Source organism: Actinomadura latina NBRC 106108, from assembly GCF_001552195.1.
Taxonomy (GTDB): Bacteria; Actinomycetota; Actinomycetes; order Streptosporangiales; family Streptosporangiaceae; genus Spirillospora; species Spirillospora latina.
Map to the genome: position 1 here is coordinate 732,324 of NZ_BCQS01000005.1, position 56,789 is coordinate 789,112.

At 72.0% G+C, this 56,789-nt stretch carries 52 protein-coding genes (2 of these 52 cut by a window edge); 20 read left to right on the top strand and 32 right to left on the bottom strand.

Annotation, left to right across the window (positions count from 1 at the left end; translation table 11 throughout):
• The 12 genes from AL2_RS09725 to AL2_RS09780 form a co-directional block, all read right to left on the bottom strand.
• Nucleotides 1-666: the 5' portion of a GNAT family N-acetyltransferase gene (locus AL2_RS09725; RefSeq protein WP_067632596.1), read on the bottom strand. Its footprint begins 177 nt before the window's first position; only the first 666 of its 843 coding nucleotides appear in the window; it begins with the start codon at nt 664-666; the stop codon falls past the left edge of the window.
• Between the two features lie 135 nt (nt 667-801).
• Complete coding sequence (locus tag AL2_RS09730) at nt 802-2,394, bottom strand: alpha/beta hydrolase (protein ID WP_067632037.1); 1,593 nt, start codon at nt 2,392-2,394, stop codon at nt 802-804.
• A gap of 146 nt (nt 2,395-2,540) precedes the next feature.
• On the bottom strand, nt 2,541-4,145 hold the full coding sequence (locus tag AL2_RS09735) for an alpha/beta hydrolase (RefSeq protein ID WP_067632040.1): 1,605 nt from the start codon (nt 4,143-4,145) through the stop codon (nt 2,541-2,543).
• Nucleotides 4,146-4,433: 288 nt separating this feature from the next.
• Nucleotides 4,434-6,095, bottom strand: coding sequence for an alpha/beta fold hydrolase (locus tag AL2_RS09740; RefSeq protein ID WP_067632042.1), 1,662 nt, complete (start codon nt 6,093-6,095; stop codon nt 4,434-4,436).
• Between the two features lie 225 nt (nt 6,096-6,320).
• Nucleotides 6,321-7,514, bottom strand: coding sequence for a flavodoxin-dependent (E)-4-hydroxy-3-methylbut-2-enyl-diphosphate synthase (gene ispG / locus AL2_RS09745; RefSeq protein ID WP_376741325.1), 1,194 nt, complete (start codon nt 7,512-7,514; stop codon nt 6,321-6,323).
• Between the two features lie 117 nt (nt 7,515-7,631).
• The gene (locus AL2_RS09750; RefSeq protein WP_067632045.1) at nt 7,632-8,831 is read right to left on the bottom strand and encodes a M50 family metallopeptidase; all 1,200 of its coding nucleotides are present in this window, start codon (nt 8,829-8,831) and stop codon (nt 7,632-7,634) included.
• 39 nt (nt 8,832-8,870) lie between these two features.
• Nucleotides 8,871-10,118 (bottom strand): 1-deoxy-D-xylulose-5-phosphate reductoisomerase, encoded by a 1,248-nt coding sequence (gene dxr / locus AL2_RS09755; RefSeq protein ID WP_083946272.1) that lies wholly within the window; start codon nt 10,116-10,118, stop codon nt 8,871-8,873.
• An 80-nt stretch (nt 10,119-10,198) separates the two neighbouring features.
• Nucleotides 10,199-11,176, bottom strand: a complete 978-nt coding sequence (locus tag AL2_RS09760) for a sensor histidine kinase (RefSeq protein WP_168444688.1) — start codon at nt 11,174-11,176, stop codon at nt 10,199-10,201.
• Between the two features lie 742 nt (nt 11,177-11,918).
• On the bottom strand, nt 11,919-13,136 hold the full coding sequence (locus tag AL2_RS09765; protein WP_067632049.1) for an ABC transporter substrate-binding protein: 1,218 nt from the start codon (nt 13,134-13,136) through the stop codon (nt 11,919-11,921).
• Nucleotides 13,137-13,647: 511 nt separating this feature from the next.
• On the bottom strand, nt 13,648-14,013 hold the full coding sequence (locus tag AL2_RS09770) for a hypothetical protein (RefSeq protein ID WP_067632051.1): 366 nt from the start codon (nt 14,011-14,013) through the stop codon (nt 13,648-13,650).
• A gap of 244 nt (nt 14,014-14,257) precedes the next feature.
• Entirely contained in the window at nt 14,258-15,757 is a 1,500-nt protein-coding gene (locus AL2_RS09775; RefSeq protein ID WP_067632053.1) for a CoA-acylating methylmalonate-semialdehyde dehydrogenase, read from the bottom strand.
• Complete coding sequence (locus tag AL2_RS09780) at nt 15,754-17,058, bottom strand: aspartate aminotransferase family protein (RefSeq protein WP_067632054.1); 1,305 nt, start codon at nt 17,056-17,058, stop codon at nt 15,754-15,756. The genes AL2_RS09775 and AL2_RS09780 overlap by 4 nt, the downstream gene beginning before the upstream one ends.
• A gap of 113 nt (nt 17,059-17,171) precedes the next feature.
• On the opposite strand from AL2_RS09780, the gene AL2_RS09785 reads away from it, so the two are divergent.
• Nucleotides 17,172-18,788 (top strand): PucR family transcriptional regulator, encoded by a 1,617-nt coding sequence (locus AL2_RS09785; protein ID WP_067632056.1) that lies wholly within the window; start codon nt 17,172-17,174, stop codon nt 18,786-18,788.
• A gap of 188 nt (nt 18,789-18,976) precedes the next feature.
• Entirely contained in the window at nt 18,977-19,771 is a 795-nt protein-coding gene (locus tag AL2_RS09790) for an alpha/beta fold hydrolase (RefSeq protein ID WP_067632058.1), read from the top strand.
• Here the strand turns inward: AL2_RS09790 and AL2_RS09795 are convergent.
• Complete coding sequence (locus AL2_RS09795) at nt 19,746-20,741, bottom strand: hypothetical protein (protein ID WP_067632060.1); 996 nt, start codon at nt 20,739-20,741, stop codon at nt 19,746-19,748. The two genes, AL2_RS09790 and AL2_RS09795, sit on opposite strands and share 26 nt — an antisense overlap.
• A 118-nt stretch (nt 20,742-20,859) precedes the next feature.
• Here AL2_RS09795 and AL2_RS09800 point away from each other — a divergent pair, with 118 nt between their 5' ends.
• Together AL2_RS09800 and AL2_RS09805 are read left to right on the top strand one after the other, a co-directional pair.
• Nucleotides 20,860-21,990: a carboxylate-amine ligase gene (locus tag AL2_RS09800; protein WP_245666485.1), complete on the top strand. Its 1,131-nt coding sequence runs from the start codon at nt 20,860-20,862 to the stop codon at nt 21,988-21,990.
• A gap of 17 nt (nt 21,991-22,007) precedes the next feature.
• The gene (locus tag AL2_RS09805; RefSeq protein ID WP_157438073.1) at nt 22,008-22,631 is read left to right on the top strand and encodes a class I SAM-dependent methyltransferase; all 624 of its coding nucleotides are present in this window, start codon (nt 22,008-22,010) and stop codon (nt 22,629-22,631) included.
• An 82-nt stretch (nt 22,632-22,713) separates the two neighbouring features.
• On the opposite strand, the gene AL2_RS09810 is transcribed toward AL2_RS09805, so the two are convergent.
• A complete protein-coding gene (locus tag AL2_RS09810) occupies nt 22,714-23,205 on the bottom strand; it encodes a helix-turn-helix transcriptional regulator (protein ID WP_067632064.1) in 492 nt (163 codons plus the stop codon).
• A gap of 221 nt (nt 23,206-23,426) precedes the next feature.
• Between AL2_RS09810 and AL2_RS09815 the strand changes: the two genes are divergently transcribed.
• The 8 genes from AL2_RS09815 to AL2_RS09850 all read left to right on the top strand — a co-directional run bounded on the left by AL2_RS09815 (nt 23,427) and on the right by AL2_RS09850 (nt 34,170).
• Nucleotides 23,427-24,629, top strand: coding sequence for a coiled-coil domain-containing protein (locus AL2_RS09815; RefSeq protein WP_067632066.1), 1,203 nt, complete (start codon nt 23,427-23,429; stop codon nt 24,627-24,629).
• 464 nt (nt 24,630-25,093) lie between these two features.
• Nucleotides 25,094-27,109: a serine/threonine-protein kinase gene (locus AL2_RS09820; protein WP_439951362.1), complete on the top strand. Its 2,016-nt coding sequence runs from the start codon at nt 25,094-25,096 to the stop codon at nt 27,107-27,109.
• Entirely contained in the window at nt 27,106-28,380 is a 1,275-nt protein-coding gene (locus AL2_RS09825) for a protein phosphatase 2C domain-containing protein (protein WP_067632067.1), read from the top strand. Before AL2_RS09820 ends, AL2_RS09825 begins: the two co-directional genes overlap by 4 nt.
• Nucleotides 28,377-29,714 (top strand): VWA domain-containing protein, encoded by a 1,338-nt coding sequence (locus AL2_RS09830; RefSeq protein ID WP_067632068.1) that lies wholly within the window; start codon nt 28,377-28,379, stop codon nt 29,712-29,714. The genes AL2_RS09825 and AL2_RS09830 overlap by 4 nt, the downstream gene beginning before the upstream one ends.
• Nucleotides 29,715-29,716: 2 nt before the next feature.
• The gene (locus tag AL2_RS09835) at nt 29,717-30,457 is read left to right on the top strand and encodes an FHA domain-containing protein (protein ID WP_067632069.1); all 741 of its coding nucleotides are present in this window, start codon (nt 29,717-29,719) and stop codon (nt 30,455-30,457) included.
• Complete coding sequence (locus AL2_RS09840; RefSeq protein WP_083946280.1) at nt 30,454-31,971, top strand: GlnX family signal transduction membrane protein; 1,518 nt, start codon at nt 30,454-30,456, stop codon at nt 31,969-31,971. Before AL2_RS09835 ends, AL2_RS09840 begins: the two co-directional genes overlap by 4 nt.
• Complete coding sequence (locus AL2_RS09845) at nt 31,968-32,810, top strand: glutamate ABC transporter substrate-binding protein (protein WP_067632071.1); 843 nt, start codon at nt 31,968-31,970, stop codon at nt 32,808-32,810. Before AL2_RS09840 ends, AL2_RS09845 begins: the two co-directional genes overlap by 4 nt.
• 172 nt (nt 32,811-32,982) lie before the next feature.
• The gene (locus AL2_RS09850) at nt 32,983-34,170 is read left to right on the top strand and encodes a hypothetical protein (protein ID WP_067632073.1); all 1,188 of its coding nucleotides are present in this window, start codon (nt 32,983-32,985) and stop codon (nt 34,168-34,170) included.
• On the opposite strand, the gene AL2_RS09855 is transcribed toward AL2_RS09850, so the two are convergent.
• Nucleotides 34,134-34,721, bottom strand: coding sequence for a hypothetical protein (locus AL2_RS09855; RefSeq protein WP_245666488.1), 588 nt, complete (start codon nt 34,719-34,721; stop codon nt 34,134-34,136). The two genes, AL2_RS09850 and AL2_RS09855, sit on opposite strands and share 37 nt — an antisense overlap.
• Before the next feature lie 151 nt (nt 34,722-34,872).
• On the opposite strand from AL2_RS09855, the gene AL2_RS09860 reads away from it, so the two are divergent.
• A complete protein-coding gene (locus tag AL2_RS09860) occupies nt 34,873-35,391 on the top strand; it encodes a PH domain-containing protein (protein ID WP_312032868.1) in 519 nt (172 codons plus the stop codon).
• 6 nt (nt 35,392-35,397) lie between these two features.
• On the opposite strand, the gene AL2_RS09865 is transcribed toward AL2_RS09860, so the two are convergent.
• From AL2_RS09865 to AL2_RS09890, 6 genes are read right to left on the bottom strand one after another with little or no spacing between them, the layout of a single operon-like run.
• Nucleotides 35,398-36,810, bottom strand: coding sequence for an NAD(P)/FAD-dependent oxidoreductase (locus AL2_RS09865; protein WP_067632077.1), 1,413 nt, complete (start codon nt 36,808-36,810; stop codon nt 35,398-35,400).
• A gap of 22 nt (nt 36,811-36,832) precedes the next feature.
• Nucleotides 36,833-37,660 (bottom strand): ABC transporter permease, encoded by an 828-nt coding sequence (locus AL2_RS09870; RefSeq protein ID WP_067632079.1) that lies wholly within the window; start codon nt 37,658-37,660, stop codon nt 36,833-36,835.
• A complete protein-coding gene (locus AL2_RS09875) occupies nt 37,657-38,517 on the bottom strand; it encodes an ABC transporter permease (protein WP_067632081.1) in 861 nt (286 codons plus the stop codon). Before AL2_RS09875 ends, AL2_RS09870 begins: the two co-directional genes overlap by 4 nt.
• The gene (locus AL2_RS09880) at nt 38,517-39,761 is read right to left on the bottom strand and encodes an extracellular solute-binding protein (RefSeq protein WP_067632083.1); all 1,245 of its coding nucleotides are present in this window, start codon (nt 39,759-39,761) and stop codon (nt 38,517-38,519) included. The genes AL2_RS09875 and AL2_RS09880 overlap by 1 nt, the downstream gene beginning before the upstream one ends.
• Nucleotides 39,758-40,915 (bottom strand): ABC transporter ATP-binding protein, encoded by a 1,158-nt coding sequence (locus AL2_RS09885; protein WP_067632085.1) that lies wholly within the window; start codon nt 40,913-40,915, stop codon nt 39,758-39,760. The genes AL2_RS09880 and AL2_RS09885 overlap by 4 nt, the downstream gene beginning before the upstream one ends.
• A gap of 35 nt (nt 40,916-40,950) precedes the next feature.
• Complete coding sequence (locus AL2_RS09890) at nt 40,951-42,384, bottom strand: gamma-aminobutyraldehyde dehydrogenase (protein WP_067632087.1); 1,434 nt, start codon at nt 42,382-42,384, stop codon at nt 40,951-40,953.
• 166 nt (nt 42,385-42,550) lie between these two features.
• On the opposite strand from AL2_RS09890, the gene AL2_RS09895 reads away from it, so the two are divergent.
• The gene (locus AL2_RS09895) at nt 42,551-43,012 is read left to right on the top strand and encodes an Lrp/AsnC family transcriptional regulator (protein WP_067632089.1); all 462 of its coding nucleotides are present in this window, start codon (nt 42,551-42,553) and stop codon (nt 43,010-43,012) included.
• A gap of 95 nt (nt 43,013-43,107) precedes the next feature.
• Entirely contained in the window at nt 43,108-43,362 is a 255-nt protein-coding gene (locus AL2_RS09900) for a type II toxin -antitoxin system TacA 1-like antitoxin (RefSeq protein WP_067632093.1), read from the top strand.
• A 51-nt stretch (nt 43,363-43,413) separates the two neighbouring features.
• Here AL2_RS09900 and map read toward each other — a convergent pair whose 3' ends face one another.
• Nucleotides 43,414-44,184 carry a type I methionyl aminopeptidase gene (gene map / locus AL2_RS09905; protein WP_067632095.1) on the bottom strand — a complete coding sequence of 257 codons (771 nt, stop codon included), beginning with the start codon at nt 44,182-44,184 and terminating at the stop codon, nt 43,414-43,416.
• A 66-nt stretch (nt 44,185-44,250) separates the two neighbouring features.
• Between map and AL2_RS09910 the strand changes: the two genes are divergently transcribed.
• Nucleotides 44,251-44,553 carry a helix-turn-helix transcriptional regulator gene (locus AL2_RS09910; protein ID WP_067632097.1) on the top strand — a complete coding sequence of 101 codons (303 nt, stop codon included), beginning with the start codon at nt 44,251-44,253 and terminating at the stop codon, nt 44,551-44,553.
• A 70-nt stretch (nt 44,554-44,623) separates the two neighbouring features.
• On the opposite strand, the gene AL2_RS09915 is transcribed toward AL2_RS09910, so the two are convergent.
• Nucleotides 44,624-45,055, bottom strand: a complete 432-nt coding sequence (locus tag AL2_RS09915; protein WP_067632099.1) for an HIT family protein — start codon at nt 45,053-45,055, stop codon at nt 44,624-44,626.
• A 163-nt stretch (nt 45,056-45,218) separates the two neighbouring features.
• Between AL2_RS09915 and AL2_RS09920 the strand changes: the two genes are divergently transcribed.
• Together AL2_RS09920 and AL2_RS09925 are read left to right on the top strand one after the other, a co-directional pair.
• Nucleotides 45,219-45,887 carry an ATP-binding cassette domain-containing protein gene (locus AL2_RS09920; RefSeq protein ID WP_245666490.1) on the top strand — a complete coding sequence of 223 codons (669 nt, stop codon included), beginning with the start codon at nt 45,219-45,221 and terminating at the stop codon, nt 45,885-45,887.
• Nucleotides 45,884-46,573: a hypothetical protein gene (locus AL2_RS09925; protein ID WP_067632100.1), complete on the top strand. Its 690-nt coding sequence runs from the start codon at nt 45,884-45,886 to the stop codon at nt 46,571-46,573. The genes AL2_RS09920 and AL2_RS09925 overlap by 4 nt, the downstream gene beginning before the upstream one ends.
• 15 nt (nt 46,574-46,588) lie before the next feature.
• Here the strand turns inward: AL2_RS09925 and AL2_RS09930 are convergent, their stop codons facing one another.
• From AL2_RS09930 to rlmN, 3 genes are read right to left on the bottom strand one after another with little or no spacing between them, the layout of a single operon-like run.
• Nucleotides 46,589-47,407 (bottom strand): DUF1963 domain-containing protein, encoded by an 819-nt coding sequence (locus tag AL2_RS09930; protein WP_067632102.1) that lies wholly within the window; start codon nt 47,405-47,407, stop codon nt 46,589-46,591.
• A gap of 59 nt (nt 47,408-47,466) precedes the next feature.
• Nucleotides 47,467-47,970: a DivIVA domain-containing protein gene (locus tag AL2_RS09935; RefSeq protein WP_083946283.1), complete on the bottom strand. Its 504-nt coding sequence runs from the start codon at nt 47,968-47,970 to the stop codon at nt 47,467-47,469.
• A 48-nt stretch (nt 47,971-48,018) separates the two neighbouring features.
• On the bottom strand, nt 48,019-49,164 hold the full coding sequence (gene rlmN, locus AL2_RS09940; RefSeq protein WP_067632105.1) for a dual-specificity RNA methyltransferase RlmN: 1,146 nt from the start codon (nt 49,162-49,164) through the stop codon (nt 48,019-48,021).
• 114 nt (nt 49,165-49,278) lie between these two features.
• Between rlmN and AL2_RS09945 the strand changes: the two genes are divergently transcribed.
• Nucleotides 49,279-50,424, top strand: coding sequence for a suppressor of fused domain protein (locus AL2_RS09945; RefSeq protein ID WP_067632106.1), 1,146 nt, complete (start codon nt 49,279-49,281; stop codon nt 50,422-50,424).
• A gap of 27 nt (nt 50,425-50,451) precedes the next feature.
• Here AL2_RS09945 and AL2_RS09950 read toward each other — a convergent pair whose 3' ends face one another.
• The 5 genes from AL2_RS09950 to rpsB form a co-directional block, all read right to left on the bottom strand.
• Nucleotides 50,452-51,333 (bottom strand): phosphatidate cytidylyltransferase, encoded by an 882-nt coding sequence (locus AL2_RS09950; protein WP_245666492.1) that lies wholly within the window; start codon nt 51,331-51,333, stop codon nt 50,452-50,454.
• Nucleotides 51,334-51,506: 173 nt separating this feature from the next.
• Nucleotides 51,507-52,064: a ribosome recycling factor gene (gene frr, locus AL2_RS09955; protein ID WP_067632108.1), complete on the bottom strand. Its 558-nt coding sequence runs from the start codon at nt 52,062-52,064 to the stop codon at nt 51,507-51,509.
• A 74-nt stretch (nt 52,065-52,138) separates the two neighbouring features.
• Nucleotides 52,139-52,840, bottom strand: coding sequence for a UMP kinase (gene pyrH / locus AL2_RS09960; protein ID WP_067632610.1), 702 nt, complete (start codon nt 52,838-52,840; stop codon nt 52,139-52,141).
• A 178-nt stretch (nt 52,841-53,018) separates the two neighbouring features.
• Complete coding sequence (tsf, locus tag AL2_RS09965) at nt 53,019-53,855, bottom strand: translation elongation factor Ts (protein ID WP_067632110.1); 837 nt, start codon at nt 53,853-53,855, stop codon at nt 53,019-53,021.
• Between the two features lie 84 nt (nt 53,856-53,939).
• A complete protein-coding gene (rpsB, locus tag AL2_RS09970; protein WP_067632112.1) occupies nt 53,940-54,944 on the bottom strand; it encodes a 30S ribosomal protein S2 in 1,005 nt (334 codons plus the stop codon).
• 384 nt (nt 54,945-55,328) lie between these two features.
• Between rpsB and AL2_RS36195 the strand changes: the two genes are divergently transcribed.
• Nucleotides 55,329-56,069, top strand: coding sequence for a murein hydrolase activator EnvC family protein (locus AL2_RS36195; protein WP_083946287.1), 741 nt, complete (start codon nt 55,329-55,331; stop codon nt 56,067-56,069).
• A 278-nt stretch (nt 56,070-56,347) separates the two neighbouring features.
• Here the strand turns inward: AL2_RS36195 and AL2_RS09980 are convergent, their stop codons facing one another.
• Nucleotides 56,348-56,789, bottom strand: partial view of a tyrosine recombinase XerC gene (locus AL2_RS09980; RefSeq protein WP_245666494.1) — the 3' portion only. It continues 470 nt past the right edge of the window; only the last 442 of its 912 coding nucleotides appear in the window; its start codon lies off the right edge, out of view; its stop codon occupies nt 56,348-56,350.

A 56,789-nucleotide genomic window follows, 5' to 3' on the forward strand; every position in this document is an offset into this window, starting at 1 on the left:
GGGCGGCACCCACACTCCCTGCACCTGGCAGGCGCGCGGGGTGACGGCGCCGATCTCGGCCTTGAACATGACGCGGCCGTCCTCGATGCGGGCGAAGGCGCGGCCGTCGCGGATCAGCTCGGCGACGCGGGCGCGGTAGAGCACTCCCCCGTCACCGGCGTTCGGCGACACCCCGACCTCTTCGGTGAACATCGCCACACAGGCCGGGTAGACGATGTCGAACTCCTCCATCCGGACGCGCCGGACGTGCGGGTCGGCCGGCAGGTCCGGGACGGCCGAGGTGGCCATCACCGGCTGGGACGCGCGGACGGCCCGCGGCGGCCCCCAGTACGGCGCGAGGATCTCCCACAGCTCGCCGACCGCGCCGACGGGCCCCACGATGGACGAGCACCGCCGCCCCTGCGCCTGCGCCCGTTCGGCGAACGCGCGGACCGCCTCGGGACCGGCCGCGACCGGGATCAGGTTGGCGCCCGAGTAGCACAGCGAGACGAGCCGCCCGTCGCTCAGGTAGCCCCACATCTGCGCGCCGAGACGCCGCGGGTCGAGCCCCGCGGCGTGCACGCGCGAGCTGACGAACACGTTGGACACCGGGTCGGCGTCCAGGATCGCGAGGGCCTCCGCCCGGTACCGGTCGTCCAGCACGCGCACCGGCATCGAGCCCAGCATGCGCATGGCTACCGGCCCCCCGACGGGAGCGGCCCCCCGACGGCCCTCAGCAGTGAAAGCTCCACGTGGACAAGCCTATGCGGTCCACCGCCCGCGCACCCTCGCGGGCCCGATACCGGCTCGTCCCGAGTGGGCTCAGCGGCGCGCCGCCTCGCCGGCGCGGCCGCGCTTCCCGGCCGTGGCCGGCTCGGGCGCCGGTCCGGCCTTGCACTCGGCGTCCGGACCCGGCCGGCTCGCCGGCACGCTGCCGCTGCCGAGGTAGGCGGCGACGCGCTCGTCGACGCACGTGTCACCGGAGAGCGAGACACCGTGATTGTGCCCGCCGGCCTGGACGAGCAGCCGGGACGTGGGGAACCTGCGGTGCATCTCCAGCGCGCCCGGGTACGGGGTGGCGGCGTCGCCGGTGGCCTGGACGAGCAGGATCGGCGGCAGCGTCGAGCGGCCCCTCACCCGCGGCGCCGGGCCGCCCTGCACGGGCCAGAAGGCGCAGGGCGCGTTGTACCAGGTGTTGCTCCAGGTCTCGAAGCGGTTGCCCGCGCGGTAGAGGCGCTCGCTGTCGGCGTGCCAGCGGGTCCAGTCGCGCGGCCAGGCCGCGTCGCGGCACTGGACGGCGTTGTAGACGGTGTAGTTGTTCTGGTCGAGCCGCGCCGGCGGCTGCCACGCCTTGCGCAGCGGCCCGGCGTCGTGCCCGGCGACGAAGGCGGACAGCACGCGCGCGTGCGCCGGCCACGCGTAGTCGGCGTAGCCGTCGGCGAGGAACACGTCGTCCAGTTCGGACGGCCCGATCTTCCCGTCGATCGGCTTCGCCTTGAGGGCGGCCCGCGCCCTGGCGTAGGAGCCGGCGACCTTCCGCTCGGTGTCGCCGAGCTTGTAGACCTCATGGTGGCGGGCGATCCAGGCGAAGTACGCGCGGATGCGCTTCTCGAACGCCACGTTCTGGTCGAGGTTGTCCTGGTACCAGACGCCGCTCGGCTTGACGACGCTGTCGAGCACCATGCGGCGGACGTGGCCGGGGTACATCGTCGCGTACACGGCGCCGAGGTAGGAGCCGTAGGAGTAGCCGAAGTAGCTGATCTTCCGCTGGCCGAGGGCGCGGCGGATCGCGTCCATGTCGCGCGCCCAGTCGGCCGTCCCCATGTGCGGGAGGACCTTGCCGTACTTGCGGGCGCAGTCGCCGGCGTACGCCCTCGCCCTGGCCTTCCAGGCCTGTTCCTCCGCCGCGTTCGCGGGGATCGTGTCGGGCCGCGCGCGGCCGGGGTTCTGGTAGCCGGGGTCGCAGATCAGCTCGGGCCTGCTGGCGCCGACGCCGCGCGGGTCGAAGCCGATCCAGTCGTGGGACGCGGCGACGCGCTTCGGCAGCGACCGGGTGAAGAAGGCGGGCAGGTCGCGTCCGTGGGCGCCGGGCCCGCCCCGGTTGAGGAGCACCGCGCCCTGCGACGTGGGCGCGGTGTGCCGGGCCCGGGTCAGTTCGAGCGTGATCTTCTCGCCGCCCGGCCGGGCGTAGTCGAGCGGCACCCGCAGCGACGCGCACTGCAGGCCCTTGAGCCGGGCGCCCTCCACGGGGTCCTTGGCGGGGCACGGCTTCCAGGCGAGGCCGCGCGGCGTGGGCGCGGTCTCCGGTGCGGGGAGCGCGGCGGCGGCCGCGGGCGTTCCCATGGCGGCGGCGCCGAGCGCGACCGCCGCGGCGGCCGTCCCGGCCGCCGCCCTTCTTCCAGCGTCGTTCAGCACCCCCGCTTTCTACCGGCCGGGCGCCGCGGACCGCGGGAACCCGGGGATCGCGCGATTCCGTCCGGAACCGGAACACCCGGACCCGGAACGGAGCGCGGCGTGCCCGCCCCGGCAGGGGGACGGACACGCCGCGGGTTCTCCGCTCCCTACGGGCGGCCGACCGGAAGGTCCTTGCCCGCGGCGGCGCGGGCGGCCTTCAGCGTCATGGCCGTCGGGTCCGGGTCGTTCAGCGCCGGAACGGCCTGGCAGTAGGCGTCCGGGCCGCGGTGGCTCGCCGGCAGCGCACCGGTGTCGAGGTACGCGGCGACCTTGTCGTCCAGGCACGCGTTGCCGTTGAGCGTGTTGGCGTGGGTCTTGCCGCCGACCTCGAACACCAGCCGGGAGGACGGGAAGACCTTGTGCATCTCCAGGCCGCCCGCGACCGGCGTCGCCGCGTCCTTGGTGGACTGGACGAGCAGCATGCCCGGCAGGTCGCGGCTGCCGTGCAGGCGGAACGCCGGCCCGCCGTTGAAGGGCCAGTAGGCGATCGGGGCGTTGAACCAGACGTTGCCCCACGTCTCGAACTTGTAGCCCTGGCGGTAGAGCTTCGCCGCGTCGTGGTGCCACTTGCCCCAGTTGCGGGGCCAGCGGGCGTCCGCCGCCTGGACGGCGAGGTAGACGGCGAAGCCGTTGTCCTCACCGCCGAGGCTGAGCCAGCCGAGCAGGCCGGAGGGGTCCTTGTCGTTGACCCACGCCGACAGCGCCTCGGCGAACGGGATGTAGTAGCCGGTGTTGTAGCCGGCGCTCAGCACGATGTCGGTCAGCTCGGCCGGGCCGATCTGACCGGCGATCGGGGACTTCTTCGCCCCGTTGAGCACCTCGTAGTACTTGGCGCGGACGGCCTTCTCGGACGTGCCGAGGTGGTAGACCGAGTCGTACTTGGCCATCCAGGCGAACCAGGCGCGGATGTTGCGCTCGAACGCCTTGTCCTGCTCCAGCTGGGCGTCGTACCAGACCGTCTTGGGGTTGACGTTGCCGTCCAGGACCATCCGCTTCACGCGGTTCGGGAAGAGCGTGGCGTAGGTGGCGCCGAAGTAGGTGCCGTAGGAGAAGCCGTACCAGCTGATCTTCTGCTGGCCGAGCGCGGCGCGGATCGCGTCGACGTCGCGGGCGGCGTCGGTGGTGCGCATGTGCGGCAGCAGCCAGCCGAACTTCTTGGCGCAGTCCTGCGCGTACTTCTTCGACGTGGCGATCCAGGCCTTCTCCTCCTTCCACGAGCTCGGCACGTAGTCGGGACGGACCGGGTCGTTGATGTTCGGGTCGCAGGTCAGCGCCGGCTTGCTGGACCCGACGCCGCGCGGGTCGAAGCCGATGATGTCGTACTTGGCCGCGACGTCCGCGTGCCCGGTGCCGCCGATCCAGCGGGCGAGGGCCGGCGCGTAGGCGAGGCCGGAGCCGCCGGGGCCGCCGGGGTTGACGAACATGACGCCCTGGTAGTTCTTCTCGTCGGTGTGCTTGAAGCGCGACACCGCGACGGAGATCTTGCGCCCGCCGGGCCGGCTGTAGTCGAGGGGGACCTCGACCTGGGCGCACTGGGCCTTGTTCATCGGGTCGTTCGGGCCGCTGACCTCGCACTTGCCCCAGTCGATGCTCTGGGCCGCGACCGCGGCGCCACCGGTCCGGCCGGTGTCCGCGCTCGCGGAGGCGGCCACCACGCTGCCGCCGCCCGCCGCCGCGACCACCGCGGTCGCGACGATGACGATCTTCTTCACTTGACCCCCTCAGATCGGCGGCTCCGGGCGCCCGACTGGGCCGGAGGGGGGAGCCTCGCCGATACGTAGCGGATGCGGATTGCGTGGAGATTGTGGCGGTTAGGTCGTTTATGACGGCAGGGCGGTGCATGACTGGATGCGAAATCGTGACAAGATCAACGGAACTTCGTGATATCCCTGCGCGTTTGCCGCAGTCCGGCCCGGCGAGGCGCGCCCGCGACGCGGAAGGGCCCCGGGGATCGCTCCCCGGGGCCCTCACCAGTGCCGGCCGTTCGCCTTCTTCCCGCGTCAGCGGATGACGTCGGCCTTCAGCTGCGCGGCGTTCGGCACCGCCGTGCCGGTCAGCGTCCGGGCGGACGCCTGCGACGGCGGAACCGGGTCACCGAGCTGCGGAACGTGCACCGTGCGCGGCCCCGGACGCTCTCCCCGCAGGAAGTAGGCGTCGAAGTACGCGTCCACCTCGGCGGACCCGCGGTGCACGATGCAGTGCGTCCGGTCGCCGTCCTGGACGACCAGGCGCGAGCCCTTGAGCCGGCGGTGCATGTCCAGCGCACCCTCGTACGGGGTGGCCGCGTCGGCGGTGGACTGGAACATCAGGATGTTGCGCGGCAGGTTCCGCGTGTGCCCGATGTTGATCGGCTTGCCGGCCTTCGCGCCCCAGAACAGGCACGGGGCGTTGAACCAGGCGTTGCTCCACGTCATGAACGGGTGCTTGCGGTCGATCCGCTCGTTGTCGCGCTGCCACTTGCGCCAGCTGAGCGGCCACTGGACGTCCGTGCACTCGGTGGCGAGGTACATCGCGGTGCCGTTGTCGTCGGACTCGCCGGTGGTCTGCCCACCGAACGTCCCGGCGAAGGTGGCGGTGTCGCCGGTCTTGTAGGCGGCGAGCCCGGCGGCGTAGCCGTGCCAGATGGCCTGGCTGCGGCGGTAGCCGGCGTTCAGCATGACGTCGGTCAGCTCGTCCGGCCCGACGGCGAGGGTCTGCCCGCTGTCCGGGTCGGTGTAGTAGACCGGCTTCTTCTTCAGCTTGCCGCGCAGGTCGTAGAAGAAGCCGCGCACCTGGCTCTGGGTCTTGCCCAGGTGGTACACCGAGTCGTACTTGGCGATCCAGCCGAAGTAGTACTCGATGTTCTTGTCGAACGCGACGTCCTGCTTGAGGTTGGCGTCGTACCAGACGTCCGACGGGCCGACGTTGCCGTCGAGCACCATCCGGTCGACGTTCTTCGGGTACATGGTGGCGTAGGCCGACCCGAGGTAGGTGCCGTACGAGGCGCCGTAGTAGTCGATCTTGTCGTTGCCCAGCGCCTTGCGCATCGACTCGATGTCGTTCACCGAGTCGATCGTCTTGACGTGGTTCAGCAACCCGATCTTGTCGCCCTCGGCGCAGTCGTCGGCGTAGCCCTTCGACTTCCTGAGCCAGGTGCTCACGGACGCACGGTCACCGGTCCCGTAGTCGGGACGCGGCGCGTTCGCCCAGGTCGGGTCGCACTTGATCGCCGGAACGCTCATGCCGACGCCGCGCGGGTCGAACCCGATGACGTTGTAGGCGTCGCGCATCGGGGCGGAGTTCTGAGCGAACACGCGCGGCCCGAAGAGCGCACCGCCGCCGCCCGGTCCGCCCGGGTTGACGATGATGTCGCCCTTGGCCGGGCCCTGGCCCGTGTGCGGCGTCTTGGTGAGCTGCAGGGTGATCTTCGTGCCGTTCGGCTTGGCGTAGTCCAGCGGCACCTTCAGCTCGGCGCACTCCACGATCTTGGAGACCGGGTACAGGCCGTCGTAGAAGTCGTGCACCGTCTGCACGAAGTCCGCGGGGCAGGCATGCCATTGCAGCGCGGCAGGGTCGAACCCTCCGGCCGTTCCGGCGGAGGGGCCCGCGGCCTGCGCGCTTGTGGCGCCGAGGCCGGTGAGACCGAGCCCGGCCACCGCGGCCACGACAACGATCCTCTTCACATATCCCCCTAACGTGCTGACTCCGGTTGAGTCAGACATACGGGTAAATGACAGGAGATTGTGACTACTCTGCGGCGAGCGCCGACAGGGCCCATCGCAAGTGGATGCCGAATCGTGACAAGATCAACGGAACTTCGTGATAACTCCGGACGTTCCGGACCCCGAGGGCATACGAAAAGGCCCCGGAATCGCTCCCGGGGCCTTCGGCGTGCTCAGGCGGATCGGTCAGACGACCACCACATCGGCGCCCGGCCCGGTCACCGAGCCGTCCTCGCCGATCTCGATGCCCATCTCCTCGCCGATGCGCATGGCCTCCTCGATCAGGGTCTCCACGATCTGCGCCTCGGGGACGGTCTTGATCACCTTGCCCTTGACGAAGATCTGGCCCTTGCCGTTGCCGGACGCCACGCCCAGGTCGGCCTCGCGGGCCTCACCGGGCCCGTTCACCACGCAGCCCATCACGGCGACGCGCAGCGGGACGGGGAAGTCCTTCAGCCCGGCCGTCACCTGCTCGGCCAGCGTGTACACGTCCACCTGCGCACGCCCGCAGGACGGGCACGACACGATCTCCAGGCCGCGCTTGCGCAGGCCGAGCGACTCCAGGATCGCGATGCCGACCTTGACCTCCTCGACCGGAGGCGCCGACAGCGACACCCGGATCGTGTCGCCGATCCCCTCGGCCAGCAGGGCGCCGAACGCCACCGCCGACTTGATCGTGCCCTGGAACGCGGGGCCGGCCTCGGTCACGCCCAGGTGCAGCGGGTAGTCGCAGGCGGCGGCGAGCCGCCGGTAGGCGTCGATCATCACGACCGGGTCGTTGTGCTTGACCGAGATCTTGATGTCGCGGAAGCCGTGCTCCTCGAACAGCGAGCACTCCCAGAGCGCCGACTCGACCAGCGCCTCGGGGGTGGCCTTGCCGTACTTCTCCAGCAGCCGCTTGTCCAGCGACCCGGCGTTCACCCCGATCCGGATCGGCACGCCCGCGTCCGCGGCGGCGCGCGCGATCTCGCCGACCTTGTCGTCGAACTTCTTGATGTTGCCGGGGTTCACCCGCACGGCCGCGCAGCCCGCCTCGATCGCCGCGAACACGTACTTGGGCTGGAAGTGGATGTCGGCGATGACGGGGATCGGCGACTTCCGCGCGATCGCCGGCAGCGCGTCGGCATCGTCCTGCGACGGTACCGCGACCCGCACGATCTGGCAGCCGGACGCGGTCAGCTCCGCGATCTGCTGGAGCGTGGCGTTCACGTCGGCGGTGAGGGTGGTGGTCATGGACTGCACCGACACCGGCGCGTCGCCCCCGACCGGAACGGCCCCGACCATGATCTGCCGGGACTTGCGGCGGGGCGCGCTCGTACCCTGCGCCCCCTGCCCGTCGTCGTCGCCGCGGACATTAGGCATTCCCAGTGAAACGCTCATCCCTCTCCCTCATGCTTGCAGCCCCGTACAAAGCCTAAGCGCCCGGTGCCGCTGACGTGACGGCGCCCGGCCCCGAACAGCGCGGACCGGTCCGGCGCTCTCCGTGAAAACCTCATGTCACTTCGGCAGCTGGAGCGGATTGAACACGTCGGCCAGGATCAGCAGCACCCCGAATCCCACGAGCAGCAGGACGGCCAGATAGGTCAGGGGCAGCAGCTTCGTCATGTCGACCGTGCCCGGATCAGGGCGCCCCCGGATCCGGTTGACGCCGGCGCGCGCCCGCTCGTACGCGACGACGGCGAGGTGCCCGCCGTCCAGCGGCAGCAGGGGCAGGACGTTCAGCGCGCCGAGGAAGATGTTCACCGACACGACCAGCGACAGGAACAGGGCGATCTTGTCCCGGGCCGTCTCGTTGGAGGAGAAGATCTGCCCCGACACCTCCGTCGCGCCGACCACGCTGCCGACCTGGCCGCCGGGCGTGCTCTCCCGCTCGGGCGAGAACAGCTTCGGGATCGCGGTGGGCAGGTCGGCCGCGACCTTGCCGATGCCCTCGATCGTCCGGCCGATGCCGCCGGCGGCGAACGAGGCGGCGTCCACCGGCCCGGTCCGGTCGTACCCGCCGCCGGCGATCCTGGCGGAGACGCCGACGAAGGGGGCTCCGCCGACGTCCGCCAGCGTGATCGGCACCGTCACCTGCCGGGCGTCACCGGGCCGCCGCACCGCGACCTTGACCGTCTCCCCCGGTTCGGTGCCGCCGATCGCCGCGGTGAGGTCGTCCCAGTCGGAGACCGGCGCGCCGTTGAACGCGACGATGCGATCGCCCGCCCGCAAGCCCGCCCGCGCCGCCGGGGAGGGCGGACGGCCGCCGCCGCAGCCGTCCTGCATGGTGGCGGGCACGCAGGCCGAGACCTCGTCGATCGTGCTGGTCACCGTGCCGGGCCGCGGCACGCCGATCGTCATCGCCATCGCCATCAGCAGCACGAACGCGAACGCGAAGTTGGCGACGACGCCGGCCCCGATGACGACGGCGCGGCGGCCCGCGGGCTGCCGGTAGAACGCGCGGGGCCGGTCCGCCTCGGCGATCTCCTCCAGCGGCGTGTAGCCGACGATCTTGACGAAGCCGCCCAGCGGGATCGCCTTCACGCCGTACTCGGTCTCGCCCCGGCGGGTCGACCACAGGGTCGGGCCGAAGCCGACGAAGTACTGCGTGGCCTTCATCCCGAACCGCTTGGCGGTGAGCAGGTGCCCGCCCTCGTGGAGCATCACCGACGCCAGCAGCGCGACGACGAACGCCACCGCGCCGAGGAAGAAGGCCATCCGGGTCCCCTCGGGCTCGTTCCCGGGGGTTCCCGGGGGTCAGTCGGTTCCGGTCAGTTCCCTGCTCCTGGCCCGCGCCCACCCGTCGGCGGCGAGGACGTCGTCCAGCGTCAGCTTCCCGGGCGTGCCCGAGCCGTGCTCCTCCACTACCCGCGCGACCGTGTCGACTATCCCGAGGAACGGAAGCCGTCCCGCGCGGAACGCGTCGACACATTCCTCGTTCGCGGCGTTGTAAACGGCCGGCACGGTCCCGCCCAGCTCACCGGCGTGGCGGGCGAGCGCGACGGCGGGGAACGCCTCGTCGTCGAGCGGGAAGAGCTCCCACGTGTGCGCTCTGGTCCAGTCGACGCCCGGGGCGGCGTCCGGGACGCGGTCGGGCCAGTCGATGCCGAGCGCGATCGGCAGCCGCATGTCGGGCGGGCTCGCCTGCGCGAGCGTGGCGCCGTCGGTGAACTCCACCATCGAGTGGATGACCGACTGCGGGTGGACCATGACGCCGATGCGGTCCATCGGGACGTCGTAGAGCAGGTGCGCCTCGATGACCTCCATGCCCTTGTTGACCAGCGTCGCGGAGTTGATGGTGATGACCGGGCCCATGTCCCACGTCGGGTGGTTCATCGCCTGCTCGGGCGTGACCTCGGCCAGCTCGGCGCGGCTCCGGCCGCGGAACGGGCCGCCGCTCGCGGTCAGCACGAGCCGCCGCACCTCCTCGGCGCGGCCGCCGCGCAGGCACTGGGCGAGCGCCGAGTGCTCGGAGTCGACCGGGACGATCTGCCCGGGCCGCGCCCGCTCCTTGACCAGCGGGCCGCCGACGATGAGCGACTCCTTGTTGGCGAGGGCGAGGGTGCGGCCGGCGTCCAGCGCGGCCAGCGTCGAGGCGAGGCCGAGCGCGCCGGTCACCCCGTTCAGCACGACGTCGCACCGCCACGCGGCGACCTCGGCGACCGCGTCCGGGCCGGCGATGATCTTCGGGATGGCGAAGTCGCCGGAGGCGTAGCCCCGCCGCTTGGCCTCGGCGTAGAACGCGAGCTGCAGCTCCTGCGCGGCGGACGCCTTGGCCACCGCGACGACCTCCGGCGCGAACTCCAGCGCCTGCGCGGCCAGCAGGCCGACCCGGCCGCCGCCCGCCGCGAGCCCGGCCACCCGGAACCTGCCGGGGTTGCGCCGGATCACGTCCAGCGCCTGGGTGCCGATCGAGCCGGTGGAGCCGAGGACGACCACCTCGCGTGGGGACGAGTTCGAGGCGTCGGTGCTTGAAGGAGACATCACAGCCCCATTCTCGGGCATCCGCCCGTCCAGGTCTCCCCCGCGTCGCGGGCGCGCCGCGCCCGCCCGTTCCTCATCCAGGTCCGCGGCGTTCCGGCCCGTCAGCGGGCGAGCGGCAGGCGGAGCACCAGGCGGGCGCCGTAGGTGCCGTTGGCGACGTACAGGGTCCCGCCGTGGGCGATGGCGATCTGCCGCGCGATCGGGAGGCCGAGGCCGCTGCCGCCCTTGTCCCGGCTGCGGGCCGCGTCGAGCCGGGCGAACCGCTCGAAGACGCGGTCGCGGGCGTCCGGCGGGATGCCCGGGCCGTCGTCGTGCACCTCGACGACGGCCTCCTCGCCCGCGGCGCGGACCCGGACCTCGATGTGCGCGACGGCGTAGCGCTCGGCGTTGGAGAGCAGGTTGAACAGGACGCGGCCGAGACGCGACCGGTTGCCCATGACCATGATCTCCGGCTCGGCCTTGACGTCCACCGGGACGGACGAGATCCGTTCGGCGACCTCGGACTCCACCAGCGCCCCGAGGTCCAGGCGCCGGCGCTCCGGCAGGTCCCCGGAGTCGAGGCGGGCGAGGACGAAGAGGTCCTCGACGATCCGGTGCAGGCGTTCGACGTCGTCCAGCGCATGCCGCAGGTTGTCGTCGAGGTCGCCGTCCTCGGGGTCGTCGATGGCCAGCTCGATCCGGGTCCGCAGGCCGGCGAGCGGGGTGCGGAGCTCGTGCGAGGCGTCGGCGATGAACGCCCGCCGCTGCGCGGCCGAGACCTCCAGCCGGTCGAGCAGCAGGTTGACGCGGCCGGCGAGCCGCTCCACGTCGTCGCCGGTGGCCGGGACGCCGACGCGGGAGCCCGGCCCGGCCTCGGCCGCGGTGATCAGCTCCGCTCTGAGCCGCTCCAGCGGCCGCAGCGTCCGGGACACGGCGCGCCGGACGCGCCACCAGGTGAGCGCAGCGACGGCGGCGGCGAGCAGGGCCATGACCGTCGCGACCACGCCGGTGGAGGTGTCCGCGAGCAGCAGCACGACGGCCGCGGCGGCCACCGCGGCTACCGGCAGGCAGGCGAGTGCGGTGAGCTCCTTCAGCGTCACGCGCGCCCGTGCGGAGCGGAGCCTGTGCGGCCGGACGTGCGGCGTACCAGCGTTCCGGGCCGACATGGTTCCTTTCTACGTACATCTCCCCCAAAAGCGGGCAAAGCACCCAACGGACGATCGCATAGCCCTGGTCTGCGAACGCCCTGGTCGGAGCGAGTCCGGTGGCCGGGAAGGGCGCGCATAGCCGGTCTGCTCATGGATGGAGAACCGACACGGGAGCCTTTGCCGGTCTTTGCACGTTCGGTAACAGTGGCAACACCCTGCCCCGCCTATAAAGGAGTCACGTGTAAGGCGACTCCCGCCAGGGGGATGGAACATGGGCCAGACAGGCGAGCCGACGGTGGACCCGGGCGGGCTGAGCGCAGCCCAGCTCCTGGGCGACGCCTGCGTCGTCTGCCGCAAGAGATGGCCCCGGCCGCGCGTCCGCGTCGGCCGCCTGCCGGACTCATCCGGGGTTTTCGCGTGCGACGACTGCGCACCCGCCCCGCCGGCACCCCGCCCGCGGCGGGGCCCACGCGAGTCGCCCGCGGACGCCGGACGTCCGGCCGGGGAGCCGGCGCCGGCGAGGGCGGCGGGCCTGGAGTCCGTCGTCGTGGAGGTCTCTCCAGGGAGAAGGGTGACCCGGGCGTTCGGGGGGAAGCCCGGGACCACCCGGCAGGCGCGCCCGGCTGGGGGCGGCCGGGCGCGCCGGAGAGACCTCTGACCCCCCTAGTACTCCATGCCTACTAGTACTCCATGCCTAGGGCCTGGCCTGCGGCTTCACCGACTGCGGGCGGGTCGCCTCGAGCCAGACCTTCGTCCACTCCGCGTAGTCGGTGCAATCGTTCTTCTTCGACCCGCCGCCGCACGCCTTCGCCGGTCCGTGCGCGAAGATGATCTTGCTGAGGTAGTTCCGGTCGCCGACGTGGTAGGCGGCGCAGAAGCCGGACCGGAGCCGGTCGCCCGAGCACGCCTGCGGGTTGGCGGGCGCCACCCCGGTCCACTCGGCGACCTGCTGCTGGACGTCCGGCGACGCCGTCCACTGCAGCCACTGGTACATGCAGTTCGGGTGCTGGGCGCGGGCGCCGATCATCCACGCGTCCATCCAGCCGGTCACGCCCTCGGCCGGGATGACGCCGCGGACGGGCCTGCCCGCGCGGTTCAGCACGTCCACCTGGTAGGGCCACGCCTGGCCCAGCACGGCGCGCCCGCCCGCGAAGGCGCTGATCGCGTCGGCCGGGATCTCCCAGTACTCCCCGACATGCGGACGCTGCTTCGCCAGCACGCGCCCGGCGGCGCCGAGCTGCTTCGGGGTCAGCGCGTACGGGTCGCGGATCTTGAGCTTGCGCTCCCTGCCCTTGAGGTAGAGCGCGGCCTCGGCGATCGCCAGCGGGCTGTCGCGCATGACGATCCTGCCGGAGTAGCGGCGGGCCTGGGCGGGATCGAAGATCGCGGCCCAGCCGGCCGGCGGCGGGACGGTCCGCGTGTCGTACATGAGCAGGTTGGCGCCCCACACGTACGGGATGCCGTAGTGCTTGCCGTCGCGCTCCAGCAGCCCGCGGAGCTTCGGCTCCAGCTTCTTGTAGCCGTCCACCAGGTCGGTGTTGACCGGGACGACCTGCCGCTCGGCGACGAGCCGGCCGGCGACCTCCGGCGGCGCGGCGACCCCGTCGTAGCGGCGGTCCCGGTCGCGCATGAGGCCGGCCATCTCGTCGGGCGTCTTGGCGACCTTCAGGCCGACCTTGCAGCCGGTGCGCTCCTGGAAGGGAGTGACCCAGTCGACGCGCGGGTCGGTGGCGCCGCTCTCGATGGCGCCCGGCATCGTGACGAGGTTGAGCATCCCCTCGCCGGGGCCGAGGGTGGTCGCCACCTTGGCCGCGGCGACCGGCCCGCCGCCGTCCTCGCTGCAGCCCGCGACGCCCGCCGCGGCGACCGCCGCGGCAGCCAGCAGCGCCCCGGCCGCCTTGCCGCGGGTCACCCTGCCCCGTGGCCCGCGAAGAAGTGTGGCCGTCCGCCGCATGTCGCTCCCGATCCGTGCCGCGAGGCCGCTCCCCCTCGTGAACGGGCCCATCGGCGCAGCGTAGCGCGTCCGGTGCCGCGGGACGGCGCGCACCCGCCGGGAACGGGCGCCGGCGGCCGGTCACCGTCGCCATTCCGATCGCGCCGGCGGGCCGGCACGATCGCATCGCCGGTTTTCCGGGATTTCCCTGCGGCGGACGGCGGCGCAGCCGGCAATTACCCGAGATCACGACACGGACATGCGCCCGAACCGTTTCCGGAAGGTAAGAATGACCTGACCATTGCCGCACCATTATGTGGGGCTTTTCGGACGGGTCGTTAACGGATAAACCGCCGGGGCCCCGGGGGACGGCGGGTGCTGGCGTCCGCGCCATACACGGAGGTTGCCGGAGAGGGGTATGGCGCGGGCTGCCGTCGTCCCGGGGCCGCGGCGGCACCGGCGGGCGTGGCGAGGGGTGGGGAACAGCGGATCACCGTGCGGTGCTGCCCGGCCACGCGATCACCGGTACCCGGCCGAACGGCGACGGTGTGACGCCCTCGATACGCCGTAGGTTCGAGGGACGCCGCACGTCCGGACGGGTGTCGCGGGACGGCCGTCGGCCGTCGTCCCGAGGAGCCGGCTGCTGCGCCGGCGGCCGCCTCGGTGCGGCGTGCTTGACCACCTCGATCCGTGCGATGAGCCGCTGCGGGGTGTCGGCCTCGAGGAAATCGCCGACGTCGCGGTCCTTGGGCGGCAGCGCCCACCAGTGCCCGGTGCGCAGGCCGAACCAAATGGTCCAGCCCGGGAAACGCCTTCCCAGTGCGTCCGCCTCTGCGGCGTGGTCGCCTGCGGCCATAGCGCGGCACCCCTTGACTGCCGACCCTGACTTTTAATTTCGCCTCAATTAATGGAGACAGTCAGATTGTGTCGCCGGACACAGAGCCCGTCAATGGGTGTTGGCATTATTCGTCCCGCGGTGCCGGACAAAAATCAACGACGAAATACGGCGTCCGTGGGAAATTCCCAAACGGCGCCGACCTGCGCGTGCGTACGGCCGGCGCCCGCGGGGGTCACCGGCCGTATTCGCCGCCGATCGCGGGTCAGCCGCTGGTCGGGAAACCGAGGTTCACGCCGCCGTGGCTGGGGTCGAGCCAGCGGGCGGTGACGGCCTTGGTGCGGGTGTAGAAGTGGACGCCCTCCATGCCGTGGGCGTGGCTGTCGCCGAACAGCGAGTCCTTCCAGCCGCCGAAGGAGTAGTAGGCCATCGGCACCGGGATCGGCACGTTGACGCCGACCATGCCGACCTCCACCTCGTTCTGGAAGCGGCGCGCCGCCCCGCCGTCGTTGGTGAAGATCGCGGTGCCGTTGCCGTACGGGTTGGCGGCGATGAGCTCCATGGCCTCCTCGTAGGAGCCGGACCGCACGACCGCCAGCACCGGCCCGAAGATCTCGTCCTTGTAGGCGTCCATCTCCGGGGTGACGTGGTCGAGCACGGTCGGGCCGAGCCAGAAGCCGTCGCCGGCGCCGCCGAGGACGTCCGGGTCGCGCCCGTCGATCGCGAGCGTCGCCCCCTGCGCGACACCGCCGTCCAGGTAGGACGCGACCTTGTCGCGGTGCGCCGCCGTGACGAGCGGGCCCATCTCCGACTCGGCGTTGTCGCCGGGGCCCACCGTGAGCCTGCCGACCCGCTCGCGGATCTTGGCCATCAGCTCGTCCCCGACCGGGTCCACGGCGACGACGACGGAGATCGCCATGCACCGCTCCCCCGCCGAGCCGAACCCGGCCGACACGGCGGCGTCGGCGGCGAGGTCGAGGTCCGCGTCCGGCAGCACCAGCATGTGGTTCTTGGCGCCGCCGAGCGCCTGCACCCGCTTGCCGTTCGCCGCCGCCGTCGCGTAGATGGAGCGCGCGATCGGGGTGGAGCCGACGAAGCTGACCGCCTTGACCCCGGGGTGGCGCAGCAGCCCGTCCACCGCGGCCTTGTCGCCGTGGAGGACGTTGAACACGCCGTCCGGCAGCCCCGCCTCGGCCCACAGCTCGGCCAGCCGCACCGACGCCGACGGGTCCTTCTCCGAGGGCTTGAGGATGAACGTGTTCCCGCACGCGATCGCCACCGGGAACATCCACATCGGCACCATCGCCGGGAAGTTGAACGGGGTGATCCCGGCCGCGACACCGAGCGGCTGCAGGATCGAATAGGCGTCCACGCGGGTGGAGACGTTCTCCGAGAACCCGCCCTTGAGCAGGTGCGGGATGCCGCAGGCGAACTCGACGACCTCCAGCCCGCGGGCCACCTCGCCGGCCGCGTCGGAGACCACCTTGCCATGCTCGGACGAGATCAGCCGCGCGATCTCGTCCCGATGCGCGCCGACCAGCTCGCGGAACCTGAACAGCACCTTGGTGCGCTGGGAGAGCGAGGTGTCCCGCCAGCCGGGGAACGCGGCCTCGGCGGCCGCCACCGCCGCGTCGACCTCGTCCTGCCCGGCGAAGTCGACCGCTCCCGCGAGCCGTCCGGACGCGGGCTCGTAGATGTCGCCCCGCCGCGCGGCCTCTCCGTCGAACGGCTTGCCGCCGATCCAGTGGGTGACGTGCTTGCTCATGCGGCTTCCTCGTTCACGGTCTCTAGGGATGCGATCAGGATGCCGAGGCCCTCGGCGGCCTCGGCGTCGGTCAGGGTCATCGGCGGCGCCATGCGCACCACGTTGCCGTACAGGCCGCCCTTGCCGACCAGCAGCCCCCGCTCGCGGGCCGCCTCCATCAGCGCGGCGGCGAGCGGCGGGCTGGGCTCGCCCGTGCCCGGGTCGGCCAGCTCGACCGCGAACATCAGGCCCTTGCCGCGCACGTCCGCCACGATCGGCAGCCGCCCGGCGGCCCGGCGCAGCCCGCCGATGATCGCCGCCCCCTGCTTCGCCGCGTTGGCCCGCAGGTCGTGGTCGAGGACGTAGTCGAGCGTCGCGTTCGCCGCGGCCATCGAGACCGGGTTGCCGCCGAACGTGGAGATGCCCAGCGCGGGCAGGCCGTCCATCAGGTCGCCCCGCGCGACGACGCCGCCCACCGCGAACCCGTTCCCGAGGCCCTTGGCGAACGTCATCATGTCCGGCGTCACGCCGTGGTTGTCCATGCCCCAGAAGCCCTGGCCCGTCCGTCCCCAGCCGGTCTGGACCTCGTCGGAGATGAGCAGGATGCCGAACTCGTCCAGGACGCTCTTGTAGGCGGCGAACAGGCCGTCCGGCGGCATCGTGAAGCCGCCGACGCCCTGGATCGGCTCGGCGATGAGCGCGGCGACGTCCGGCCCGGCCGCGGTGGCGAGCACGTGCCGGAGGTCCTGCGTGCACGCATCGATGTACCGCTCGTCGGACATGCCGGCGAACTGCGGGAGGTGCCGGTCGGCGCCGTGCAGGAAGTGGACGTCCAGCGGCGAGAACGACAGGTTCGTCCAGGCCCGGTTGCCGGTGACGCCCGCCGCCGCGAACGACCGGCCGTGGTAGCTCTGCCGCATCGCCAGGATCTGGTCGCTGCGCCGCGCGTACGCGGCGAGCAGCAGCGCCGTCTCGTTCGCCTCCGTCCCGGAGTTGGCGAAGAAGACCTTCGCGTCCGGGATGCCGGACAGCCGGGCGATCTTCTCGGCCAGTTCGACCTGGCCGCGCAGCAGGTACGCGGTGGAGGTGTGCACGACCCCCGTGGCGAGCTGCCGCTCGACCGCGTCCCGCACCTCGGGGACGTCGTAGCCCAGCATGTTCGTGAGGATGCCGGTGAAGAAGTCGAGGTAGCCGTTCCCCTCGGCGTCGGTCACGCGGGCGCCCTTGCCACCGGTGATCTCGATGGGGTCCGCATAGTTGAGCGCCATCCACGACGGCATGACCGCCCTGTGGCGCCGGAGCAGGTTCGCGTGTTCCGACATGCACCAAGTCTCGGACGCCCGGACGTCGCGGGCCACCCGCAGAGTGTCAGGACCGGGCGCCTCCCGTTAACGGTCTGCAGGCTGCCGGTACTGCCCGGATATCATCGCGGGAAATGCTGCCCACTGTCGACGACGTCCTCCAGCTCGACGCGGTACGCCGCGGCCAGCCGCACGTCGTCGCGGGCTCGGACCGCACCGGCAACCGCGTCCGCTGGGTCCACGTCGCCGAGGTCACCGACATCGCGCACCTGCTGCACGGCGGCGAGCTCGTGCTGACGACCGGGATCGCGCTGCCGGACGAGCCGGAGCGGCTGCGCGCCTACATCGCCGACCTGGCCGAGGTGGGGGTCAGCGGGCTGATGATCGAGCTGGGCCGGCGCTATGCCAGCGTCCTGCCGCCGGCGCTGACCGCCGCCGCCGAGGAGCACGGCCTGCCGGTGATCGTCCTCGCGCACGAGCCCGCGTTCGTGGACATCACCGAGGCCGTGCACGCCCGGATCGTGCGGGAGCAGTTCGCCGAGCTGCGCGCCTCCGAGCGGCTGCACGAGATCTTCACCCAGCTGTCGGTCGAGGGCGCCTCCACCGACGAGGTCGTCCGGCAGGTCGCCGCGCTCGGCGGGCACCCGGTCGTGCTGGAGAACCTCGCCCACCAGGTGCTCGCCGCCGACGCCGACGGCTGCGACCCGTCCGAGCTGCTGTCGGCGTGGGAGACCCGCTCGCGCGCCGTCCGGCCCGGCCGCCGCACCGGCTACGACCCGTCGTCCGGCTGGCTGCTGACCATGGTCGGCGCGCGCGGCGAGGACTGGGGCCGGCTGATCATCGACCTGGGCGCGCCGCCGTCGCCGCGCGACACCGTGCTGATCGAGCGGGCCGCGACCACGCTCGCCCTCGGCCGGCTGCTCGACCGGCACGCCGAGAGCGTCGAGCGGCAGGCGCACGGGACGATCATCGCCCGCATCCTCGCGCACGCCTACTCCGACCCGCAGGAGGCCGCGGCCCGCGCCCGCGCGCTCGGCGTGCCGCTGTCCGGCCGCCGGCTGCTCGGCGTGGTGCTGCGCCACCGCGGCCCCGGCACGCCCGCGCCGCCGGCCGGGGAGCTGTCCGCGCTCGCCGAGACGGCCGCCGCCGCCTGCAAGGACGCCCGCCTCGCCGCGCTCGTCGGCGTGCTGGACGAGGGCGGCCCGCACGCCCGCGTCGGCGTCCTCGCCTCGCTGCCCGCCCGCGCGGACGTGGAGACGGCGCTCACCGAGGTCGCCACCCGCATCCGCACGCAGTCCGGCGGCACGGTCGTGGCGGCGGGGTCGGTGGTGGAGACGATCCAGGACGTGCGCCGCTCGTTCCTGGAGGCCGAGCAGGTCGCCGACGTCGCCGCCCGGGGCTCCGGCGCCCGCCTGTTCTACCGCCTCCCCGATCTGCGGCTCCGCGGGCTTCTGCATCTGCTCCGCGACGACGCCCGCGTCCAGACGTTCGTGGAACGGGAACTGGGGCCGCTGCTGGAGTACGACGCGCAGCGCGGCAGCGACCTCACCCGCATCCTGGAGCTCTACCTCGAATCCGGGCGCAACAAGGCCGTCGCCGCGCAGCAGGCGCACCTTTCCCGGCCCGCCTTCTATGAGCGGCTGCGCCGCATCGAGCGCGTTCTCGAAGCCGACCTCGACGACGTGGAGTCGTGCGTGTCCTTCCACGTCGCCTTGCTGGCGCTGAGCTCCGTCCGGTGGGAACGCCCCTGACCGGCCGGCCCTCCGGGCCTGACCCGCCGCGCCTCGCATCCCGATGGCATCACTGTGACACCGCGGGCATTTCGATGGAAGAGTGGTGGGCGGAGGCCCGCCCCAGCGGCGGATCGCCGTTCACGGTCCCGCTCCGCAGGAGCATGTACCTCCCCTGAGAAGGCGGAGGTTTCCACGGAGGATTACCGATGACGGACGCGGCGTTGCATGTGCATCGATACGGAGACCCGGCGGGAGAGCCCATCGTCCTGCTGCACGGGGTGACGGGGCATGGAGCGCGGTGGCGGCTGACGGCGGAGTCGCATCTGGGCGGCCGGTCCGTCCTGGCACCCGACCTGCGCGGGCACGGGAGGTCGCCGCACGAGCCGCCGTGGACGGTCGAGCGGCATGTGGCGGACGTCCTGGCCCTGCTGGACGCGGAGGGCATCGAGCGGGCCGACCTCGTCGGGCACTCCTACGGCGGGATGATCGCGCTGCATCTGGCGCGGACGGCGCCGCGGCGGGTGCGGCGGCTGCTGCTGCTCGACCCGGCGACCGGGCTCGCCCCGGCGGACGCGGCGAGGGAGGCCCGCGGATACCTGCCCCCCATGACGTTCGCCGATGTCGCGGAGGCCCGCGCCCACCTGGCGGCGCGCTGGTCGGACGCGCCGGCCGACGCCGTGGACGAGGAGGTCGCCGAGCACCTCGAACCGACCCCGGACGGGCGGCTGCGGTGGCGGTTCGAGCCGGCGGCGGTGGTGACCGCGTACTCGGAGATGGCCCGCCCCCACCTGACGCCGCCCGCGGACATGCCCACCCATCTGGTCATCGCGACGCGCGCCGACCTCGTCCGGCCAGAGTTCGTGGCGGACTGCCGCGCGGCGCTCGGCCCCGGCCTCGCCATCAGCGAGATCGAGGCCGGGCACATGCTCTACGTCGACCGCCCGGCGGAGACCGGGACGCTGATCGCCGGCTGGCTCAGCGAAGCAGGCTCCGGCCGGTGACCGGCGGCAGGGTCAGCGGCGTGTGCAGGCCGGGCGGGGCCTCGGCGACCGCCCGGACGGCGTTGACCATGCGCAGCGCGGCGGCGTGCCCGCCGCCGGGGCCGGCGAGGTCCATGCGGGAGGGCGGCTCACCGGCGATCTCGACCCGGTAGCCGCCCGCTCCGCCGAACGGAGGGGCCGGCCAGTGCGGGGCGAGGTCCGCGCGCGCCCGCACGACGAGCGCCACGGTGATCACCGGCCGGCGGTTCAGGACGCCCGACACCTGGAACCGCAGGCCCGCGAGCGCGCCCTTCGCGATCCGGCCGCCGAAGGCGTCGAACTCCTCCGGTGCCGCGCACACCTCGTGCGCCTCGGCGAGGCCGTCCAGCGGGACGTCCAGGTGCCGGGCGAGCAGCCGGACGACCGGCCCCCAGCGGCGCGCCGGCGCGCCCGGCCGGACGACCGGCGGGCGGCGGCCGATGGGCTCGCCGAACCCGAACCGGCCGCCGTCCTCACACCGGAACTCGGTGACGGTGATCCCGTCGATGCGCCGGCAGGCGCCGCTGAGCAGCATCGGGAGCACGTCGCTCACCATGCCGGGCCCGATGGCGAGGCAGGCCGCGCCACCGGTCGCGCACGCCGACCGCAGCCGCCGGACGACGACCGGATCGGCGGACGCCGGATCCACCAGCGCGGGCAGGACATTCGTGACCACCCCGGCGCCCGCCTCCAGGACGCGGCACAGATCGTCGGCCGAGCCTCCCGTGTGGCAGACGACGTGCGGCCGCCTGGCCAGCAGCCCGGCGGGGTCGCCGGTGGCGCGCACGCCCAGCGGGCGGCCGGTTCCGGCCAGTTCGGCGGCGTCCACGCCCGCCTGCCGGGGATCGCCGGTCACCACGCCGGCGAGTTCCAGCTCCGGGTGCTCGATGATGGCCCTGAGCGTCCGCTTCCCGGCGGCTCCGGTGGCCCACTGGCCGACGAGATAGGACATACCACCAGCTTTCGACAAACCCCCAGGTCAACTGCGGCGGCATTGTAGGCACGGCTTTCCGGCAAGCACGATCTCCTCCCGCGACGTACATCGGTGCACTCCCGGGAAGAAGACTCTGGTGACTGTGCACACGGGTCCGCGCACGTTCGGGGTGGAGGAGGAGCTGCTCCTCGTCGATCCGGCGAACGGTGCGCCGCAGGCCGTCTCCGGTTCCGTCATCCGCTACGCGCGGCGCCACGACGAGCTGTTCCTCACGGGCGGCCGGCGTTCGGAACCGCTCGACACCGAGCTGCAGCGCGAGCAGCTCGAAACCGCGACGCCGGTCTGCGCCTCGCTCGGCGAGCTGTCCGACCACGTCCGGTCGGCGCGGCTGGCGGCGGCCAAGTCGGCGGCCGGGGTGGGCGCCGCCGTGGCGGCCCTCGGCACGTCGCCGGTGAGCGTCCGCCCCTCGCTGACCCCCTCGCACCGCTACCTGCGGATGGCGGACGCCTACGGGCCCACCGCCGGGGAGCAGCTCACCTGCGGCTGCCACGTGCACGTCGGCATCGACTCCCCGGACGAGGGCGTCGCCGTCCTGGACCGCATCCGGCCGTGGCTGCCGCCGCTGCTCGCCCTCAGCGCGAACTCGCCGTTCTGGCACGGCGCCGACACCGGCTACGACAGCTGGCGGCACCAGGTGTGGAGCCGCTGGCCGTCCAGCGGCCCGACCGAGCTGTTCGGCTCCGCCGCGGGGTACCGGGCGGCGGTCGACGCGATGCTGGCGACCGGCGCGCTCGTCGACGAGGGCATGATCTACTTCGACGCCCGGCTGTCCCGGCACTACCCGACCGTGGAGATCCGGGTGCCGGACGTGTGCCTGCACGCCGACGACGCCGTGCTGATGGCCGCGTTCGTCCGGGCGCTGGTCGACACCGCCGCCGACGCCTGGCACGCCGGCGAGCCGCCCGACCCGGTCCGGGCCGACCTGATGCGCCTCGCGATGTGGCGGGCCGGCCGCTCCGGCCTGCGCGACGACCTCGTCCATCCCCGCACCCGCCGCACCGCACCCGCCGCCGCGGTCGTGGGCGCGCTGCTCGACCACCTGTCCCCGGCCCTCGACCGCGCCGGGGACCTGGAAACCGCCGTCCGCCTCCTGCGCTGCGTCCTCGAACGCGGCAACGGCGCCCACCTCCAGCGCGGCGTCTACACCCAAGCCCACGACGTCAAGGCCGTCGTTTCAGACGCCGTCGACGTCACGATGGCGGTCTGATCCGACAGAATCCACCCATGCTGGACGAGACGGCCCTGCGGAACTCATCAGTAGTGGCGAACTGCGCCATGAACCGCGAACGCACCCTGAAGGGCTATGCCCGCGAACTGGGCATAGACGTACTGGCCGAGGCCGGCGCCCGCTGGGTGGACCTGTGCTGCGGCACCGCCCGGGCCCTGACCGAAGCCGCCACGGCGAACCCGGGAATGGAGATCTCCGGAGTCGACCTGGTCGACCACTTCGCCCCCGCCCCGCCCTCAGTCCAGCTGATCACCGCCTCAGTGACGACCTGGGTGCCGGACGCCCCCGCCGACCTGATCACGTGCGTGCACGGCCTGCACTACGTGGGCGACAAGCTGGGCGTGCTCACCCGCGCCGCGTCCTGGCTCACGGAGGACGGCCTCCTCATCGCGAACTTCGACGCCCGGAGCGTCCGACTGCCCGACGGCTCCCCCGCAGGACGCCACCTGACAACCGCCCTACGCCGGAACGGCTTCACCTACGACTCCCGCCGCCACCGCATCTCGCTGCGCGGCAACCGCGCGATCGCCCTCCCCTACCGCTACCTGGGCGCCGACGACCGGGCCGGCCCGAACTACACGGGCCAGCCGGCCGTCGACTCCTTCTACGAGCGCGCTTGAACCGCGATCGACGGCGTGAGGGTCGCCCGCGCCGCGACGGCGGCGTGAGATCGCCTGCGTCGTATCGGGATCGCCCTCCGTGCTAGCGGCGCTCCCAGGGGAGGTAGCGGTCGGCGCGGCGGGGGCGGGCGCGCAGCCCGGTGGACTCGACGGCGAGGATGCGGTCGAAGCGGAAGGCGCGGACGCCGCGCCGCATGCGGCACCAGCCGACGAGGTACCAGTGGTCGCGGTGGACGAGGCACGTGACGGGCTCGACCTCGCGGATCGTGACGTTGGCGCCCGCGTCGCCGTAGCAGAGCCGGACGACGCGGTGGTCGGTGATGGCGGCGGCGATCACGCGGGCGCGGTCGGAGGTGGCGGTGTCCAGGGGCGTGGTGAGGGTGGCGAGGGTGGTGGTGACGACGTCGTCGTGGGGGGCGGCGTCGAGGAGGGTGTGCAGGGCGCGGCGCGCGGTCGTGGCCTGCGGGCCGGTGCCGAGGTGCGCGAGGGACAGCGCGAGGGCGGCGATCTCGGCCGCGGTGAGCGGGGCCGGCGCGGTGGGCGCGGTCTGGGGGTGCGTCGCAACGTTCGCCATGGTTCGATCATACGTTCGAACACTGACATTGTGCAGCCTTCGGGGGCGGCCGGATCGCGTCGCGTGACGCGCGGCGCGACGGAGATCGCCCCGCGGTTGAGAAGGCGGCCTCGCATGGGGAAAACTGAGGCTCCGAAACGTGCTCTATTCGGGGGAATCGGGGGCGAACATGGGTCGACCGCGGACCGGCGTTGAGTGACGCGCGCGTGAACGGCCCCCCGATGAGCCGCGAGGAGGTCGACCGGACGCTGGCACGGCTCCAGGACGAGAAGGAGCGCATCGGCGCCGCACTGCTGGAACTGGAGGCCCACCAGGGGTACCAGCTGCTGGAGGGCGCGGCGCTGACCGGCGAGACCCTGCGCGTGCAGTCGGACGTTCAGTCGCGTATGACGTCCCTGTGGACGCTGTTCGACCTGTACGGGCGCGCGGTCGACGCGGCCGGCGACCTCCGGGCCCGCACCTCCAGGCCGGGGCCGGCGCAGCTCGCGGAGCTGAGCCGGCTGCTCGCGGGGCCGTCGGTGGAGCTGCCGGTCCGGGAGGTGCCGCTGGAGCGGCGGACGCTGCTGGCCGTCCCGTCCGGCGAGCGGCTGACGCTGCGGGCCGCCGTCGACCGGATGACGCCACTGTACGAGGAGGTCGCGCGGTCGGTCGCGGCGCTCGACGCGGTCTGGTCGACGCTGCTGTCCCGGCTCGCGGAGGTCGAGGCGGAGCGGCGCGGGGCCGCGGAGCTGCTCGCGTCCCTGGGCGGGACCGATCCGGAGTTCGAGCGCCTCCGCGGCGAGCTGGAGGCGGTCGTGGTCATCGTGCGCGGCGACCCCCTCGCCCTGGCGCGGGACGGCCGCGCCGACACCGGCCGGCTCGACGCGATCCTCACCGGCCTCGCCGGGGCGCGCCGCCGGCTGGCCGAGGCGGAGCGGCTGCGCGACGGCTTCGCCGGCCGGATCCGCGGGATCGCCGCCGTCCTGGAGTCGCTGCGCGAGGCGGAGGCCGAGGCGCGCGCGATCCGGGACGAGGTGCTCGCCAAGATCGCCTCCCCGGTGCTGCCCGATCCGCCCGACGTGGCGGCGAGCCTCGCCGACCGGCTCGCCGCGGTCGCCGCGCCGGCGCGCGGCGGCTGGCACGACCTGGCCGAGCGGGTCGCCGACCTCGAGCGCGCGGCGGCGGCCGCGCTGGAGCGGGCCCGCGAGACCGCGGGCGTGATCCGCGGGCTGCTGGACCGCCGCGAGGAGCTGCGCGGCCGACTGGAGGCCTACCGGGTGAAGGCCGCGCGGCTGGGCCACGCCGAGGACGCCGAACTCGCCCGGATCTACGAGCAGGCCCGCGAGCTGCTGTGGACCTCGCCCTGCGACCTGCGGAGCGCGACCGTGTCGCTGTCCGGATACCAGCGGGCCATCATGTCGCGGGCGAAGGGAGCGGAACGATGAGCCAGTGCACCGAGCCGGGCTGCGGCGGAACCGTCGACGGCGGCTACTGCGTCGTATGCGGCGTGGCAGCCTCGCCCGGAACGCCGGCATCCGGCGCCCCGGCGCCGTCCGCGCCCGCCGGGTGCACGCAGCCGGGCTGCGGCGGGACGGTCTCCGACGGCTACTGCGACGTCTGCGGCAGCCCGCCGGAGAGCGCCGCGCCGGCCGTGCCCGCGCCGCGGGCGCCCGCCGAGCGGCCCGATGACGGATGCGGGCAGGCCGGCTGCACCGGGACGATCATGGACGGCTACTGCGACGTCTGCGGGTCGCCGCCCGCGCAGACGTCCCGCGTCGCGACCACGGGCGCGGCCGGCGGCACGAGCGGCACTCCCGCCAGCGGCACTTCCAACGGCAGCACTCCCACCGGCAGCACGCGGACGGGCAGCACCCGCACCGGGTCGTCGCGCTCGTCCGGCCGCCGCGGCATGCTCGGCGCGGGGCTGGTCGAGGTGCCGCGCGTCCCGTACCGGGACCCGGCCGGCGCGGTGATGAGCGACCCGCAGGTCGCCGAGGCCAAGCGGTACTGCAGCAGCTGCGGCGAGCCCGTCGGCCGGGGGCGCGGCGACCGGCCCGGCCGGACCGAGGGCTTCTGCCCCAAGTGCGGCACCCGCTTCTCCTACACCCCGAAGCTCAGCCCCGGCGACCTTGTCGGCGGCCAGTACGGCGTGCTCGGCTGCCTCGCGCACGGCGGCCTCGGCTGGATCTACCTCGCCAAGGACCGCAACGTCAGCGACCGCTGGGTGGTGCTGAAGGGCCTGCTGGACAGCGGCGACGCCGACGCGATGGCCGCGGCGGCGGCCGAGCGCGCCTACCTCGCCGAGGTCGAGCACCCCAACATCGTCAAGATCTACAACTTCGTCCAGCACGACGGCGACGGCTACATCGTCATGGAGTACGTCGGCGGCGAGTCGGTCAAGGACATCCTGCTGCGCCAGCCGCAGCCGCCCGGCGAGAAGCACCTGCCGCTCGCGCAGGCCATCGCCTACGGGCTGGAGTCGCTGCGGGCGTTCGAGTACCTGCACGCGCAGGGCCTGATCTACTGCGACTTCAAGCCGGACAACGTGATCCAGTCCGAGGAGCAGCTGCGGCTGATCGACCTCGGCGGCGTCCGCCGGCTGGACGACCCGGACGGCGCCATCTGGGGCACGGTCGGCTACCAGGCGCCCGAGATCGCCGACGCCGGGCCGTCCGTCTCCTCCGACCTGTACACGGTGGGCCGCGCGCTCGCCGTGCTGACCTTCCCGTTCCGCGGCTACACCAGGAAGTACCTCCACTCGCTGCCGCCGCGCGAGGACGTCCCGGTGTTCCGGCGCTTCGAGTCGTTCCACCGGTTCCTGCTGCGCGCGACGCACCCCGAGCCGGACGCGCGGTTCCAGGACGCGGCGGAGATGGCCGAGCAGCTCACCGGCGTCCTGCGGGAGGTCCTCGCCGCCGAGGACGGCACTCCGCGGCCCGCCCCGTCCGGGCTGTTCGGCCCCGAGCGGTTCACCGCCCGGACGGCGGGCGGGGACGCGGCGGAGCCGGCGCTGCCGCCCGTCCCGCCGGAGGCGGCCGCGGCGGCGCTGCCCGTGCCGCTGGTGGACGGGACCGACCCCGCCGCCGGGTTCGTGTCCGGGCTGTCCGCGCTGGAGCCGGCGCAGGTCGCGGAGGCGGCGGCGAACGCGCCGGCCCGCACGCCCGAGGTCCGGCTGGCGCTCGCCCGCGTCAAGATCGAGCTGGGCGCGGCGGAGGAGGCCGGCGGGCTGCTCGCCGAGCTGGCCGCCGAGCGCCCCGGCGACTGGCGGGTCGACTGGTACCGCGCGGTCGGGCTGCTCGCCCGCGGCCGGGTGGCCGAGGCCGAGCCGCTGTTCGACCGGCTGTACGGGCTGCTGCCCGGCGAGGCGGCGCCCAAGCTCGCCCTCGCCTGCTGCAGGGAGCGGACGGCGCCGCCCGGCGCGCTCCGCCTGTACGAGACGGTGTGGCGCACCGACCAGAGCTACCTGAACGCGGCGTTCGGCCTGGCCCGCGTGCATCTCGCGGCGGGCGAGCGCGCCGCGGCGGTCGCCGCGCTCGACTCGGTGCCGAGGATCTCCATCCGGTTCGTGCCCGCGCAGGTCGCGGCGGTGGCGACGGCGGTGCGCGGCCGGCCGCCCGCCGAGCTGTCGGCGGCCGAGCTCGTCGCCGCCGGGGACCGGCTCGCCGCCCTCGACCTGGACGCCGAGCGCCGCGACCGGCTCGCCGCCGAGGTGCTGGAGGCCGCGCTCGACTGGCTGCTCGCCGGGTCCGGCGGCGCGGCCGGGGCACGGGGCGGGTCGCTGCTCGGCGCCCCGCTCACCGAGACCGCGCTGCGCCGCCTGCTGGAGGCGACGTACCGGGAGCTCGCGCGCCGCACCCGTGACCGGGACGAGTGCCGCCGGCTCGTCGACTCCGCCAACGCCGTACGCCCGAGGACGCTGCTGTGACCGATGACCAGACCGGAGCCGGCGCCGACCGCGCGGCGGCCGACCACGCGAAGGCGGCGGAGCTCTCCTGCCCCGCCTGCGGCGAGATCGTCTACGCGGAGGAGGTGTTCTGCGAGAAGTGCGGACACCGGCTCACCGACGCTCCGTCCCCAGCCGAGAGGGCGGCGGCCGAGACGGCGGCGGCCGAGCCGCCACCCGGACGGGCGTGCACCGGCTGCGGCGGGGCGGCGATCGACGCCGACGGCTACTGCGAGAACTGCGGGCTGCGCCAGCCCGCCGAACGCGACCACGTCGAGCTGGAGCTGCCGGCCGACGGGCGGCCGGCGCCGGCGGCGGGCGCCAGCGACCGCGGCCGCCGCTACAGCCGCAATGAGGACGCGCTCGCCCTCGCCGCGCACGCCGCCGGGATCGTGGCCGTCGTGTCCGACGGCGTCGGGTCGTCGCAGCGCCCCGAGGACGCCTCCCGCACGGCCGCCGACACCGGCGCCGCGGAACTGGTGGCGCGGCTGGACGCCGGCGAGGACCCCGAGGACGCCACCCGGCACGCGGCGCTGTGCGCGGCGGCGGCCGTCGCCGCGCTGGCCACCTCCCCGTCGGACGCGCCGTCCTGCACCTACGTGTCCGCGGTGACGCGCGGCGCGAGCGTCACCGTCGGCTGGGTCGGCGACAGCCGCGCCTACTGGCTGTCCGCCGACGGCGCCGCCGAGCCGGGTGAGCCCGGCGAGAACGGCGAGAACGGCGCGACCGGCCCGGACGCCGCGGAGGCCGCCGAGGTCAGCACCGGCGACATGGCCGAGCTGGGCGCGTCCCGGCGGCTCACCGAGGACGACTCGTGGGCCGCGTTCATGGTCGCCGAGGGCTCGCTGAGCGAGGCGGAGGCGGAGGCGCACCCGAACGCGCACGTCATCACCGCGTGGCTGGGCGTGGACGCCGGCGAGGTCCGCCCGCACGTCGCGACGTTCCGCCCGGCCGGGCCCGGCACGCTGCTGGTCTGCAGCGACGGCCTGTGGAACTACTTCCCCGCGGCCGCCGACCTGGCCGCGCTGCTGGCCGGCGGGCCCGCCCACCCGGCCGCCGGCGGCGCCGGCGGCGCGCCGGACCCGGCCGCCGACCCGCTCGGCGCGGCGCGGACGCTCGTGCGGCACGCCCTGGACGCCGGAGGCCGCGACAACATCACCGTCGCCGTGATCCCGCTCCCGTCCCCCGCCCCCTCCTCCCACCGCCAGGCCGAGAGCCGCGAGATCCCGCAGAGCACGGAGCAGCCCCGATGAGCGAGCAGCCGCAGTTCACCGTCAAGATCGACCAGAACCGGTACCTGCCCGAGGGCGGACGCGAGATGCACGCCATCGTGTCCGTCGAGGCGGCCGCCGCGGACGGCGTGGCCGTCCCGTCCACCGCCCGGGCGTCCGAGGTGATCATCATCGACACCTCGGGCTCGATGTCCTATCCCGAGACCAAGCTGCGCGCGGCGGTCGCCGCGGCGCAGGTCGCGATCGACACGCTGCGCGACGGCGTGGAGTTCGCGGTCGTCTCCGGCTCCAACACGGCCAAAATGATCTTTCCGAAGCACCCCGGGCTGGTCGCCGCGACGCCGGAGACGCGCGCCGAGGCCAAGCAGGTGCTGGGCAGGCTGACGGCGGCCGGCGGCACCGCGATCGGGTCGTGGCTGCGGCTGGCGTCCCAGCTGTTCGACACGGTTCCGGGCGGGATCCGGCATGCGATCCTGCTGACCGACGGCAAGAACCAGCACGAGACGCCCGCGGAGCTGGACGCGGCGCTGGCGGCCTGCGGCGGCCGGTTCGTCTGCGACTGCCGCGGCGTCGGCACCGACTGGGAGGTCGCCGAGCTGCGCAAGGTCGCCTCGGCGATGCTCGGCGGCGTCGACATCGTCGCGGACCCGGCCGGGCTGGTCGCCGACTTCCGGGCGATGACGGAGGCGGCGATGGGCAAGTCCGTCGCCGACGTCGCGCTGCGGGTGTGGACGCCGCAGACGGCGACGCTGCGGTTCGTCAAGCAGGTGATCCCGTCGGTGGAGGACCTGACCGGCAAGCGCGTCGAGGCGGCGCCGCAGGCGGGCGACTACCCGCTCGGCGCGTGGGGCGCGGAGAGCCGCGACTACCACATCTGCGTGGAGCTGCCCCCCGGCCAGGTCGGCGGCAAGGAGCTGCGCGCCGCCTGGGTGAAGCTGGTCGTGCCGGGCGGGCCGGGCGAGGAGGCGCGGGTCCTGGCCGCCGGGAACATCCTCGCCCAGTGGACGGACGACGAGGCCCTGTCCACCAAGATCAACCCCCGGGTGGCGGACGCCACCGGGCAGGCCGAGCTGGCGGCCGTCATCCAGGAGGGGATGCAGGCCCGCCGGGACGGCGACCTCGACACCGCGACCGCGCGGCTCGGCCGCGCGGTGGCGCTCGCCGACGAGGTCGGCAACGAGGCGATCACCGCGATGCTGCGCAGGGTCGTGGACGTCGTCGACCCGGCGACCGGCACGGTCCGGCTGAAGCGCGACGTCGACAAGGTCGCCGAGATGGAGATCGAGACGCGGTCCACCAAGACGGTCCGGACCCGCAAGGACGAGACCGTCACCACGCGGCGGGGCGAGGGCTGAGCATGGTGAGCTGCCCCAGCGGACACACGTCGCAGTCGGCGGACTACTGCGACGTCTGCGGCGAGGCCATCGGCGGCGCCCCGGCGGGGGACGCCGGGGCCGGCGCCGCGCCGCGGCCCGCCCCGGCCGGTGCGCGGCCGTGCCCCGACTGCGGGACGCCCGGCGCCGACCGCTTCTGCGAGGCGTGCGGGTACGACTTCGCGACCGGCGGCGGCGTGCCCACACCGCGGACCGCTCCCGCCCAGCCCGCCCCGCCGGGCTCCCCGGGCCCACCCGTCCCCGCGCCTCCCGTGCCGGCGCCGCCCGTCCCGGCGCCGCCCGTCCCGGGGGCGGTGTGGACGGCGGTCGTCACGGCCGACCGCGCGTACTTCGACGCGGTCATGGCCGAGGAGGGGCCCGACTCCGCGGCGCTCTCCTTCCCGCCGTACGCGCCCGAGCGGCGGATCCCGCTCACCGGGCGGCAGATCAGGATCGGGCGGCGCAGTTCGTCGCAGCCGTCCCCGCCGGAGATCGACCTGCGGGAGCCGCCCGAGGACCCGGGCGTCTCCCACGTCCACGCGGTCCTGCTGGCCAAGCCGGACGGCGCCTGGACCCTGGTCGACCCCGGCTCCACCAACAGGACCTGCGTGAACGGGTCCACCGATCCCATCCCCTACAACGTGGAGGTCCCCGTATCCGACGGCGACCGCATCCACGTGGGCGCATGGACCACCATCACGCTCACCCGAGGCGAGGCGACATGACGGCCGTTCAGCAGGCTCCCCCGCAGGGGCGGCCCGCCGTTCTCGTGACGGCGGCGGCGCCGCCCGCCCGGCAGGGCTCCGCCGGGCGGCTCCAGCGGGCGGCCGGCACGCCGCCCACCGGTGCCGCTCGGCTGCTCCCCCGCACGGTCGCGTCCCGCGTCCGCACGCTGACCGCGCTGGCGCTCGTCCTGCTCGTGGTCCTGCTCGGCATCGGCTGGGCGGCGATCGCGAACGCCCGCGAGGGCGTGCGGGTCATCGGCCACGACGCGGGCCCGCAGGTCGTCGCGACCGGCGACCTGTACTTCCAGCTCAGCGACATGGACGCGCAGCTCGCCAACGCGCTGCTGATCGGGGACGCGGCGGGCGGCGGCCGCGACCAGGCCCGCGCGCGCTACGACGACGACCGGCGCAAGGCCGGGGACGCGCTGCTGAAGGCCGCCAAGCTCGCCGACGAGACGACGGAGAACAACACCGCGCGGGACCTGCTGGACGCGCTCGGCCGCTACGAGCGCCTCGCCGGGCAGGCGCTGCTGCTCGACCAGCAGTCCCCGCACGCGTCCGGGCCGCCGTCGCAGAAGGTCATCGACGTCTACCGGCAGGCGACCGACCTGATGAAGCTGGACCTGCTGCCCAAGGCGTACAACCTGACGCTCGACAACGGGACCCTCGTCCGGCACACCTACGAGGACGAGCGGTCGGCGGTCCTCATGGGCCGCACCGGCCTCCTCATCGCGGGCCTGGCGCTGGTGGCGACCCTCGCCGGTCTCCAGCTGTACCTCGCCAGGCGCTTCCGCCGCCTGCTGAACGTGCCGCTGGCGCTGGCCACGCTCGGCGCGCTCCTCCTCGCCGGGGCGGGCACGCTCATGCTGTCCGGCCAGGCGGACCATCTGCGCAAGGCCAAGGAAGAGGGCTTCGACTCGATCCTGGCGCTCTCCCGGACGCGCGCCATCAGCAACAGCGCGAACGCGGACGAGACCCGCTTCCTGCTCGATCCGGGGCGGGCCGACGCCTACGAGCAGGTGTACCTGAGCAAGTCCCAGACCGTCCTGTACCTGAAGGCGGGAAACCTGACCCAGTACAACGCCGCCGTCCAGAAGGGCCTGTCGTTCGAGCCCGGACGGGCGCCGTTCCTCGGGTTCCTCGGCACCGAGGCCAATCGGCCGGCCGAGTCCCCCGAGCAGAGGGCGCGGTTGGCGGACGGCATGAACGAGGCGCTGAGCGCCTATCAGAAGGTCCAGGCGAACGACCGCCGGATGCGGGACCTCGTCAAGGCCGGGCAGCGGGACCGGGCCGTCGCCGCCCGCGGCTCCGCCGCCGCGGACTTCACCCGGTACGACCGCTCCCTGCGGGATCTGGCCGGCATCCACCAGAAGGCGTTCGACGAGGCCGTCGAGGACGGCGACGGCGGGACGAGCGGCTGGTACGCCGTCCTGCCGATCGCCGGCGTCGCGATCGCCCTGCTCGTGCTCGCCGGCGTGCGTCCCCGCCTGGCCGAGTACCGGTGGTCGAAGTGAGGGCGCGGCGCACGGTCGCGGCCGCCGCCGCCGCGGCGGCGGTCCTCGGCTCGGGCACGGCCTGCGGCCTCGCGGACGCCGACGACGGCTCCGTCGTCGGCAGGGACCGGCTCGTCATCGGCGTCAACGCCGACCAGCCGGGCGTCGGCGAGCGCAAGGGCGGCCAGTACGAGGGCTTCGACATCGACATCGCCAAGGAGATCGCCGGGCGGCTCGGCGTCACCGGCGCGAACGTGACGTTCAAGCGGGTCTACTCCGCGACGCGCGAGAAGGTTCTCCAGGACGGCGAGGTCGACCTCGTGGTGGCGAGCTACTCCGTCACCCCCGAGCGCAAGGTGAAGGTCTCGTTCGCGGGCCCCTACTACGTCGCCCACCAGGACGTCCTCGTCCGCGCGCCGGAGGCCGGGAAGATCCGGAGCATCCACGACCTGAAGGGCCGGCGGCTCTGCAAGGTGCGCGGCTCGGTGTCGTTCCCGCGCATCCACGACGAGCAGGGCATCGCCGCGCTGCCGGTCGAGGAGGACGGCTACTCCGCCTGCCTCGACGATCTCGTCGAGGGCGGGCTCGACGCCGTCTCGACCGACGACCTGATCCTCGCGGGCCTCGCGGGCAAGGCGTCCGGAAGCGGCCACGAGCTCCGCATCGTGAACGCGCCCTTCACCGACGAGCCGTACGGCGTCGGGATCCGGAAGGGCGACGTGGACGGCTGCGAGGCGGTGAACAAGGCGATCACCGCCATGTACCAGGACGGCACCGTGCCGGAACTGCTGAAGCGCTGGTTCGCCGGGAGCGGGCTGAAGCTCACCACCACCGTCCCGCAGTTCGAGGGCTGCGTCTGAACGGCCACCGATAGCACGGAGCCGGTTACAGAATGACACGGATAGGGCTACTGAGACCGGACGGTCATGGAGATCAGACGGTTACGTAAGTTCCGGTCGGCGCGCGTGATCGTAAGTTATGGTCGCGATCAAAACCCGATCCGGAAATAACCGTCACGGGATGAGGAGTGCCATGACGACGGTCATCCTGGTGGTGATGTGCGTCGTGGTAGGGGCGCTCGAACTCTACGCGGGCAAGCAGAGCCGCGACCAGGCCAACGCGTTCACCCGGCGGATCGACGAGCTGAACGAACAGGTCACCAAGCAGAACAACGTGCTGGTCACGGTCGGCGAGCAGCTCACCGCCGAGCTGGCGCGGGTCAAGCAGGACGTGCTGCCCGCGCTCGACAACCGGCTCCGGCAGAACACCGGGCAGGTCGAGGAACTGGCGGGCCTCGTCCACCAGGCCGACGACTACCTGCGGACGCAGGCCGGCCGGCTGCACGAGCTGGAGCAGCAGCGGATCACCCTCGCGGCGCTGCGCCGCAAACTCGGCGAGGTCGAGACGTCGGTGCGCGCCGTCACCCGGTCGCACGGCGAGTCCGCCGCCGGGAAGGTCGACGCGGCCCTCGACCGGCTCGGCGACCTGGAACGCGGCGGCGCGGAGATCCTGGAGCTGCAGCGCACCCTCACCCGCACCCTGGAGGACGTCGAGGACGTCGTCGCCGAGCTGCTCCAGTTCACCGAGGGCGAGCTGGACGACACCGTCACCGCCGCGCTCACCGGCCGTCCCCGCGCCCACGGCGACGCCGTCACCGCCACCGGGCGGCTCTGGACCCGCGACGGCCAGCTGGAGGACATCCTCTGCGAGATGTACGAGCGGTGCGTGCGCACGGCCCGGCTGAACGTCCGGTTCCGCACCGCCGAGGGCTCGGACGGCCCCGCGCCCGGCTCCCCCGAGCGCCGCCGCTACTTCCTCGGCGGGCACGCGTCCGAGGACCTCGCCGGGGTGTTCAGCGCGCTGCTCATCTCGACGGGCGCCGACCTGCCGCACAACGGCGTCCACGAGTCCAGGCGCGGGCTCGCGAGGGTCGAGCCCGGGGTCCCGCCGGGGGTCGAGCCGCTGCGCCCGCCCGAGGACGAGGCGGCCCTCAAGTCCCTCCTGCGGACGCTCTCGGAGTGCTCCGGCGCCGTCGCGCAGATCGGCCCGCTCATGGCCGTCCGGACGCGGGACGAACTGCTGTGCGCGGTGCTGACGGCCGCGCAGTCGCTGGAGCTGGAGAGCGACGAGGTCTTCTGGGACCCGGCCGCCGCGACCGTCCGGCTGCGGCGGCTGCCGTCCCATCAGCTGTGGGACCTCACCGCCTGGGCGGGCGCGTAGGGCGGGGCGCCGTAGACGCGCACGGTCCGCTCCGCCGGGCCGCCGACGCGCACGTACAGCGGGCACGCGGCCGTGCGGGTGAGCGGATCGACCTCGGCGCACAGCCCGATCCCGGCGGCGCGGTCGAGGAACACCACGTTCTCCACCGCCCGCGCGCCGCGCACCGCGTACGGGACGGAGTCGGCGTCGCCGGTGTCGAACAGCTCCTCGAACGTCAGCCGCCGCGCGAACCGCATCAGCACGCCCGCGTCCACGACCCGGCTGCCGATCGCCGCGGCCGGGCCCGCGACGACGATGCCGAAGCTCGGGTTCTCCCGGCCGCGGACGTAGATCTCCCGGTCCGGCTCCAGGCCACGCCTGCGGTGCGGGATCTGCACGCCGAACCCCGCGTCGCCGTCCAGGTACGCGGGCGGCCCGAAGCCGCCCGCCGCCGTCCCGGGCCGGACGCGCGACGCGCCCGCCGGCATCTCCCACCCCGGCAGGTACACGCCGAGGCCCCGCAGCAGCAGCCGCCAGATGGGACGTCCTGTCACGTCCGGCGCGAACTCCATGGGTTCCATCATCCGGCGTCGCGGCGCCCGTCCACAAGATCCTCTCGGGGGCCAGAGCCCTTACCGCGCGGCCTCTGCGCGGCCGGCGGCGCGTCGGCTACGGTTGTACCGGCCGGATCATGACGAGCCGGATCGTGACGAGGACGCCGCCGTGAATCTGCAGGACATGATGGTGCACCGCGACAGCTCGTCGCGCACCGTCGACAAGTACCTGATGTCCTACGAGGGACGCGTCATCGCGGTGCGCAAGCACCCCGCCGTCCTGCTGGTGCCCGTCGGCGCCGTCGTCGCCGGGCTCGTCGCGTGCGGCGCGGTCAGCGCGGTGACCGGCCTCGCGTGGATCTGGTGGCTGTGGCTGATCACGGTCGCCTACCTGGCCTGGAAGGTCGTCGCCTGGTCGGTGGAGTTCTTCCTGGTCACCGAGCACCGGGTGATGGTGATCAACGGCGTGTTCAACCGGAACGTCGTGATGATGCCGCTCGCGAAGGTCACCGACATCACGCTGAACCGGTCCATGACCGGCCGGATGCTCGGCTACGGCGAGTTCCGCACCGAGAGCGCCGGCCAGAAGCAGTGGCTGCAGAGCATCCCGTTCATGCCGTACCCGGAGCAGCTCTACCTGGAGGTCTCCTCGGTGATCTTCGGCAGCACCGAGGCCTCCCCCGACTAGCGCGAACTACGAGTCGAAGCCGAGGCCGAGGCGGTCGAGGGTGCGGAGCCAGAGGCCGCGGCGGCCCCCGTCGCGGTCGGCGCGGGCGATCCCGCGGCGGGTCAGCTCGATGACGCCGTACCGGAGCGGCTCCGGCGGGAACGGGACGGGCTTGGTCCGCACCATCCTCAGCCGTGTCCGCTCGGTCTCCTCGCCGGGCGCGAGGCCGACGCGCAGAAGGTCGAGCATGACGTCCGCGCCGAAGCGGGTGGCTCCGACGCCGAGGCCGGTGTAACCGGCCGCGTACGCGAGCCTGCCGCCGTAGGCCGTCCCGAAGAAGGCGCAGAAGCGGCTGCAGGTATCGATGACTCCACCCCAGCTGTTGGTGAAGCGGACGCCTTCGAGCTGGGGGAACGTCTCGTAGAAGTGCCCGGCGAGGGTCTCGAACGTGGCGGGGCGGTTCTCCAGTTCGCGCCGTATCCCGTTGCCGTAGTGGTAGATGGCGTCGTAGCCGCCCCACAGGATCCGGTCGTCGGCGGTGAGCCTGTAGTAGTGGAACTGGTTGGCGCTGTCGCCGATGCCTTGGCGGTTCCGCCAGCCGATCGCCTCCCGCTGGACGGCGGTGAGCGGCTCCGTCATCAGCGCGTAGTCGTACACGGGGACGACGAAGTTGCGCAGGCGCTTCACGAGCGGCGGGAACGCGCCCGTACCGAGCGCGACCCGCGGGGCGGTGACCGCCGCCCCGCCGGCGGCGGTGAGGCGCAGACCGCGTCCTTCTACGTGCAGGCCCGTGACGCGGGTGTTCTCGAAGATGCGGACGCCGAGGGAACGGCACGCGGCCGCCAGGCCCCACGCGAGCTTCGCCGGATGCACCATCGCGGTGGAGCCGGGGTTCCACAGGCCGGCGTGGTAGGTCGGCGAGTCGACCTCGGCGCGGACGGCGTCCCGGTCGAGGAGGACGGCGTCCCAGCCGTACCCGGCCGCCGTCTCCGCCGCCTCTTCGAGAGCCGGGACCTGCCATTCCTCGGTGGCGACGTCCATCTCCCCGGTGAGTTCCCACTCGGCGTCGATCCCGTACTTCGCAAGGGCGCCGCCGATGGCGCGGAGGTTGTCGCGGCCGAGGCGTTCGAGTGCCGGCATGTCCTCCGGCCAGCGTCCCGCGCCGTTCTCCAGGCCGTGCGTGAGGCTGGCCGCGCAGAAGCCGCCGTTACGTCCGGACGCGGCGGCGCCGATCCGGCCGGCCTCCAGCACGACCACGTCCAGGGACGGGTCGCGCTCCTTGGCCATCAGCGCCGTCCACAGCCCGCTGTAGCCGCCGCCGATGACCGCGAGGTCGCACGTCCGCGCGCCGTCCAGCGAGGGCCCGGCGGGCGGACGGGCCTCGTCCTGGAGCCAGAACGGCTCCGGCTCGGCATCGGCGAGCGCCTTGCGAATGTCCATGTCTTCCCCGATGGAGGCGCGGTCAGCGGGACGCGCGGATGTTGCGCCGCGCGGAGATGACCGCGATCAGGATGCCGACCGCGAAGATGAGCGTGCCCATCACGTTGACCTGCGGCGGCGTGCCCGTCCGGGTCGAGCCGTAGATCCACAGCGGGAACGTGACGGTGGAGCCGCTGGTGAAGTTGGTGATGATGAAGTCGTCGATGGACAGCACGAACGCCAGCAGCGCCCCCGCCAGCACACCCGGCATGATCATCGGTAGCGTGACCAGGCGGAACCGCGTCCACGGCCCGGCCCCGAGGTCCTGCGCCGCCTCCTCCACCGCCGGGTCGAGGCCGACGACGCGGGCCCGGACGGTCACCGCGACGAACGCGATCGAGAACATCACGTGCGCGACGAGGATCGTCAGGTAGCCGCGCGGCAGGTTGAACGTGACGAACATCGACAGCAGCGAGGCGCCCATCACGATCTCCGGGCAGGAGATCGCCATGAACAGCACCAGGTTCGTCGAGCCCTTGCCGCGGAACCGGTAGCGGCCGAGCGCGAGGCCCGCGAACGTCCCGAGGACCGTGGTGATCAGCGTGCTGAGCAGCGCGATCGTCAGCGAGTTGACGACCGCGGTGGTGAGGTCGCTCTTGTCGAACAGGTGCCGGTACCACTTGAGCGTGAAGCCCTGCCACTCGAAGTTCTGCTTGCTGCGGGTGTCGTTGAACCCGAACACGATCATGATCGCGATGGGCAGGATCAGCCAGGCGATCAGCACGAGCGTGTAGACGTGCAGGCCGGCGACCTTGCGGCGCGGGCGCGCGGCGCGGCCTCGCACCGGCGCCTTCTCGGTGAGCGTCGTCATCGTCCCGCCGCCTCCAGAACGTCCTGCGTGCCGAGGCTGCGCGCGTAGGCGAAGATCCCGACGAGCAGGATCGCCATCAGCGAGAACGACAGCGCCGACGCCATCGGGTAGGCGCTGTTGTTGAAGTACTCGGTCTGGATCACGTTGCCGATCATGGTGTTCTGCGGGCCGCCGAGGACCTCCGCGTTGACGTAGTCCGACGACACCGGCACGAACGTCATGATCACGCCGGCGAAGACGCCGGGCAGCGACAGCGGCAGGATCACCCGGATGAACGCCTGCAGCCGGCCCGCGTACAGGTCATAGGCCGCCTCGACCACCCGGTGGTCGATCCGCTCCAGGGCCACGTAGATCGGCAGCACCATGAACGGCAGGAAGTTGTAGGTCAGCCCGGACACGACCGCGGCGCCGGTGTCGAGGATGTGGAAGTCGTCCGGCAGGATCGTGCCGCGCAGCGGCCCGAGGACCGGGCCGTTGTCGGTCAGCACCAGCTTCCAGGACACCGTCCGCAGGATGAACGAGACGAAGTACGGGAGCAGGAGCAGGAACAGGTAGGTCGACTTGTGGCGCCCGCCCCGGAACGCGATCCAGTACGCGGCCGGGTAGGCGAGCGCGATGCACAGGACCGTCGCCAGGAATCCGTACCAGAGCGACCGGACGAACTTGTCGCCGTAGGTGCTCACGCCGTCGACGTAGTTCTGCCAGTGGAACGTCTGCCGGAACCCGTCGATGAGGTTCCCCGTCTGCAGCGACAGGGACACCATCAGCACGATCGGGATGATGAAGAACGCCGCCATCCACAGCCCGCTCGGCAGGATCATGAGGTACGGCGTGAGCCGCCCCCGTGCTCGTGCCATCACGACCCCTTGGCGATGGGCTCGAAGATCTTCTGGTACTCCTGCTCCTCGGCCTGGGTGAGCCGCCGGTACCGGCGCAGCCGGGCCAGGTCGGCCTCGGACGGGAAGATCAGCGGGCTGGTGCTCAGCCGGGTCAGGTCCTTCTTGTCATCGCCCGTGGCCTGCGCCGCCTTCTGCTTCAGGATCTCCTGGGTGGACGGGATCGGCGGCATGTAGTTGATGAACTCGGTCAGCGGGACGTTGTTCTCCGGGACGTACAGCCAGTCCATGAGGGTCAGCGCGTCCACCGGGTTCTCGGCGGTCTTCGGGATGCACATGTTGTCGGTCCAGATCGTGCCGCCCTCCTTGGGCACCACGAACTTCACGTCCGGGCTGGTGAGGCTGTAGACGTCACCGGACCAGGCCATCGTCATCCACACGTCGCCCTTGCTGACGGCGTCCACGTAGTCCTGGCTGTAGTACTTGCGGACGATGCCCTTGTCGCGCTGCTCGCGGAGCTTCGCGGCGGCCTTCTCCCAGTCGGCCTTCGTCGACTTCTCCGGGTCGATCCCGAGGAGGAACATCCCGAAGTTCCCGAGTTCCTGGGAGTCGCCCATCATGCCGACCTTGCCCTTGTACTTCGCGTCGAAGAGCTGGGCGATGCTCGTGATCTCCTCGTCCACGTACTTGGTGTTGTACGCGATGCCGGTGACGCCCGACTCGTACGCGATCGTGTGGGCGTTGCCGGGGTCGTAGGACGGGTCCTTGAACGACGCCCCCGCGTTCTTCTCGAAGTTCGGCAGCTTCGACAGGTCGAGCGGCGCCAGGTAGCCGAGCTGGCGGCACTGCTCCAGCTGGATCCCGTTCGTCATGATCATCAGGTCGAAGCCGATGGACTGGCCGGCCGACAGCGGCGCCTGGATCTTGCCGAACCACGGGCCCATCTCCTGGATGACCTCCTTGTAGGTCACCCGGATGCCCGTCTCCTTCTCGAACGCCTTGATCGTCTCCCGGTCGTCCTGCATGTAGCCCGGCCAGTTCGCCCAGTTGAGCTTGCCGTTCTTGGCCTTGCCCGCCCAGTACTTCTGGACGTCGGTCTGGCTGACCTTCTCCTTGCCGCCCTGCCCCTGCACGCCGCAGGCCGACAGGGCGAGCCCCGCGCCGGCGACGCCCATCATCCGGAGGACGTCCCGGCGGGAGTGGCTGGAACGTGCCAGGCGCGGCCGCGTGAGTCCGCGCAGGAAAGCGGGGTCGATGTTGCTCACTGGGGGGCTCCTATGGCGTAAGAGTGGCGCGGGTCCCACGACAGCCAGACGCTGTCGCCGCGCGTGGCGATGTCGTCGGCGGACGTGGCGTTCTGCAGGAACACGACGACGTCGGCCCCGGCGGAAGCGGAGGTGGTGATGTTGTAGTTCGTCGACGTCCCGAGGTACACGACCTCGGTCACGGTGCCGCGGACGCCGCACAGGCCGTCCGCCGGCCGGTCCAGCGCGATGCCGATCTTCTCCGGGCGGACGGTCAGCTCCAGCCGCTCCCCCGCCGCGATCTTCAGCCCGTTGCGGATCGGGACCTCGATCCGCCCGTCCGGCCCGTAGGAGATCACCGCGGTGCCCTGGCCCGCCTCGGCGATCTCGCCGCCCAGCAGGTTGGACGTCCCGATGAACCCGGCGACGAACCGCGACGCGGGGTGCTCGTAGATCTCCCGCGGCGTCCCGAGCTGCTCGATCAGCCCGTCGTTCATGACCGCGATGCGGTCCGACATCGTCAGGGCCTCGCCCTGGTCGTGCGTCACGTACACGAACGTGATGCCGACCTCCCGCTGGATCCGCTTCAGCTCCACCTGCATCGCCTGCCGCAGCTTCAGGTCGAGCGCGCCCAGCGGCTCGTCCAGCAGCAGGGCCCGCGGCCGGTTCACCAGCGCGCGGGCCAGCGCGACCCGCTGCTGCTGGCCGCCGGACAACTCGGCGGGACGGCGCTTCTCCCGTCCCGCCAAGTCGACGATGTCCAGCATGTCCCCGACCCGCTCGCCGATCTCGGCCTTCGGGACGCCGCGCCGGCGCAGGCCGAACGCGACGTTCTCGAAGACGCTCATGTGCGGGAACAGCGCGTACGACTGGAACACCATGTTCACGTCGCGCCGGTTCGGGGACACGTCGGTGACGTCCTGCCCGTGGAGGTGGACCCTGCCCGCCGTCGGCTCCTCGAAGCCGGCGATCATGCGCATGGTCGTGGTCTTGCCGCAGCCGGACGGGCCGAGCAGCGAGAAGAACTCGCCCTGCGCGATCTCCAGGTCGATGCCGCGGACCGCGGCCACGGTCTCGCCATGGGCGTGGTACGCCTTCTCCACTCCCGTGAGTTCGATGGCGGGAACTGCGCGGCCCGGGTCGTCGCGTGCCGGGGCCTGCTGGGTCTCGGTCATGGCCGGTCTTCCTTCACGGGCTCGTTCGGCGGTGGTCAGCCGCCGATGTAGTGCATGACGTGCTTGACGCGGGTGTAGTCCTCGATCCCGTACATCGACATGTCCTTGCCGTAGCCGGAATGCTTGAAGCCGCCGTGCGGCATCTCCGACACGAACGGTATGTGGGTGTTGACCCACACGGCGCCGAAGTCGAGGGCCTTGCTCATCCGCATGGCGCGGCCGTGGTTCTGCGTCCACACGCTCGCGGCGAGGCCGTACTTGACGCCGTTCGCCCACGCGATGGCCTGCTGCTCGTCCGAGAAGCCCTGCACGGTGATGACCGGGCCGAACACCTCGTTCTGCACCATCTCGTCGTCCTGCTTGAGGCCGCCGACGACGGTGGGCGCGAAGAAGTAGCCGCGGTCGCCGATCCGCTCACCGCCGGCCAGGACCTCGGCGTGGCCGGGCGCCCTGTCGATGAACCCCTGGACCCGCGCGAGCTGGTCCTCGTTGTTCACCGGCCCGTAGTAGGCGTCCGAGTCGCTCGGCGGCCCCACCGCCGTCCCCTTGGCGGCCTCCACCAGCGCCTCGGTGAACTCGCCCCGCAGCCGTTCGGCGACGAGCACCCGCGTCGCCGCCGTGCAGTCCTGCCCCGCGTTGAAGTACCCGGCCTCGGCGATGCCGGTGGCCGCCGCCTCGACATCGGCGTCATCGAACACGACCACGGGCGCCTTGCCGCCGAGTTCCAGATGCACGCGCTTGAGGTCCTTCGCCGCCGACGCGGCGACCTCCATACCGGCGCGGACGCTCCCGGTGATCGACACCATCTGCGGCGTCGGGTGCTCGACCAGGGCCCGCCCGGTGTCGCGGTCGCCGCAGATCACGTTGAAGACGCCCGGCGGCAGGAACTCGGCCGCGATCTCGGCCAGCATCAGCGTGCTCGCCGGCGTCGTCTCGGACGGCTTGAGCACCACGGTGTTGCCCGCCGACAGCGCCGGCCCGAACTTCCAGACCGCCATCATCATCGGGTAGTTCCAGGGCGTGACCTGCGCGCACACCCCGATCGGCTCACGCCTGACCGAGGACGTGTGGTCCGCCATGTACTCGCCGGTGGCCTTGCCCTCCAGCACCCTGGACGCGCCGGCGAAGAACCGGAGATTGTCCACCATCGGCGGCATCTCCTCGTCCAGGGTCAGCTGGACCGGCTTGCCCGTGTCGCGGACCTCGGCCTGCACCAGTTCCCCGGCCCGCGCCTCGACCGCGTCCGCGAACCGCAGCATCGCGAGGCTCCGCTCGGCGGGGGTGGCGTCGCGCCAGGCGGGGAACGCGTCCGCCGCCGCGCGGAACGCGGCGTCGACGTCCTCGGCGCCGGACACTGGCGCCTCCGCGTACGTCTCGCCGGTGCTGGGGTCGACCACCTCCAGCGTCCGCCCGTCCTTGGCGTCCACGTACTCGCCACCGATAAAGTTGCGCAGCCGCTCGCCGCTCATCCTCAGGTCCCTCCTGGGCATCGTCGCCCGATGTGTCCTGTAGGCCCAGACCCTTACAGAGGATCCAGCCCAATACAAGTGATTCCGTTGTTACGATCGAATTTCACGACTGATTCACTTGGCCCAGGTGCCTAACACCCCCGATGCCGCAGCTAGGAGACGATCGATGGAACGCGCAGCCCGCGTCCAGCTCGACGAGACCGCGAAGCACATCATCGAGCAACTCCAGCAGGACGGCCGCCGCTCCTACGCCGCCATCGGCAAGGCCGTCGGGCTCTCCGAGGCCGCCGTCCGGCAGCGCGTGCAGAAGCTCCTCGACACCGGCGTCATGCAGATCGTCGGCGTCACCGACCCGCTCATGCTCGGCTTCTCCCGGCAGATGATGATCGGAGTCAAGTGCGAGGGCGACCTGGAGAAGATCGCCGACGAGCTGGCCGGCCTCCCCGAGATCGACTACGTCGTCATCACCGCGGGCTCGTTCGACATCCTGTGCGAGCTCGTCTGCGAGGACGACGAACGCCTCCTGGAGCTCCTCGGCCGCATCCGCGCCGTCCCGGGCGTCGTCTCCACGGAGAGCTTCGTCTACCTCAAACTGCGCAAACAGACCTACTCCTGGGGAACGCGCTGACTCCTCCGCACACCCGACGATTCTCGTTCTCAATGGGGATGTTCTGGCAACACCTCCCGGCGTACTTTTAGATGCCGCAAGGAGGGAGACCGGCCATGCCCGAGTCGGTCCGCCAGGACCTTCCCGCCACCGAGCACATCGCCTTCCACACCTCTGCCGATCAGTTCCTCGTGATCCGCAAGGCGGCCGAACTGATCGGCTGGACGGTCACCGACTACGTCCTGTCCACCGCCCTGGACCGCGCCGAACGAGACCTCTACGAGCACGCCGCCGCCACGGCCCCTCCGGACCCCACCGCCCCAGACCCGTCCAGGCCCCTCGTAGCCCTCCTAACAGCCCTGGCCTCTTAGCTCCCACCCACCCTGACCTGCCCCCGCGGATGGGTGTCACCACGGTCGTGCCTACTGCGGCAAGGTGAGGATTTCGGCCCCGTCGCCGGTGATGGCGATCGTGTGCTCACTGTGCGCAGTCCGGCAGCCCGTCGCGCTTCGGAGCGTCCAGCCATCGGCATCGGTGACGAGCTCGGCGGTGTCCGCCATGATCCATGGCTCCAAGGCCAGCAGCAGCCCAGGACGCAGCTTGTATCCGCGACCGGGCCGTCCCGCGTTCGGGACGTGCGGGTCCTGGTGCATCGTCGAGCCGACGCCGTGACCTCCGAACTCGGTACTGATCGGATATCCCGCCTCGCTGAGGACCGAGCCGATGGCATGGGAGATGTCACCGATGCGAGCACCCGGTCCGGCCGCGGCGATCCCCGCACTCAACGCGCGTTCGGTCGCACTGATCATCGCAACGCTCTCCGAGGGCTGCGAATCGCCCACGATGAAGCTGATGGCTGAGTCGGCGACGACGCCGCTTTGGGATACGGCGAGGTCTAGCGTCAGCAGGTCGCCGTCGGCAAGCGTGTAGTCGTACGGCAGCCCGTGGAGCACGGCGTCATTGACCGATGTGCAGATGTAGTGGCCGAACGGCCCGCGCCCAAAAGACGGCTCGTAGTCGACGTAGCAGGACTGCGCTCCGGCCTCAATGATCATGGCCTGGGTCCACCGGTCGATGTCCCGGAGATTCGTGCCGACCTCGGTGCGGCCCTTCAGGGTCTGCAAGATGTCGGCGACCAAGGCGCCCGCGTCCCTCGCTCGCGGCAGTTCGGTGGAGTTCAGGATCTCGATCATCTGGCGCCTTCCTCGCACGACCAATAACTATCCCGGCCATACTATCCCGGTACTAGAATCGGAACCATGGTCAGGTTGCCGCTCACTCCCGCAGAGATCGAACGCGGACAGCGCCTCGGCGCCCTCCTGCGGCGCGCGAGGGGGGACAGATCGATGCTCAACACCGCGCTGGACGCGGGCGTATCCCCGGAGACCCTCCGCAAGATCGAGTCGGGACGCGTAGCCACCCCGGCCTTCCCGACCATCGCCGCGATCGCCGCCGTCCTCGATCTCTCCCTCGACGCAGTGTGGTCGGAGATCAACCGTTCAGACGGCGGGACCGAACTCCCCAAGACAGGTCACAACACAGGTGATCGGTTGGCCTCGTAAGTCTCAGGCCCCGCCGCTCCGTTGCAGCTGCCGACGAGAGTGATCACCTGAGCACCTGGGCGCAGTGGTCCTAGCGTGTGAGGGCTGCCGCCAGTCGTGCGGCGTAGTCGGCGGCCTCGGCGTCGGAGTCGTATTTCTGCCGCGGCCAGAAGAACCCGCGGAGCCCGTCCTTGCGGTTGCGCGGCACAACATGAACGTGCAGGTGCGGCACGCTCTGGCTCACCCGGTTGTTCATGGCCACGAACGACCCCACGGCGCCGAGCACCGACTCCATCGCGCCCGCGAGCCGCTGAGCATGCCCGAAGAACGGCCCCAGGAACTCACCGGGCAGATCCGTGAGCGTCTCGAAGTGCGCACGCGGGACCAGCAGCGTATGCCCCTTGAACAAGGGCCTCATATCAAGGAACGCCATCACGTCCGGGGCGTCCAGCACGACATGCGCGGGCCGCTCCCCCTTGACGATCTCGCAGAACACACAACTCTTGCCCGCCGGCTCACCCATCCGCCTATCCTCCCGCACGCCACCACGTGTTCGAGGGCACGTCCGGGGCCGGTCTTCGCGGTCGAGGCGCGGGTTAACGCCGTGCTTACGGGAGTGCCCCTACCGTGTGGTTTTCATGCGGTTGGAGAATGTGGCCTTTCGTTACCGGCGGAAGGATCCCTGGGTGCTCAGGGACGTCACGTTGTCCCTTGTACCGGGCAGCGTCACCGAGGTGACGGGGCACAACGGCGCCGGGAAGTCCACGCTGCTCCGCTTGATCGCCGGATTGCGCCGGCCGCGCATCGGCGCCGTCAAGGACCGTCCAGCCCGGGTGGGGTATGCGCCTGAGCGTTTCCCTGTGGACCAGCCGTTCAGTGTCCGCGCGTATCTGGGGCACATGGCCGCCATGCGCCGAGCGCCCGGGGGCGCGGTCGGTGCGTGGGCGGAGCGGCTCCGCTTCGATCACCTCCTCGATGTGCGGCTCCCCGAACTGTCGAAGGGCAGCGCTCAGAAGGTCGGGCTCGCCCAGGCCTTCATGGACGATCCTGAACTCCTGATCCTGGACGAGCCGTTCGCAGGCTTGGACGCCGCCACCCGCGACGCACTGCCCGAACTGATCTCCGGACTCGCGGCGGGCGGCACCACCGTGGTCGTCAGCGACCATCAGCGCTGCATCGAGACCCTGCCGGGCATCGACCGGCTAAGGGTGGCCGACGCCTCCGTGACCCGCCTCGCGCCCCAGGGAACCGTGGAGTGGACCGTCCTGGAGGTGGAGGTGCCCGGGGACGAGGCCGACACTTTGGAGACCAAGCTGCGCGCGGACGGCTACCGGGTGCGGAGGCCCGGACGATGATCGCGGTCGTCCGGTTCCAGATGGCGGGCTACGTCCGCTCGCTGCGCGTCCTGCAGCCGTTCATCGTCGTGGCGCTGTTCGTGGCGCTGATCCTCTCCCAGGGACCGAGCGGGCCCGACGCCTCCGACCTCGCGGTCAGGACGTTCGCGGACGTGGCGGCCTTCATGTTCCCGGTGTGGGCCTGGGCTGCGCGCGCTCTGCTCGACACGCAGCCCGACGAGCAGCGTGCGCTGACGGCCACCGCCGTCCGCCGCCCGTCCACCCCCACCTGGGCGGGGCTCCTGGCGGCGTACACGATGAATCTCTGCTTGGGCGTCGTCGCGTTGGCCGTTCCTCTCCTCCAGGCCGTGCAAGCGGACTCCCCCGGCGCGGCGATCTTGACCGGCTGTGCTCTGAACCTCCTCGTCGCCGTCCCGGGGACACTGCTCGGCGCTTGGACGAGCCGGGCCGTCTTCAGCGATCCCGGCATTTCGCTGCTCGCGCTCCTCGGCGGAGCCCTGGCCCTTCTCCTCCTCGGTATCGGCCCCCTCGCCTGGCTCTCCGTCCCGATGATCGAATGGCTGCGCGCGGCCCACGACGGCCCGGACGCCTTCACCTCCCACTTCCCCACCATCGCCCTCCACCTCCTCCTCTGGTCCCTGGTAGTAGGCGCCCTCTACATCACAACCTCACGCCACCGCCCGTAAGGGGGTGAGCGCGGATTAGGCGGCCTGGAGGGTTAGCCAGGTTTCCTCCAGTGGGGTGTTCTGGCGGTTGCAGAAGTAGACGCGGCCCGGGTCTCCCCAGTACCAGCCGAGGCGGGGGTCGGAGTCGAGTTGGAGCAGGAGGCGCCACTCCTCCGCCGTGCGTTGCTCGTCGGGGGTGAGGGCGGGAGTGTTCGGGGAGACGAGGTCGCGGCCCGTCGAGGCGTAGAGGCAGTCGGGGCCGAGCGGGCGCTGGACGAGGACCGGCCAGCCGCCCAGTTGGTGCGTCGGCGCGTTCTCCGGCCAGGTGTGCCGCGTCCAGGCGGCGTGGAGTTGCGCATAGACCGGAAGGACGCCGCTGTAGACGGTCTCCAGTCGTTGGACGACGGGCTCCTGGGGTGAGGGCAGGGAGAGGAATGGGGAGGCGGCGAGAGTGGTCTTGGGGTAGGGAGTCGCCTTGGGCGTTGCGGTCTGGAGCGTGCCGCTGAAGAGGCGCCAGCCGTCCCGCTGCGCTGGTTCGTCGCCCCAGGGACGCGGTGTCTCCGTTGCGTAGTAGAACGCGGTGACGGACGTCGGCAGGCCGGCTATCTCACCGAAGCGCGCGAAGGAGGCGAAGTCGATCGCGCCGAGGAAGTCGAGGGGGCGGCCGTTCCATTCGGGCCATGGTTCGTCCGGTGGGAGGAGGGGTGCGCCGCCGAGGTCGACGGGGACTCCCTCCCCGGCGCCGAGTCGAAGCGCCGGTCTGGCCAGCGGCAGCAGGAGGGCCGTGATCTCCGGGGCGAGGAAGGCGTCGAGCAGGACGCGGAGCCGCCGGAAGTGCGCGATGAAGTAGTCCATGCACGTAGCGTTACGCGCGCCGGGTGCGGCGCGCAGCGTCCGGCGAAATTGTGGATAACTCAGCGTTCCAGCGCGCCCGCGAGCTGCACCAGGAAGCGGTCGACCTCCTGCTCGTCGTAGCCGGGCAGCAGCCGGACGAGGCGGAAGACGGTCTCCCGCACGTCGCGGGCCGTCACGGGCGGGGCGGTCCCGCGCAGGCCGGCGACCACGCGGTCCAGGAAGGCGTCCACGTCCCGGACGTCGTAGCCGGGCCGCAGGCCGGCGCTGGAGAACCGGGCGTTCTGGATCCAGTTGATCAACCATGCGGGCTGTGCGCGCGGCCGCCTGGGACGGTCCCCGATCGGCCCCTTGGCCTGGAGTTCCCTGATGCATTCGCGCAGCAGTTCGTCCACCGCCCGGTTGTCGTAGCCGCGCAGGACGACGTCGAAGCGGGTCTCGCGCACCTCGTCCGCGGTGATCGGGGGCCCGCCGTCCAGCGCCTGGGAGACCCGCTTCAGCAGGGTGTCGACCTGGTCTCGGTCATAGCCGCGCAAGACCACCGGCAACCGCGCACCCGTCCTCACCGCTCCTCCACCCGCGCCCGCGAGGCCCAGGGGACGCCCGCGGCGCGCTCAGTCCTTGGCCGACGCCGCCAGCTGCCCGCAGGCCCCGTCGATCTCCCTGCCCCGAGTGTCGCGCACCGTGACCGGGACCCCGTGGGCCTCCAGGCGCCGGACGAACTCGCGCTCGTCCTCGGGCCGGGAGGCGGTCCACTTGGAACCCGGCGTCGGATTCAACGGGATCAGATTGACGTGTACGAGATTTCCGCGCAAGAGCCTGCCGAGAAGATCGGCCCGCCACGCCTGGTCGTTGATGTCCTTGATGAGGGCGTACTCGATCGAGACGCGGCGGCCGCTGCGGTCGGCGTAGGCCCAGGCCGCGTCCAGAACCTCGGACACCTTCCACCGGTTGTTGATGGGGACGAGATCGTCCCGCAGCTCGTCGTCTGGGGCGTGCAAGGAAACCGCCAGCCGGACGGACATGTCCTCTGCGGCGAGCTTCTCGATCGCCGGGACGAGCCCGACCGTGGAAACGGTGACCGAACGCTGGGAGATGCCCAGCCCGGCGGGGGCCGGATCCGTGATGCGACGCACCGCGCCTATCACGGCCTTGTAGTTGGCCAGGGGTTCGCCCATGCCCATGAAGACGATGTTGGAGACTCGGCCGGGCCCCCCTGGGATGCGCCCACGGGCGAGTGCGCGCGCGCCCGCGGCGACCTGTTCCACTATCTCGGCCGTGGAAAGGTTGCGCGTGAGCCCCGCCTGACCGGTCGCGCAGAAGGGGCAGTTCATTCCGCACCCCGCCTGGGACGAGACGCACATCGTGGCCCGGTCCGGGTAGCGCATGAGGACCGACTCGAACAGGACGCCGTCGAACGCCTTCCAGACCGTCTTGAGCGTCGTCCCGCCGTCGCAGTCCAGTTCGCGTACGGGCGTCAGCAGCGAGGGCAGCAGCTCGGACACCAGTCGTTCGCGGACGGCGGCGGGCAGGTCCGTCATCTTGGCGGGGTCGTCCACCAGCCGCGCGAAGTAGTGCCGTGACAGCTGGTCGGCGCGGAACGGCTTCTCGCCCAGCTCGGCGACCGCCTCGCGGCGCTCCGCGGTGGTGAGGTCGGCGAGGTGCCTCGGCGGCTTGCCGCGCCTCGGTGCGGCGAAGACGAGCTTCGCCGGGGTCTTCTTGGGCGCGGTGCCTGCACTGGCGGGCTGGGTCGTAGACATGGTCCTCCCAGTGTCGCAAACACCGGCCCGTGCATCGTCCGTCCGCAGCCGGACGTTCTTACCTGTAGGACGACATTCCTGCACATGACCTTGTCTGCGACTAAGGTCTCGATCATGTCGGTTTTGCGTAAGGGCGGCGTCTCGTCCCGGGGATCCGCGGCCAAGGTCGTCCACGCCGCGGCGAGCCCCTACGGCAGCCGGCGGCTCGTCGTCGAGACCGACGGCGACGTCACCGTGGCGTACCTGAAGGACGCACGAGACTCGGTGGTCGGCGCGACGTGGGTCGCGAACCACCGCAAGGCCCCGCCCGAACTGGAGCAGGCCCGGCTGGACGCGGGCCGTCCGCCCCTCCTGCCGGAGTCCCACCTGCGCGATCCGTCGGGACGCAAGGCGCTGGACGGCGAGTCCCTGGAGGTCGTGTGGTTCGAGGAGGGCGACGGCGTCGCCGTCCTGGAGGCGGGCGACCCGCTGTTCGTGATCCCCGGCTGGTCGGACATGGGACGCGGCATCCCCGGGTACGCGCGCGACGCCACACGCCAGAGCCCGTTCGCCTTTCCGCTGGACGAGGAGATCGAGGACTTCGGTCCACGCATCGACCTGGCACGTGAGCATTGGAAGCGGTGCCGGGCCGACGGCTCCTGGGCGGAGTTCCAGCAGTCGGTGCTCGGCCACCTGCTGCAACGGCTCGGCCCCAGTGGCCACTACTGGCACGACGTCGGACGGCAACTGGCCGGCGGCAGGACGGGAGTCGCCCCGACGGTGGGGGTGTCGGAACGTCCGGCAAGGGGCGGCCGCGAGTTCACCGTGTTGAGCACGGTCGGAATGAGCCGCCAGCGCATGCCCACGGTCGAACTGTACGAAGACGACGTCGCCCCCTATGGACGGATCGAACTCGCCGTAGCCAGCACGCTTCCCAGCCAGAAGGCCGGCAGCATCTTCCCCTGGCTGGCGCAGTACCCATGGCGGTCGGTGACGTGGTTCGCCCCCGGAGACGTCGTCAAGTGGTACCACGAAGCCCGCACGTTCCCGCTGAGCAGCGGCGAGTCGTCCTGGGAGGGCGTGCTGCTCCTGGACGATCCGAGCCGTCTGGCAGGCCCTGAGGCCCCCGCGCTGACCGGGCTCACCCTCAACGGCGACGCCGTCAGGTGGCTGTGGCTCGTACCCATCACCGGCGAGGAGCACCGCTACGCCAAGAGCGAGGGATCGGACGCGCTCATACGGCGTCTAGCGCAACAGGGCCGTTCCTGGGTCATCTCCTAGAGCGGCCTAGAGCGGCGCACCGGCGTCCTAGGTCGGAAGGAAGAGCTCCAGGAGAAGCCACACGACAGGGGCCGTCGCGACCAGGGAGTCGAGGCGGTCCATCACCCCGCCGTGGCCGGGTAGGAGCGTTCCCAAGTCCTTGAGGCCGAGATCGCGTTTGACCATCGACTCGACAAGGTCACCGGCGGTAGCGGTGACTACGGCGGCGAGCCCGATGATCACGCCCTGCCAGACCTGCCCGCCCTCCAGCAGCCACCAGACCAGCCACCCGCCGACGGCCATGCAGGTGATGGCCGAACCGGTGACGCCCTCCCATGTCTTCTTGGGGCTGATCCTGGGGGCCAGCTTGTGCTTGCCCAGGAACGACCCGGCGAAATAGCCGCCGATGTCGCTGGCGACGGTCGTGGCGATGAAGATGACGATGCGGTGGTCGCCGTCGTCCGGCCGCATGAGCAGCGCGACGATCCCGCCCATCAGCACCAGGTAGCCGGCCACGAACGACCCGGCTGCGACGTCCCGCACGTATCCGGCGGTGCCCTCGGTCATCCGCACCATCAGCACGGCCAGGACCGTCAGGGACACGGCGGCCACCGTGGCGGTGGGCCCCCACACGTAGGAGACGACCGGTGTGCCGACCATCCCCGTCGCGACGGGGATGAACGGGACACGGATGTCGCGGCTCTTGAACGCCTCGGTCAGCTCGCGGATGCCGAGGAAGAGGAAAAGGATCATCACGGCAAGGAAGATCTCCTTGACCGTGTAGAGCGACACCAGTACCAGTGCGCCCAAGCCGACACCGACACCGATGGCGAGCGGCAGGTTGCGGCCGGTCTTGCCCTCCCGTTTCTCACCGGAGGCCTCGGGAGGGGCCTCCGCGGACGCGCCCGAGATCCCCTGTGAAGACGTCACAGGCGGCGTCGCGGCAGTGGCGCCGACCGGCGGCACTGCCGCAGAGGGGACGTCCTTCGCGGAACCCTCCTGCTCGGAGGGCGAGTCCAGTGCTTCTCCGGGGGGCGGGCCGGCCATGTCGACCTCCGGCTCATCCGGGGGACCCGCAGGCTCCCCGGCGTCATCGAGTTCCATCAAACCTCGAGCAGTTCGGCCTTCTTGTGCTCGAGCAGCTCGTCGATCTGCCCCACGTAACGGTGCGTGGTGTCGTCGAGTTCCTTCTCAGCACGCCGAACCTCGTCCTCACCGGCCTCGCCGTCCTTGGCGAGCTTGTCGAGGGTGTCCTTGGCGCGGCGCCGGATGTTGCGGATGGAGACCCGGCTCTCCTCGGCCTTCGTCCCGGCGACCTTGATGAAGTCCCTGCGGCGCTCCTCCGACAGGTCGGGGAACACGACCCGGATGACGTTGCCGTCGTTGGTGGGGTTCACGCCGAGGTCACTGTCGCGGATCGCCCTCTCCACCGCCTGCATGGACGACTTGTCGAAGACCTGGACGATGACCATCCGCGGCTCCGGGAGCGTGAACGACGCGAGCTGGTTGATCGGCGTCGGCGTCCCGTAGTACTCGGCGGTGATCTTGTTGAACATCGCGGGGGTGACGCGGCCGGTGCGGATGGCCTGGAAGTCCTCCTTGGCGACCGCGACCGCCTTCTCCATCTTCTCCTCGGCCTCGAGGAGGGTCTCGTCGATCACTGTGACTCCCGTGTCATCTGGTCGGCCCTGGTCCTGCGGTTCCGCGGCGCGCCGGAGCGCCGCGGGGGCTGCGGTCAGCCCTGTGCCGGGCTGACCAGCGTGCCGATCTTCTCACCCCGGACGGCCCGGACGATGTTGCCCTGCCCCATGAGGTCGAAGACCACGATGGGGAGAGCGTTGTCCATGCAGAGGCTGATGGCCGTGGCGTCCATGACCTTCAGACCCCGCTGTAGAACTTCACCGTAATCCAAACGGTCGAACTTGACCGCGTCTGGATTCTTTCGCGGATCGGCGTCGTACACACCGTCCACTTGGGTTGCCTTCAGTACCGCCTCTGCACCGATCTCCAGCGCGCGCTGGGCGGCGGTGGTGTCGGTGGAGAAGAACGGCTGCCCGAGGCCCGCACCGAAGATGACGACACGGCCCTTCTCCAGGTGCCGGATGGCGCGCCTCGGGATGTACGGCTCGGCCACCTGGCTCATGGTGATGGCGGTCTGCACCCGCGTGTCCAGCCCCAGCTTCTCCAGGAAGTCCTGCAGCGCGAGGCAGTTGATGACGGTGCTGATCATCCCCATGTAGTCGGCGCGGCCGCGGTCCATGCCGCGCTCGGCCATGACGGCGCCGCGGAACATGTTGCCGCCGCCGCAGACGACCGCCACCTGCACGCCGTCCCGGACGGCCTCGGCGATGGCCTCGGCGACATGCTGGACGACCTCGGGGTCGATGCCGAGCGGATCGCGTCCGGCGAAGGCCTCGCCCGAGAGCTTCAGCAGCACCCGCTTCCAGCCGGCCCGCGGCGCGTGCCCGCCGGTCGCGCGCTCGCCGGGCGCCGTCCGATCGGACGGGCTCCGATCGGACGGCGAGGCCGCCGTCGCGCTGGTGGTCGTCTTGTCCGGCACGTCGGCGGCCTCCTCGTTCGTCGCGATATCTCGGGTCCCTGTCTCCAGAGTGCCCTTACGCCTGCCCGACCTTGAACCGGGCAAAGCGGACGACCTTCACGCCGGCCTCGTCAAGAACCTTCGCGATCGTCTTCTTGCTGTCCTTCACGAACGCCTGCTCCACGAGCACGAAGTCGCGGAAGTACGCGTTCACCCGGCCCTCGACGATCTTGGGGATGGCCTTCTCCGGCTTGCCCTCGTCGCGGGTGAGCTGCTCGGCGAGCGCCCGCTCCTTCTCGATCGCCTCGGCGGGGATCTCGTCGCGGGTGAGGTACTTCGGCGCCATCGCGGCGACCTGCTGCGCGACGTCCTTGGCGACCTCGGCGTTCTCGGTGTCCAGCTCGACCAGCACGCCGGTGGTCGGCGGCAGGGACGGGTCGGACTTGTGCAGGTAGCTGGCCACGTAGGCGCCCTGGAAGTGGGCGAAGCGGCGCAGCTCCAGCTTCTCGCCGATCTTGGCGCTGTTCTCCTCGATCAGGGCCTGGACGGTCGTACCGGGCTCGATCTCGGCGGCCAGCAGGGCGGGCGCGTCGGCGGCGCCGCTGCCGGCGGCGAACTCGACGAGGCGCTGGGCCAGCTCGATGAACTGCGCGTTCTTCGCGACGAAGTCGGTCTCGCAGTTGAGCTCCAGGAGCGCCCCGTCGCCGGAGTTCGCAAAGTGCTCGGCGACCAGGCCGTTGGCGGCGGTGCGCTCGGCGCGCTTGCCGACGTCCTTGGCGCCCTTGAGACGCAGCAGCTCCGTCGCCTTCTCGAAGTCGCCGTCCGCCTCGGTGAGGGCGTTCTTCACGGCCATCATGCCGGAGCCGGTCAGGTCGCGCAGCCGCTTGACGTCAGCGGCGGTGAAGTTGGCCATCGCTCTCTTCGCTTCTCTCGTCGTTGGTCGTAGGACCCGCGACGGTCCCGGCGGCACCCCTGCGGGGCCGCCGGGACCGTGGGATCAAGCCTGCTCGGCCTCGGCGGGCTTCGGCGCCTCGGCGGCCTCGTCGGCCTGCTCGGCCTCGGGAGCGGCGGCTTCCGCCGGTGCCTCCGCCGGAGCCTCGGCGGTGGCCTCCGCAGGGGCCTCCGCAGGGGCCTCCGTAGGGGCCTCCGCGGCGGGCTGCGCCTCGGCAGGGGCCTCCGCGGGGGCCTGCGCCTCGGCGTCCTCGGCCGGCTTGTTCTCCAGCAGGTCGCGCTCCCACTCGGCCAGCGGCTCGGCGGCACCGGAGGCCGCGCCCTCGGCGGGCTTCTCGTCGCCGCCGGTCGCGGCGCCCGCGCGGGCGAGGAGGCCGTCGGCGACGGAGTCGGCCACGACGCGGGTCAGCAGGCTGACGCTGCGAATGGCGTCGTCGTTGCCCGGGACCGGGTAGTCGACCTCGTCCGGGTCGCAGTTGGTGTCGAGGATGGCCACGACCGGGATGCCGAGCTTCTTGGCCTCGTTGACCGCGATGTGCTCCTTCTTGGTGTCCACGATCCAGATGGCGCTCGGAACCTTCGCCATGTCGCGGATACCGCCGAGGGTGCGCTCCAGCTTGTCCTTCTCACGGCGCAGGCCGAGCAGCTCCTTCTTGGTCATGCCGGAGCCGGCCACGTCGTCGTAGTTGATCTCCTCCAGCTCCTTGAGCCGGGTGAGCCGCTTGTGGACGGTGGAGAAGTTGGTGAGCATGCCGCCCAGCCAGCGCTGGTTCACGTAGGGCATGCCGACCCGGGCGGCCTGTTCGGCGATGGACTCCTGCGCCTGCTTCTTGGTGCCGACGAACAGGATCGTGCCGCCGTGGGCCACCGTGGCCTTGACGAACTCGAACGCGCGGTCGATGTAGGACAGCGACTGCTGCAGGTCGATGATGTAGATGCCGTTGCGCTCGGTGAGGATGAAGCGCTTCATCTTCGGGTTCCACCGGCGGGTCTGGTGGCCGAAGTGGACGCCGCTCTCAAGGAGCTGCCGCATGGTGACGACGGGTGCCATTGCCCGTGTTCTCCTTCTCTGGCCCTGCGGGCCGCATTTGGTTGTCTGCCTGCGCCCGGGTGCGGCCCCACCGTCGCCTTCGCGACGGACCTAGGGACTGCGCCCCACCATGTGCGGTGGCATGCGGACGCGTGAAATCAGCCGCGTGGGTGTCCCAGGCGACCGGCCCGTTACCGGGTCTGAGCCTGTCCGTTCCGGGAGCGGCTTCTCGTCTCCCCGCCCGGAGGCGGGTCGATGACGGCCTGGCCCTGGCCGGTGTCCTTTCGGGCACGTCTACAGATTATCAGGGCGCCGACGCGTCCGGGCATCAACGGTCCGCGGGGGGTTATCCACAGTTCGCCGACCCTGTCGACGCGGCGGCGGGGACCCGGCAGGCTGCGCTGCATGACGCTGCTCACGCTGCTGCTCACCTGCATGATCGCCACCGGCGCACCGGGCCTGGACGCCTGGCGGTGGCCGTTAGGCCCGCCCGCACCGCGGGTTCTCCGGGCCTTCTCGCCGCCGTCCACCCCGTGGGGGCCGGGCCATCGGGGGGTGGATCTGGCGGGACGCCCGGGACAGGCCGTCTACGCCGCCGGGCCGGGGCGCGTCTCCTACGCCGACGCCCTGGCGGGACGCGGTGTCGTCGCCATAGACCATGGGGAGCTGCGCACGACGTACCTGCCAGTGCGTCCGAGCGTGCACGCGGGGGGCCGGGTGGTGTCAGGCACGCGGATCGGTGTGCTGGAGAACGGCCTGCTCCACTGCCAGGTCCCATGCCTTCACTGGGGGCTGCGCCGTGGTGCCCTCTACCTGGACCCGCTCAACCTCGTCCAGCGCCGGGTCCGTCTGCTCCCCCACTGGCCGCGCCAGTCCCCGTCCTCAAGCCCCTCGTCGTCCTCAAGCCCCTCGTCGTCCTCAAGCCCCTCGTCGTCCTCAAGCCCCGCGCCCGAGCCGCATCCCCGGATGGCCCTGCGTGACGCCACCACCGCGACCGGCGGAGCACTGACGGGCATGGTCCTGACTTTGACGGTGGCCTTCGCCTGGCGCCGCACCCGCATCCGCTTTCGCCTGCATCGGCGCCGCCGTCCCCCGCCGGGCGTCATCAACCTCTCCCAAGAACGCCGCCTGCGCCGCACCCCGTGACCGGCCCGGCCGCCGCCCCCCACCCAGCGGGCGGCGGCCAACCGGGCGACTGCCCGACGCTCTTCAGGCATGGCCTCACCCGCGTGCACGCCCGACCGGGATGGGCGTCTGCCTCAGCTGCTGCCTTCGGGCGTCGACGGGTAGCGGGCCAGCGCGCAGCGGCTGTGGCAACGAGGTCACGACGTTCCGGAGTCCGAGGCGGCTGAGGGCACGTTCATGGTTTCGAGCGGTCGTCAAAGCCGGCTGTGGGCGAGCTTCATGAGGAAGCTCGCACTGGGTCAGCCGGGGTGAGTGCCGCGTGGGTGGGCTTGGCGGTGGACCTGCTTCAGGCGCTCGGCCGAGACGTGGGTGTAGAGCTGCGTGGTCTGCAGGGATGCGTGGCCGAGGATCTCCTGGACGCTTCGCAGGTCGGCGCCGCCCTCCAGCAGGTGAGTGGCGGCGCTGTGGCGGAGTCCGTGAGGGCTGAGGTCCGGAACTTGGCCGACCTCGGAGATCCGGCCGTGGACGATGCGGCGCGCGGTTGTCGGGTGGAGGCGTCCCCCGCGAACGCCTAGGAACAATGCCGGGCCGCTGTCTTCGTCGGCGAAGGAAGGACGCCCTGCGCGCAGCCAGTCCAGGACGGCGCGGACAGCCGGTTCGCCTACCGGGACGATGCGTTCTCGCCCGCCCTTGCCCAGGACGCGGACCGTCCTACGCCCGGTGTCCAGGTCGTCGATGTCG

Bases quoted from the DNA above. Each gene is read 5' to 3' on its own strand.
- ispG (WP_376741325.1), bottom strand. From the start codon at position 7,514: ATGAGCGTTTCACTGGGAATGCCTAATGTCCGCGGCGACGACGACGGG.
- AL2_RS09750 (WP_067632045.1), bottom strand. From the start codon at position 8,831: ATGGCCTTCTTCCTCGGCGCGGTGGCGTTCGTCGTCGCGCTGCTGGCG.
- dxr (WP_083946272.1), bottom strand. From the start codon at position 10,118: ATGCCCGAGAATGGGGCTGTGATGTCTCCTTCAAGCACCGACGCCTCG.
- AL2_RS09770 (WP_067632051.1), bottom strand. From the start codon at position 14,013: ATGGCCGCAGGCGACCACGCCGCAGAGGCGGACGCACTGGGAAGGCGT.
- AL2_RS09775 (WP_067632053.1), bottom strand. From the start codon at position 15,757: ATGAGCAAGCACGTCACCCACTGGATCGGCGGCAAGCCGTTCGACGGA.
- AL2_RS09780 (WP_067632054.1), bottom strand. From the start codon at position 17,058: ATGTCGGAACACGCGAACCTGCTCCGGCGCCACAGGGCGGTCATGCCG.
- AL2_RS09785 (WP_067632056.1), top strand. From the start codon at position 17,172: ATGCTGCCCACTGTCGACGACGTCCTCCAGCTCGACGCGGTACGCCGC.
- AL2_RS09790 (WP_067632058.1), top strand. From the start codon at position 18,977: ATGACGGACGCGGCGTTGCATGTGCATCGATACGGAGACCCGGCGGGA.
- AL2_RS09795 (WP_067632060.1), bottom strand. From the start codon at position 20,741: ATGTCCTATCTCGTCGGCCAGTGGGCCACCGGAGCCGCCGGGAAGCGG.
- AL2_RS09805 (WP_157438073.1), top strand. From the start codon at position 22,008: ATGCTGGACGAGACGGCCCTGCGGAACTCATCAGTAGTGGCGAACTGC.
- AL2_RS09810 (WP_067632064.1), bottom strand. From the start codon at position 23,205: ATGGCGAACGTTGCGACGCACCCCCAGACCGCGCCCACCGCGCCGGCC.
- AL2_RS09815 (WP_067632066.1), top strand. From the start codon at position 23,427: ATGAGCCGCGAGGAGGTCGACCGGACGCTGGCACGGCTCCAGGACGAG.
- AL2_RS09820 (WP_439951362.1), top strand. From the start codon at position 25,094: ATGCTCGGCGCGGGGCTGGTCGAGGTGCCGCGCGTCCCGTACCGGGAC.
- AL2_RS09830 (WP_067632068.1), top strand. From the start codon at position 28,377: ATGAGCGAGCAGCCGCAGTTCACCGTCAAGATCGACCAGAACCGGTAC.
- AL2_RS09835 (WP_067632069.1), top strand. From the start codon at position 29,717: ATGGTGAGCTGCCCCAGCGGACACACGTCGCAGTCGGCGGACTACTGC.
- AL2_RS09840 (WP_083946280.1), top strand. From the start codon at position 30,454: ATGACGGCCGTTCAGCAGGCTCCCCCGCAGGGGCGGCCCGCCGTTCTC.
- AL2_RS09850 (WP_067632073.1), top strand. From the start codon at position 32,983: ATGACGACGGTCATCCTGGTGGTGATGTGCGTCGTGGTAGGGGCGCTC.
- AL2_RS09855 (WP_245666488.1), bottom strand. From the start codon at position 34,721: ATGGAGTTCGCGCCGGACGTGACAGGACGTCCCATCTGGCGGCTGCTG.
- AL2_RS09865 (WP_067632077.1), bottom strand. From the start codon at position 36,810: ATGGACATTCGCAAGGCGCTCGCCGATGCCGAGCCGGAGCCGTTCTGG.
- AL2_RS09870 (WP_067632079.1), bottom strand. From the start codon at position 37,660: ATGACGACGCTCACCGAGAAGGCGCCGGTGCGAGGCCGCGCCGCGCGC.
- AL2_RS09875 (WP_067632081.1), bottom strand. From the start codon at position 38,517: ATGGCACGAGCACGGGGGCGGCTCACGCCGTACCTCATGATCCTGCCG.
- AL2_RS09885 (WP_067632085.1), bottom strand. From the start codon at position 40,915: ATGACCGAGACCCAGCAGGCCCCGGCACGCGACGACCCGGGCCGCGCA.
- AL2_RS09890 (WP_067632087.1), bottom strand. From the start codon at position 42,384: ATGAGCGGCGAGCGGCTGCGCAACTTTATCGGTGGCGAGTACGTGGAC.
- AL2_RS09895 (WP_067632089.1), top strand. From the start codon at position 42,551: ATGGAACGCGCAGCCCGCGTCCAGCTCGACGAGACCGCGAAGCACATC.
- AL2_RS09900 (WP_067632093.1), top strand. From the start codon at position 43,108: ATGCCCGAGTCGGTCCGCCAGGACCTTCCCGCCACCGAGCACATCGCC.
- map (WP_067632095.1), bottom strand. From the start codon at position 44,184: ATGATCGAGATCCTGAACTCCACCGAACTGCCGCGAGCGAGGGACGCG.
- AL2_RS09910 (WP_067632097.1), top strand. From the start codon at position 44,251: ATGGTCAGGTTGCCGCTCACTCCCGCAGAGATCGAACGCGGACAGCGC.
- AL2_RS09915 (WP_067632099.1), bottom strand. From the start codon at position 45,055: ATGGGTGAGCCGGCGGGCAAGAGTTGTGTGTTCTGCGAGATCGTCAAG.
- AL2_RS09925 (WP_067632100.1), top strand. From the start codon at position 45,884: ATGATCGCGGTCGTCCGGTTCCAGATGGCGGGCTACGTCCGCTCGCTG.
- AL2_RS09930 (WP_067632102.1), bottom strand. From the start codon at position 47,407: ATGGACTACTTCATCGCGCACTTCCGGCGGCTCCGCGTCCTGCTCGAC.
- rlmN (WP_067632105.1), bottom strand. From the start codon at position 49,164: ATGTCTACGACCCAGCCCGCCAGTGCAGGCACCGCGCCCAAGAAGACC.
- AL2_RS09945 (WP_067632106.1), top strand. From the start codon at position 49,279: ATGTCGGTTTTGCGTAAGGGCGGCGTCTCGTCCCGGGGATCCGCGGCC.
- tsf (WP_067632110.1), bottom strand. From the start codon at position 53,855: ATGGCCAACTTCACCGCCGCTGACGTCAAGCGGCTGCGCGACCTGACC.
- rpsB (WP_067632112.1), bottom strand. From the start codon at position 54,944: ATGGCACCCGTCGTCACCATGCGGCAGCTCCTTGAGAGCGGCGTCCAC.
- AL2_RS36195 (WP_083946287.1), top strand. From the start codon at position 55,329: ATGACGCTGCTCACGCTGCTGCTCACCTGCATGATCGCCACCGGCGCA.